53 protein-coding genes, 2 pseudogenes and 3 riboswitches (1 of these 58 cut by a window edge) are annotated in these 56713 nt (G+C 71.9%); of the genes and pseudogenes, 34 read left to right on the plus strand and 21 right to left on the minus strand.

Going from position 1 to position 56713, the window contains the following annotated elements:
• Window positions 1–270 precede the first annotated feature (270 nt).
• The 4 genes from KUM39_RS28605 (at window position 271) to KUM39_RS20320 (ending at window position 2454) form a co-directional block, all read left to right on the plus strand.
• Window positions 271–831 carry a hypothetical protein gene (locus tag KUM39_RS28605; RefSeq protein WP_217787149.1) on the plus strand — a complete coding sequence of 187 codons (561 nt, stop codon included), beginning with the start codon at window positions 271–273 and terminating at the stop codon, window positions 829–831.
• A gap of 66 nt (window positions 832–897) precedes the next feature.
• A complete protein-coding gene (locus KUM39_RS20310; RefSeq protein ID WP_217787150.1) occupies window positions 898–1554 on the plus strand; it encodes an RNA polymerase sigma factor in 657 nt (218 codons plus the stop codon).
• A complete protein-coding gene (locus tag KUM39_RS20315; protein WP_217787151.1) occupies window positions 1551–1913 on the plus strand; it encodes a hypothetical protein in 363 nt (120 codons plus the stop codon). The genes KUM39_RS20310 and KUM39_RS20315 overlap by 4 nt, the downstream gene beginning before the upstream one ends.
• Before the next feature lie 25 nt (window positions 1914–1938).
• Entirely contained in the window at window positions 1939–2454 is a 516-nt protein-coding gene (locus KUM39_RS20320; RefSeq protein WP_217787152.1) for a carbohydrate kinase family protein, read from the plus strand.
• Window positions 2455–3003: 549 nt separating this feature from the next.
• Here the strand turns inward: KUM39_RS20320 and KUM39_RS20325 are convergent.
• From KUM39_RS20325 to tsaD, 5 genes are all read right to left on the minus strand, one after another.
• The gene (locus KUM39_RS20325) at window positions 3004–3336 is read right to left on the minus strand and encodes an antibiotic biosynthesis monooxygenase family protein (protein ID WP_217787153.1); all 333 of its coding nucleotides are present in this window, start codon (window positions 3334–3336) and stop codon (window positions 3004–3006) included.
• A 121-nt stretch (window positions 3337–3457) separates the two neighbouring features.
• A complete protein-coding gene (locus tag KUM39_RS20330; protein ID WP_217787154.1) occupies window positions 3458–3799 on the minus strand; it encodes a GNAT family N-acetyltransferase in 342 nt (113 codons plus the stop codon).
• Between the two features lie 84 nt (window positions 3800–3883).
• Window positions 3884–4399, minus strand: coding sequence for an MreC domain-containing protein (locus tag KUM39_RS20335; protein ID WP_217787155.1), 516 nt, complete (start codon window positions 4397–4399; stop codon window positions 3884–3886).
• Between the two features lie 18 nt (window positions 4400–4417).
• On the minus strand, window positions 4418–4993 hold the full coding sequence (locus KUM39_RS20340; protein ID WP_217787156.1) for a GNAT family N-acetyltransferase: 576 nt from the start codon (window positions 4991–4993) through the stop codon (window positions 4418–4420).
• Window positions 4990–6042: a tRNA (adenosine(37)-N6)-threonylcarbamoyltransferase complex transferase subunit TsaD gene (gene tsaD, locus KUM39_RS20345; protein ID WP_217787157.1), complete on the minus strand. Its 1053-nt coding sequence runs from the start codon at window positions 6040–6042 to the stop codon at window positions 4990–4992. Before tsaD ends, KUM39_RS20340 begins: the two co-directional genes overlap by 4 nt.
• A 228-nt stretch (window positions 6043–6270) precedes the next feature.
• Between tsaD and nicT the strand changes: the two genes are divergently transcribed.
• The 4 genes from nicT (at window position 6271) to KUM39_RS20365 (ending at window position 10504) form a co-directional block, all read left to right on the plus strand.
• Window positions 6271–7347: a Nickel transporter NicT gene (gene nicT / locus KUM39_RS20350; RefSeq protein WP_217787203.1), complete on the plus strand. Its 1077-nt coding sequence runs from the start codon at window positions 6271–6273 to the stop codon at window positions 7345–7347.
• 123 nt (window positions 7348–7470) lie between these two features.
• Window positions 7471–8118 (plus strand): superoxide dismutase, encoded by a 648-nt coding sequence (locus tag KUM39_RS20355; protein WP_217787158.1) that lies wholly within the window; start codon window positions 7471–7473, stop codon window positions 8116–8118.
• 242 nt (window positions 8119–8360) lie between these two features.
• A complete protein-coding gene (locus tag KUM39_RS20360; protein WP_217787159.1) occupies window positions 8361–9851 on the plus strand; it encodes a PepSY-associated TM helix domain-containing protein in 1491 nt (496 codons plus the stop codon).
• A complete protein-coding gene (locus tag KUM39_RS20365) occupies window positions 9848–10504 on the plus strand; it encodes a DUF5134 domain-containing protein (protein ID WP_217787160.1) in 657 nt (218 codons plus the stop codon). Before KUM39_RS20360 ends, KUM39_RS20365 begins: the two co-directional genes overlap by 4 nt.
• A 122-nt stretch (window positions 10505–10626) precedes the next feature.
• On the opposite strand, the gene KUM39_RS20370 is transcribed toward KUM39_RS20365, so the two are convergent.
• Window positions 10627–11781: a ferritin-like domain-containing protein gene (locus KUM39_RS20370; protein WP_217787161.1), complete on the minus strand. Its 1155-nt coding sequence runs from the start codon at window positions 11779–11781 to the stop codon at window positions 10627–10629.
• 473 nt (window positions 11782–12254) lie between these two features.
• On the opposite strand from KUM39_RS20370, the gene KUM39_RS20375 reads away from it, so the two are divergent.
• From KUM39_RS20375 to KUM39_RS20455, 17 genes are all read left to right on the plus strand, one after another.
• Window positions 12255–12494: a hypothetical protein gene (locus KUM39_RS20375; protein WP_217787162.1), complete on the plus strand. Its 240-nt coding sequence runs from the start codon at window positions 12255–12257 to the stop codon at window positions 12492–12494.
• The gene (locus KUM39_RS20380) at window positions 12494–14782 is read left to right on the plus strand and encodes a heavy metal translocating P-type ATPase (protein WP_217787163.1); all 2289 of its coding nucleotides are present in this window, start codon (window positions 12494–12496) and stop codon (window positions 14780–14782) included. The genes KUM39_RS20375 and KUM39_RS20380 overlap by 1 nt, the downstream gene beginning before the upstream one ends.
• The gene (locus tag KUM39_RS20385) at window positions 14779–15321 is read left to right on the plus strand and encodes a copper chaperone PCu(A)C (RefSeq protein WP_217787164.1); all 543 of its coding nucleotides are present in this window, start codon (window positions 14779–14781) and stop codon (window positions 15319–15321) included. The genes KUM39_RS20380 and KUM39_RS20385 overlap by 4 nt, the downstream gene beginning before the upstream one ends.
• 134 nt (window positions 15322–15455) lie before the next feature.
• Window positions 15456–16193 (plus strand): hypothetical protein, encoded by a 738-nt coding sequence (locus KUM39_RS20390; protein ID WP_217787165.1) that lies wholly within the window; start codon window positions 15456–15458, stop codon window positions 16191–16193.
• A 237-nt stretch (window positions 16194–16430) separates the two neighbouring features.
• On the plus strand, window positions 16431–17021 hold the full coding sequence (locus KUM39_RS20395) for a sigma-70 family RNA polymerase sigma factor (RefSeq protein ID WP_246620457.1): 591 nt from the start codon (window positions 16431–16433) through the stop codon (window positions 17019–17021).
• Between the two features lie 260 nt (window positions 17022–17281).
• A complete protein-coding gene (locus KUM39_RS20400) occupies window positions 17282–18037 on the plus strand; it encodes an aspartyl/asparaginyl beta-hydroxylase domain-containing protein (protein ID WP_217787167.1) in 756 nt (251 codons plus the stop codon).
• A 67-nt stretch (window positions 18038–18104) separates the two neighbouring features.
• On the plus strand, window positions 18105–19478 hold the full coding sequence (locus KUM39_RS20405; RefSeq protein WP_217787168.1) for an MFS transporter: 1374 nt from the start codon (window positions 18105–18107) through the stop codon (window positions 19476–19478).
• A 62-nt stretch (window positions 19479–19540) separates the two neighbouring features.
• The gene (locus KUM39_RS20410; protein ID WP_217787169.1) at window positions 19541–20590 is read left to right on the plus strand and encodes a beta-ketoacyl-ACP synthase III; all 1050 of its coding nucleotides are present in this window, start codon (window positions 19541–19543) and stop codon (window positions 20588–20590) included.
• Window positions 20587–20826: an acyl carrier protein gene (locus KUM39_RS20415; protein ID WP_217787170.1), complete on the plus strand. Its 240-nt coding sequence runs from the start codon at window positions 20587–20589 to the stop codon at window positions 20824–20826. The genes KUM39_RS20410 and KUM39_RS20415 overlap by 4 nt, the downstream gene beginning before the upstream one ends.
• A gap of 25 nt (window positions 20827–20851) precedes the next feature.
• Window positions 20852–21742: a (3R)-3-[(carboxymethyl)amino]fatty acid oxygenase/decarboxylase gene (scoE, locus tag KUM39_RS20420; RefSeq protein WP_217787171.1), complete on the plus strand. Its 891-nt coding sequence runs from the start codon at window positions 20852–20854 to the stop codon at window positions 21740–21742.
• Window positions 21739–22287, plus strand: coding sequence for a (2E)-enoyl-ACP glycyltransferase (gene scoD / locus KUM39_RS20425; RefSeq protein ID WP_217787172.1), 549 nt, complete (start codon window positions 21739–21741; stop codon window positions 22285–22287). The genes scoE and scoD overlap by 4 nt, the downstream gene beginning before the upstream one ends.
• A gap of 21 nt (window positions 22288–22308) precedes the next feature.
• Complete coding sequence (gene scoC / locus KUM39_RS20430) at window positions 22309–23892, plus strand: fatty acid-ACP ligase ScoC (RefSeq protein WP_217787173.1); 1584 nt, start codon at window positions 22309–22311, stop codon at window positions 23890–23892.
• Between the two features lie 50 nt (window positions 23893–23942).
• The gene (locus KUM39_RS20435) at window positions 23943–24188 is read left to right on the plus strand and encodes a phosphopantetheine-binding protein (protein ID WP_217787174.1); all 246 of its coding nucleotides are present in this window, start codon (window positions 23943–23945) and stop codon (window positions 24186–24188) included.
• A complete protein-coding gene (locus KUM39_RS20440) occupies window positions 24185–28480 on the plus strand; it encodes a non-ribosomal peptide synthetase (protein WP_217787175.1) in 4296 nt (1431 codons plus the stop codon). The genes KUM39_RS20435 and KUM39_RS20440 overlap by 4 nt, the downstream gene beginning before the upstream one ends.
• Window positions 28481–28592: 112 nt before the next feature.
• The gene (locus KUM39_RS20445) at window positions 28593–29630 is read left to right on the plus strand and encodes an ABC transporter substrate-binding protein (RefSeq protein WP_217787176.1); all 1038 of its coding nucleotides are present in this window, start codon (window positions 28593–28595) and stop codon (window positions 29628–29630) included.
• A 65-nt stretch (window positions 29631–29695) separates the two neighbouring features.
• A complete protein-coding gene (locus KUM39_RS20450) occupies window positions 29696–30661 on the plus strand; it encodes a FecCD family ABC transporter permease (protein ID WP_217787177.1) in 966 nt (321 codons plus the stop codon).
• Between the two features lie 5 nt (window positions 30662–30666).
• Entirely contained in the window at window positions 30667–31509 is an 843-nt protein-coding gene (locus KUM39_RS20455) for an ABC transporter ATP-binding protein (RefSeq protein ID WP_217787178.1), read from the plus strand.
• Window positions 31510–31557: 48 nt separating this feature from the next.
• Here KUM39_RS20455 and KUM39_RS28825 read toward each other — a convergent pair whose 3' ends face one another.
• The 3 genes from KUM39_RS28825 to KUM39_RS20470 all read right to left on the minus strand — a co-directional run bounded on the left by KUM39_RS28825 (window position 31558) and on the right by KUM39_RS20470 (window position 35551).
• Window positions 31558–33048: a prenyltransferase/squalene oxidase repeat-containing protein gene (locus KUM39_RS28825; RefSeq protein WP_217787179.1), complete on the minus strand. Its 1491-nt coding sequence runs from the start codon at window positions 33046–33048 to the stop codon at window positions 31558–31560.
• 69 nt (window positions 33049–33117) lie between these two features.
• A complete protein-coding gene (locus KUM39_RS28830; protein WP_217787180.1) occupies window positions 33118–33678 on the minus strand; it encodes a hypothetical protein in 561 nt (186 codons plus the stop codon).
• A 101-nt stretch (window positions 33679–33779) separates the two neighbouring features.
• A riboswitch (cobalamin riboswitch) is annotated at window positions 33780–33901 on the minus strand.
• Between the two features lie 237 nt (window positions 33902–34138).
• Window positions 34139–35551 (minus strand): prenyltransferase/squalene oxidase repeat-containing protein, encoded by a 1413-nt coding sequence (locus tag KUM39_RS20470; protein ID WP_217787181.1) that lies wholly within the window; start codon window positions 35549–35551, stop codon window positions 34139–34141.
• A gap of 100 nt (window positions 35552–35651) precedes the next feature.
• A riboswitch (cobalamin riboswitch) is annotated at window positions 35652–35781 on the minus strand.
• A 96-nt stretch (window positions 35782–35877) separates the two neighbouring features.
• A riboswitch (cobalamin riboswitch) is annotated at window positions 35878–35950 on the plus strand.
• A gap of 145 nt (window positions 35951–36095) precedes the next feature.
• Here KUM39_RS20470 and KUM39_RS20475 point away from each other — a divergent pair.
• Genes KUM39_RS20475 through KUM39_RS20495 form a run of 5 tightly spaced genes read left to right on the plus strand, consistent with a single transcriptional unit; the run spans window position 36096 to window position 43516 of the window.
• Complete coding sequence (locus KUM39_RS20475; protein ID WP_217787204.1) at window positions 36096–38873, plus strand: prenyltransferase/squalene oxidase repeat-containing protein; 2778 nt, start codon at window positions 36096–36098, stop codon at window positions 38871–38873.
• Window positions 38870–39829, plus strand: coding sequence for a hypothetical protein (locus tag KUM39_RS20480; protein ID WP_217787182.1), 960 nt, complete (start codon window positions 38870–38872; stop codon window positions 39827–39829). The genes KUM39_RS20475 and KUM39_RS20480 overlap by 4 nt, the downstream gene beginning before the upstream one ends.
• Window positions 39826–41022, plus strand: coding sequence for an energy-coupling factor transporter transmembrane component T (locus KUM39_RS20485; protein WP_217787183.1), 1197 nt, complete (start codon window positions 39826–39828; stop codon window positions 41020–41022). Before KUM39_RS20480 ends, KUM39_RS20485 begins: the two co-directional genes overlap by 4 nt.
• Window positions 41019–42695 (plus strand): ABC transporter ATP-binding protein, encoded by a 1677-nt coding sequence (locus tag KUM39_RS20490; RefSeq protein WP_217787184.1) that lies wholly within the window; start codon window positions 41019–41021, stop codon window positions 42693–42695. Before KUM39_RS20485 ends, KUM39_RS20490 begins: the two co-directional genes overlap by 4 nt.
• The gene (locus KUM39_RS20495; protein ID WP_217787185.1) at window positions 42692–43516 is read left to right on the plus strand and encodes an ECF transporter S component family protein; all 825 of its coding nucleotides are present in this window, start codon (window positions 42692–42694) and stop codon (window positions 43514–43516) included. The genes KUM39_RS20490 and KUM39_RS20495 overlap by 4 nt, the downstream gene beginning before the upstream one ends.
• A 142-nt stretch (window positions 43517–43658) precedes the next feature.
• On the opposite strand, the pseudogene KUM39_RS20500 reads toward KUM39_RS20495, so the two are convergent.
• Window positions 43659–44015, minus strand: a pseudogene (locus tag KUM39_RS20500) (5-methyltetrahydropteroyltriglutamate--homocysteine S-methyltransferase); the annotation flags it as partial.
• Between the two features lie 110 nt (window positions 44016–44125).
• Here KUM39_RS20500 and KUM39_RS28295 point away from each other — a divergent pair.
• Together KUM39_RS28295 and KUM39_RS20505 are read left to right on the plus strand one after the other, a co-directional pair.
• Window positions 44126–44287: pseudogene (locus tag KUM39_RS28295) on the plus strand (IS5/IS1182 family transposase); the annotation flags it as partial.
• A gap of 37 nt (window positions 44288–44324) precedes the next feature.
• A complete protein-coding gene (locus tag KUM39_RS20505) occupies window positions 44325–44873 on the plus strand; it encodes a DUF6585 family protein (protein ID WP_217787186.1) in 549 nt (182 codons plus the stop codon).
• 266 nt (window positions 44874–45139) lie between these two features.
• Here KUM39_RS20505 and KUM39_RS20510 read toward each other — a convergent pair whose 3' ends face one another.
• Together KUM39_RS20510 and KUM39_RS20515 are read right to left on the minus strand one after the other, a co-directional pair.
• A complete protein-coding gene (locus KUM39_RS20510) occupies window positions 45140–45790 on the minus strand; it encodes a pyridoxine/pyridoxamine 5'-phosphate oxidase (protein WP_217787205.1) in 651 nt (216 codons plus the stop codon).
• On the minus strand, window positions 45780–46175 hold the full coding sequence (locus KUM39_RS20515; RefSeq protein ID WP_217787187.1) for an ATP-binding protein: 396 nt from the start codon (window positions 46173–46175) through the stop codon (window positions 45780–45782). Before KUM39_RS20515 ends, KUM39_RS20510 begins: the two co-directional genes overlap by 11 nt.
• A 203-nt stretch (window positions 46176–46378) precedes the next feature.
• On the opposite strand from KUM39_RS20515, the gene KUM39_RS20520 reads away from it, so the two are divergent.
• A complete protein-coding gene (locus KUM39_RS20520) occupies window positions 46379–46759 on the plus strand; it encodes an STAS domain-containing protein (RefSeq protein ID WP_217787188.1) in 381 nt (126 codons plus the stop codon).
• A gap of 180 nt (window positions 46760–46939) precedes the next feature.
• On the opposite strand, the gene KUM39_RS20525 is transcribed toward KUM39_RS20520, so the two are convergent.
• Window positions 46940–48799: a GAF domain-containing SpoIIE family protein phosphatase gene (locus KUM39_RS20525; RefSeq protein WP_246620458.1), complete on the minus strand. Its 1860-nt coding sequence runs from the start codon at window positions 48797–48799 to the stop codon at window positions 46940–46942.
• A 456-nt stretch (window positions 48800–49255) separates the two neighbouring features.
• Window positions 49256–49618, minus strand: coding sequence for an ANTAR domain-containing protein (locus KUM39_RS20530; protein WP_217787189.1), 363 nt, complete (start codon window positions 49616–49618; stop codon window positions 49256–49258).
• 223 nt (window positions 49619–49841) lie between these two features.
• Between KUM39_RS20530 and KUM39_RS20535 the strand changes: the two genes are divergently transcribed.
• A complete protein-coding gene (locus KUM39_RS20535) occupies window positions 49842–50369 on the plus strand; it encodes a peptidylprolyl isomerase (RefSeq protein WP_217787190.1) in 528 nt (175 codons plus the stop codon).
• Between the two features lie 60 nt (window positions 50370–50429).
• Here the strand turns inward: KUM39_RS20535 and ssuE are convergent, their stop codons facing one another.
• The 7 genes in view from ssuE to KUM39_RS20570 are tightly spaced (at most 53 nt apart) and all read right to left on the minus strand, a layout consistent with a single transcriptional unit that may run on beyond the window.
• A complete protein-coding gene (ssuE, locus tag KUM39_RS20540; RefSeq protein ID WP_217787191.1) occupies window positions 50430–50987 on the minus strand; it encodes an NADPH-dependent FMN reductase in 558 nt (185 codons plus the stop codon).
• Window positions 50988–51040: 53 nt separating this feature from the next.
• Window positions 51041–51808: an alpha/beta hydrolase gene (locus KUM39_RS20545; protein WP_217787192.1), complete on the minus strand. Its 768-nt coding sequence runs from the start codon at window positions 51806–51808 to the stop codon at window positions 51041–51043.
• A gap of 1 nt (window position 51809) precedes the next feature.
• Window positions 51810–53150 carry an LLM class flavin-dependent oxidoreductase gene (locus tag KUM39_RS20550; RefSeq protein WP_217787193.1) on the minus strand — a complete coding sequence of 447 codons (1341 nt, stop codon included), beginning with the start codon at window positions 53148–53150 and terminating at the stop codon, window positions 51810–51812.
• Between the two features lie 49 nt (window positions 53151–53199).
• Complete coding sequence (locus tag KUM39_RS20555; protein WP_217787194.1) at window positions 53200–54108, minus strand: ABC transporter ATP-binding protein; 909 nt, start codon at window positions 54106–54108, stop codon at window positions 53200–53202.
• Complete coding sequence (locus KUM39_RS20560; protein ID WP_217787195.1) at window positions 54105–55082, minus strand: ABC transporter ATP-binding protein; 978 nt, start codon at window positions 55080–55082, stop codon at window positions 54105–54107. Before KUM39_RS20560 ends, KUM39_RS20555 begins: the two co-directional genes overlap by 4 nt.
• A complete protein-coding gene (locus KUM39_RS20565) occupies window positions 55079–55981 on the minus strand; it encodes an ABC transporter permease (RefSeq protein WP_217787196.1) in 903 nt (300 codons plus the stop codon). The genes KUM39_RS20560 and KUM39_RS20565 overlap by 4 nt, the downstream gene beginning before the upstream one ends.
• A gap of 3 nt (window positions 55982–55984) precedes the next feature.
• Window positions 55985–56713, minus strand: partial view of an ABC transporter permease gene (locus KUM39_RS20570; protein ID WP_217787197.1) — the 3' portion only. It continues 300 nt past the right edge of the window; 729 of the gene's 1029 nt are visible here — the last part of the coding sequence; its start codon lies off the right edge, out of view; the stop codon is at window positions 55985–55987.

Below are 56713 nucleotides of genomic sequence, written 5' to 3' on the forward strand. Positions count from 1 at the left end.
ACCCGGAGAGCGGGGGGGAAGGGGAGGGGGGGGGGGGGCTGCGGGGGGCGGGGGTGGCGAGGAAGGAGGGGGGGAGGGGGGCGGCGGGGGGTATGCGGACGGTCGCGCGCGGGTCGTAGGAAAAAAAAGTCGCGGCGGGGGTGCAACCCCGGTGGGGCCGGCACGTCTGTCGGGGTGGAGGGCCTCCACCCCGCACGACAGATCGGTGATCAGCGATCGCCGATCACCGTCCGACGGCGACACGCCGTCCTCAAACACCCAGAGGAACCGATGCCCAAGCACCGTCTGATTCCCCGCGACTCCCGCATGCGCGCCCTGACCGTCGCCCTCGGAGCCTCCGCCGTGGGCGCCGCGCTGACCGTCGGCGGTGCGCTGAGCGCCCAGGCCGCGACCCCGGCGCCCGCCCCGGCCGGGTCCCACGGAGGCAAGGTGTCGGCCCCGGCGGGCGACAGCGGCCACGCGGCCCCGGCGCCCGGACGGGGCAACGGCCACGCCGCACCCGCACCCGCGCAGGGCCACAACCACGCCGCCCCTGCGCCCGCGCCCGCACAGGGCCACGGCCACGCGGCCCCGGCTCCCACGAAGGGCCACGGCCACACCGCCCCCGCACCCGCGCCCGCACAGGGCCACGGTCACGCGGCCCCGGCTCCCACGAAGGGCCACGGCCACACCGCCCCCGCACCCGCGCCCGCACAGGGCCACGGTCACGCCGCCCCGGCTCCCGCGAAGGGCCACGGCCACACCGCCCCCGCACCCGCCTCGCCCGGACACCAGGGCGGCCACACCGCTGCCCCCGCCCCTGCCCCCGCGCCCGCGCCCCGTCAGGGCTGAGGCACCCTGTCTGCGGGGAGAGCCGTCGATGACGGCGGCTCTCCCCGTTCGACGGCCAGGAGAAACATGACGACAGCGACACCTCCGGCGGTCGCCCTCCCCTGGGAGCGGCCGACCCGCACCCGGTCGCTCGGTGCGCGCCTGCTCGCCCGCCTGCGGGCGGCGGCGGGTGCCGCGGCCGAGCCCGACCGACAGTCCCGTACGACACCGGGAAGCGATACGCGGCAGCCCGAACGCCCCCTCGGCATCGAGGAGTTGTACCACCACCGCAGGCTGCCCCTGGTGCGGCTCGCGGTGCTGCTGGTGGACGACGTACAGACCGCCGAGGATGTCGTGCAGGACGCGTTCACGGCTCTGTTCCGGCGCCACGGGCACCGGCTGGAGTCGCTGGACGAACCGGAGGCGTATCTGCGGACGAGCGTGGTGAACTCGGCGCGCTCGGTGCTGCGGCGCCGTCGTACGGCACGCGCGTACGTCCCCGAGCGAGAGCAGCACGCGCCCGCGCCCGAGGAGTACGCCGTGCTGCACGAGGACCACCGGGAGGTGCTCCAGGCGCTGCGCGGGCTGACCGGGCGGCAGCGCGAGGTGCTGGTGCTGCGCTACTGGTCCCACCTGACCGAGGCCGAGATCGCGGCGACGCTCGGGCTGTCGCGGGGCGCCGTGAAATCGACCGCGAGCCGGGCCCTGAGCGCCCTCGGCAGACGTCTGGAGGGTCTGCGGTGAACGAGACGACATACGGAGCGGCGGAGACCGCGCCCGTCGAGGAGCGGCTGCGCGCCGCGCTGGCCGCGCGGGCGGAGTCGGTCCGCCCGGCCGACCTGCGCCCGCTGCGCCCGCCGACCGGCGGCCCCGCGCTCCGGCCGGTCCTGGTCCGCCGGGTCGCCCTCGGCCTCCTCGCGCTGGCCGCCGCTGCGGCCCTGGTCTTCCTCGGCGTACGAGGCGCCCCGTCCCACCCCGCCGAACCGGCCCGCCCCGGCCACCCCACCCCGACCCCGACGCCCACAGGAGCGATGCCGTCCCGCGCCGCGCCGTCCTCGGAGGCGTCGGGGGGCGCGGCGGCGCCGAACTCGCCGAGTCGGTGAGGCGGAGGGGGCCTGTCGGGGGCCGGTGAGGCGGGGCGGGGCTCCGCTCACGGCACCGAACGGGCGAGGCACGTACGGACGGACCCACATCTGCTGCCGCCCCCTCGACGTCCGTGCCGTCCTCGAACGGCTCGCACACGACGGGGCCGCGTTCCGCATCGACTTCTTCCTGCCGAGCGCGCCCGACATGATGCGCGCCGCCGCCCCCTGGCTCTGCCGGGCGAGCACGGTGTTGGTGAACGCGGCCGGACACCGCGTCCTGCAGTCGGTCACCGGCGTGGCCGCGCTGCCCGAGATCGTGGTCACCGACGGCCCGCGCGCCGCCCAGCTCTGGATGTCCGGCGAACAGGCCGCCTCAGCGGTCCCGCCGACCAACCCGCCGAACGAGGCGACCGGGGTCGGCGACACCCTCACCGGCACGTTCCTCGCACTGCGCTCGAAGGGCGTCCCACCCGCACAGGCGCTCGACCGGGCGACGACAGCAGCCGCCCGCCGCGTCTGCGCACCCCCTCTTCCCGTCCCCGCGCAACGCCGCGCCTGACCACACCGGGGCTTCTGCCGACGTCCGTCTACGTTGCCCACCGCCGGTTCGCCGCGCACGACCGCGCCCTGGCCGCCACGCTCGCCGGACAGCTCGCGGCGAAAATCGGCGCCGACCGGGTCTTCCTCCCCTTCTGCGACACCGACGAGGAACAACGCCGCCGCCACCGGCATCCCCGTACTTCTGGACCGCTGCTTCATCAGGGAGCTGGTCTGAGGACCGCTCCTCCGGGGCGCGTCTCGCATCACCTGGCGCGAGGCCCTGGATCTGGCCGAGTGCGTAGTCGAGCGCAAGGGCGCCCCCTCGACATAGGAGAGGAACTGGCCGACGTTTTCCTCTACCTGACAGCCGTGGCGGAAATGAACGGAGTGGATCTGAACTCCTGGCGGATCATCTTCATGAGAAGCGGCACTGCCTCAAGCCAGGTCCGCCAGGACCGGACGGTGGGCGCGACCGGGCGCGCCCACCGGACATGTCCCGACAGTCCGGCACGGTGGGGAAGCCCGTACGCCGAAGGCCGGAATGTCGCCCAAGCCGCCCTCCCCAGAGCTACACGGAATGCGTGGACCTCACTCGGAAAAGGCGTGGTTGTACGTCTGTGGCGATCTTGGCCGCCTGGTCCATGTGGACGCGGGCCTCGGGGTTGCCGAGCATCGCTCGGTAGTGTTCTTCCGTCTCCCACTGGGCGTAGTTGATGACGCGTTCTCCGTCGAGGGAGGCGTGGAAGTTGGCGCAGATGAAGCCAGGTTGGTGCTTCATCGTCTCCTCGGTGGCGCGGGCGAGCAGCGCCACGAGTTCGTCCTGGCGATCGGCGGCGACTGTGAAGACGTTGATGAGCGTCGCCACGGGCCGTGTGGTGTCGATGAATGCGGTAACGGTCATGGGCTTATGGCTCCCCTTACTGAATGGGGGGATCGCTCGGCGGTGCCCGTATTCGCTCGTTCGGTCGGCACGTTGTCCCCCGCTGTGCCGTACCACGAGCGCGGCCGGGCGGGAGAACTTCTCAGCACGGTCGCTCGTATTCGATCTGCGGCAGCGGACGACCGTCGCCGAAATCGTGGGTGCGGACCGTACCGCTCTCGGTGAACCCCGCCTTCGTGTAGAAACGGTGCGACTGCGGGGTGTCGCGCAGGGTCCACAGGTGGACCCTGCTGTGCCGGTCGGCGCGGAGCCGGTGGAGTGTCCGGGTCATCAGGACCGTGGCGATGCCGGAGCCCCATCCGTCGGGGTGACCGTAGAAGCTGCGGATCTCCGCGAGGCCGTCGCGTGTGGACGACGGGGCGAAGACGGACAGCGCGAGTGGGCGGCCGTTCCTCAGCGCCAGCAGAATGGTCGAGGCCGTCACCGGGGCGGGCTTCGCGTACCTCGATCATGGGGGTCACTTTCTGTCGGCGGGTACGGCGAGTCGGCGGGCTGCACGGTCCGGAGTTCAGGAGCCGGTGAGCAGGGAGGGGAGAGCGGCGAGCGCGGCGGCTCGTCCCGCCTCGTTGACCGCGGTCACCGGTGACCGCGACGTCACCGGACCGGATGGCGGGCTGGCGTCGCGAACCTCGGTGGCCGGCACTCTCGTGGCATCGGTGGCGACGGCCAGCACGGACACCTGCGCCGAGTTGACCGGCAGGAGGAGGCGCTGGTTCTCGCGTTCGGCCGCCTTCAGCCGGTTCAGCATCTCGGACAGACGATCTTCCAACTCCTCGCGCAGCGAATTCGATTGCTCGGCGAGACGGGTGGCCGATGCGCATTCCCACAGCCGGACATGCCGGGTCCTCACCGCGTCCGTACTGCATGAGGACCAGGTTCCAGAACTCCGCGTACCGGTCTTCGTGCACAGCCGAGCCGCCCGCGTGGCCGAGGGTGGAGCAGCGGACGTAATACGGCTCCGGGCACGCGCCGCACGGGCGCCGAAGAGGTCGAGGAAGCGGCGGCGGATCTCGGCGGTGCGCATGCAGGACTCCGGAAGCGGTCACAGGGACTGGACTGCCAGTGCGTGGGCGGGGTGGCGGGGGCCGAGGAACACAACGACTCCGCGTCCCTCGGGAGCGGGGTGGGTGGCCTGTGCCCAGCCCTGTCGGTGATAGAAGGCGATGGACCGCGCGGACCGCAGCGAGGTGAGCAGCCAGCAGCGTCCGTCATCGGCGCTCTCGGTCACCGCTCGCAGCAGGCAGGCGCCCACCCCCGAGCCCTGTGCGTCCGGGCGGACGGCGATCTCGTCCACCTCGCGCGCCCCACTGAGCCATTCCGCGGTGCGTGCGGAGCCCAGTGCCGCAGCCGCCTGGGGATGGCACCGGTCGACGGGGAAGGGAGAGGGCGTGGTCCAGGCGGTGGCGAAGCCCACGGCCCGCGGACCGTCGAGAGCGAGAGCGGCGACGAATCCGGGCCGGTGGACGTCCGCGTCCAACCGGGCGGCGAACCGGTCCACTCCAGCCTCGTCCTCGTACCACGGTGGAGCCCGGAAGGCGTCCGCGTACACGCGCCGCAACTCGGCTCGGTGCACGACGAGTTCGGCGCCGCTCAGCAGCCGTACGGTCGTCGTGGTCATCGCGGCGCGCCCGCCGTCACGGCCGCCGGGTGGAGCACCGCGTACTCCAGGGGCGCGGACGGATCGACGGAGATGCCGAGGGGGGCGGGCTCGGCGCCCGCGCGCACGAGGAGGTCACCGACGGCGGCGATCATCGCGCCGTTGTCGGTGCAGAGTTTCAGGGGCGGGACCCGCAGTTCGATCCCGGCCGCCCGGCAACGTTCCTCGGCGAGCGCCCTCACCCGTGAGTTCGCGGCGACGCCTCCGACCACGACCAGCGTTCCGACGCCGAACTCGTCGCAGGCCGCGACCGCTTTGCGGGTCAGCACGTCGGCGACTGCCTCTTGGAGGGAGGCCGCGCCGTCCGCGACGGGGAGGCACCGTCCCGCGTGGCTTTCGGCCCAGCGCGCGGCGGCGGTCTTCAGTCCGGAGAACGAGAAGTCGTACGAGCCCGGCAGCGGGCGCGGGAAGGCGACCGCGCGGGGATCGCCCTCGCGTGCGGCGCGGTCGATGGCGGGACCGCCGGGGTAGGGCAGACCAAAGACACGCGCGACCTTGTCGAAGCACTCACCCGCCGCGTCGTCGAGCGTGTCGCCCAGGTGCGTGATCCGGTCACGGGCGAGGTCTCGCACCAGAAGCAATGAGGTGTGGCCGCCGGAGACGATCAGCACCATGCAGGGATCGGGGAGCGGTCCGTGTTCCAGGGTGTCGGCGGCGACGTGCCCGGCGAGATGGTGCACGCCGTACAACGGCACACCCAGTGCGTACGCGACGCCCTTGGCACCGGCCAGACCCACCTGGAGCGCGCCCGACAGGCCGGGGCCCGTGGTGACGGCGACCGCTCCGATGTCCGCCAGGCCGAGGCCCGCCTCGTCGAGGGCCGCGGCGATCACGGGGCGGAGGGAGTGCAGATGGGCCCGCGAGGCGATCTCCGGGACCACCCCGCCGTACCGCGCGTGTTCGTCCATGCTCGACGCCACGGCGTGGCCGAGCAGTCGCCCGTCCTGGACGACTCCCGCACCCGTCTCGTCGCACGACGATTCGATGCCCAGCACGATCGGTGAGGCCACACTCACACCTTTCTGCACTCTCTATGCTATTGCATAGAGTATGCAATAAGGACGCCCCCCGGGGCCCAGGGCCCCGCTCACATCGAAAGAGAGGCCAGAAGCCTGGGGGGGCGCGGCCGCAACGGCTGTCCGTGCAGAGAAGAGGCGCACCTCCCCATGACCACCACTCCCCCGCCACCGTCCGGCGGATCGGCCACCGGCACTCCCCGGCGTGGTGCACGCATGTCCATGAACCGGAGGGAATGGGCGCGGGTGTTCGGTATGGCCGCCTTCATCCTGGCCCTGCATGTGATCGGCTGGTTCACCCTGGTCGCGATCGTCGCTCCCGAGCACTACAGCCTGGGCACCAAGACGTTCGGCATCGGGATCGGTGTGACCGCGTACACCCTCGGCATGCGGCACGCATTCGACGCCGACCACATCGCCGCGATCGACAACACGACCCGCAAGCTGATGAACGAGGGGCAGCGGCCCATGTCGGTCGGCTTCTGGTTCTCCCTCGGCCACTCCACGATCGTCTTCGCGCTGGCGTTCCTGCTCTCGCTCGGCGTCAAGTCGCTGGCCGGCCCGGTGGAGAACGACGACTCCGAGCTGCACGGCATCACCGGCTGGATCGGCACGACCGTCTCGGGCACCTTCCTCTACGTCATCGCGATCATCAATCTGGTGATCATGGCCGGAATCTGGAAGGTGTTCCGCGAAATGCGGTCCGGCCGGTTCGACGAGGCCGCGCTGGAGGAACAGCTCAACCACCGCGGCTTCATGAACCGCCTGCTCGGCCGGGTGATGAAGTCGATCACCAAGCCCTGGCAGATGTACCCGCTCGGTGTCCTGTTCGGCCTCGGCTTCGACACCGCCACCGAGATCGCCCTGCTCGTCCTCGCCGGTTCCGGCGCCGCCTCCGGGCTGCCCTGGTACGCCATCCTGTGCCTGCCCGTGCTGTTCGCGGCGGGCATGTCCCTGCTGGACACCATCGACGGCTCGTTCATGAACTTCGCCTACGGCTGGGCGTTCTCCAAGCCGGTTCGCAAGGTCTACTACAACCTCACCATCACCGGCCTCTCCGTCGCCGTCGCCCTGATCATCGGCACGGTCGAACTGCTCGGCCTGGTCGCGGAGAAGGCAGGTCTGCACGGCGCCTTCTGGGACTGGGTCGGCGGCCTCGACCTCAACATCGTCGGCTACGTCATCGTCGGCCTGTTCTTCGCCACCTGGGCCATTGCGCTCCTGGTGTGGAAGGTGGGGCGGATCGAGGAGAAGTGGACCGCCGGGCTTGCCGTTCAGAGCGCCGAGCGACCGGAGTAGCCGAAAGGGCGGGAAGCACTCCCCGACACATCGACCTGGGACCAGCGTCTGATCGCAACATGTAGTTACTACTGTTAGCGTGCACTTGCATACCATTGGCAATAACGTCGGAGGACGTTGGACATGGCGCTTTACACGCTCCCCGAGCTCCCGTACGACTACTCTGCCCTCGCCCCGGTGATCAGCCCCGAGATCATCGAGCTGCACCACGACAAGCACCACGCGGCATACGTGAAGGGTGCGAACGACACCATCGAGCAGCTCGCCGAGGCGCGGGACAAGGACTCGTGGGGCTCCATCAACGGCCTGGAGAAGAACCTCGCCTTCCACCTGTCGGGCCACATCCTGCACAGCATCTACTGGCAGAACATGACCGGCCCGAAGGACGGCGGCGGCGAGCCCCTGGCCCAGGACGGTGTCGGTGACCTCGCCGACGCGATCACCGAGTCCTTCGGTTCCTTCGCCGGCTTCAAGGCCCAGCTCACCAAGGCCGCGGCCACCACCCAGGGCTCCGGCTGGGGCGTCCTCGCCTACGAGCCGCTCAGCGGACGCCTCGTCGTGGAGCAGATCTACGACCACCAGGGCAACGTCGGCCAGGGCTCCACCCCCGTCCTGGTCTTCGACGCCTGGGAGCACGCCTTCTACCTGCAGTACAAGAACCAGAAGGTGGACTTCATCGACGCCATGTGGGCCGTCGTCAACTGGCAGGACGTGGCCAAGCGTTACGCCGCCGCCAAGGAGCGCGGCGACAGCCTGCTGCTCCGCCCGTGACCTGACGGTCACTCATACCCCTGCCTGTGATCGTCTTCTCACCCTTCACCGGCGGGCGAATGGAGGCCGCTCCGGGGCTCTTTCCCCGGGGCGGCCTCCGCACCCCTGGGCCCCGGGGGCACGGCATCTCTCCGACGTGACCACGCTCACTCCGGTCACGGGAACTCGGCCCCACGGCCGCACGACCCCTACGACGGACCGCCTGGAGCGGTACACGAGACTCCGTTGCAGAAGGGCCGGTCATGGCGGAAAGCCGTACGACACAGACTCCCGCGCCCGCGGGCATACCGGAGGGGGCACCCCGTCCAGATCCGTCCGCGGGCGATGGCACGGACCTCCCCCCTCAGAGGACCTCGGGGACCGGCCGGACAGCGGTGGGCGGGAGCCCCCGTGCCTCCTGGAGCGGGCTGCGCCCCCTGCTGCTCCGCCTCCACTTCTACGCGGGCATCCTCGTCGGCCCGTTCATGCTCGTCGCCGCCGTCACGGGACTGCTCTACACGGCGACCCCGCAGATCGAGGCCGTCGTCTACCACCACGAGTTGACGGTGACCCCGCGGGGAGAACCGCGTCCGCTGTCCGCGCAGGTGGCCGCGGCTCGCGCGGCGGTACCCGAGGGCACTCTCTTCTCGGTGACACCGGCAACCGGCCGCACGGACAGCACACGCGTCGTGTTCGACAAGCCGGGTCTGCCCGAGAACTACACGCAGACCGCCTTCGTGAACCCCTACACCGGCGAAGTGCTCGGGCAGGAACGGACCTTCGCCGGGTGGTGGCTCCCCGTACGCGCCTGGGTGGACGGACTCCACCGGCACCTCAACCTCGGAGAGGTCGGGCGCAACTACAGCGAACTGGCCGCGAGCTGGCTGTGGGTGGAGGTCCTGGGCGGACTCGCCCTGTGGCTGACGGCGCCCCGTTCACGTGAGCGGATGCGCCAGGTGTTCGTTCCGCGGGGCGGTGCCAAGGGCCGTCGGCGCACGATGTCCTGGCACGCGACGGCCGGGGTGTGGGCCTCCGTCGGCCTGCTGGGCCTCTCGGCGACGGGCATGACCTGGTCGGTGCACGCGGGTGAGAGCATCGGCAAGATCCAGTCGGCGCTGTCCGGGCCCACCCCGACCCTGTCCACGACGCTTCCGGGACACACCACCGCGACCGGGGCCGGCGGCGCGACGGATGTCGGCATCGACACGGTCGTGGCCTCCGCGCACGCCGCCGGGCTGCGCGGCGTCCTCAACGTCGTACCGCCGGGCAAGGACCAGGCCACCTACGTGGTCAAGGAGAACACCCGCAGTTGGCCGGAGCGGCACGACTCCGTCGCCGTCGATCCCGCCACCGGCAAGATCACCGCCCGTACGAACTGGGCCGACTACCCCCTGCTGGCGAAGATGACCAACTGGGGCATCGACGCCCACATGGGCCTGCTGTTCGGACTCGCCAACCAGATCGTGCTCGCGCTGCTCGCCATAGCCCTCATCGCCATGACCCTCTGGGGATACCGGATGTGGTGGCTGCGCCGCCCCACCCGCACCGCGGGGCCGGCGCTCGGCCGCGCGCCCGCGCGCGGCGGCTGGCGTCGGCTGCCGGGCTGGTTCCTCGCCCCCGCCGCGCTGCTCGTCGCCGTGATCGGCTACTACGTACCGCTGTTCGGTCTGCCGCTGCTGGCCTTCATCCTCATCGACCTGGTCGTCGGCGCCCGCCGTCGGCACCGCGACGGACACACGGAGGTGACCGCGTGATCGACGCGACCGGACTCAGACTGATTCTCACGGCGTTGTTCGTCCTCCCCGCCCTCTACGCGCTCTGGCTGGTCGCGGCACCGGGCCGCCCCCTCAACAGCCGGGTGACGCACGGATTCCACGCCGTCATGGGCATGGCGATGGCCGCCATGTCGTGGCCCGGCGGCTCCGGTCTCCTCGTGGGTCCGCAGATCCTCGTGTTCTCCGCCGGGGCCGTGTGGTTCGTGATCGCGGCTCTGACACGCCCCGACGGCATGACCCGCCCGGCCGCCCTGCTGCGGGCGGTACCGCACATCGTGATGATGGCGGGCATGGTCTGGATGGTCGCCGTGATGGACGGCTCCGCGATGGCGTCCGGAGCGGGCGGTCCCGGTCACGACATGCCCGGCATGGACATGTCCGGAGCCGGCGCGCTCAGCGCCATGACCCTGTCCGGAACCGGCGACCGGTGGATCGCGGGCCTGCTCGCGTTCTTCCTCGTGGGGGTCGGCCTGCGCTGGCTGGCCCAGGCGTTCGACCAGGCGCGACTGGCCACCCCCGTGGCCGCGCAGGGTACCGCCGCGGTGGCGGGCATCCGGCCCGGGGCGCGCGAACCCGCCTGCCACGCGGCGATGGCTGTCGGCATGGGAGTGATGTTCCTGCTGCTCGTGTGACCGGAGGGGTCTGTCGTGGGCCGGGTCCGCACCGGGCAGGATCCGGCGTGGACCCGGCCCGGACCTGACGCGACACGGACCGGCCCAGGGGAGGCTCAGGTTCTCCGCGGCACGCCGGGTTGTCAGGGCAGACGGTCCGGACGGACGCGGAAGCAAGGGCCGTAGGTCTCCGCCGTACCGGCGATCGGAATCTCCATCAGGGCCACGGCCGGGGTCTCCAACCTGCGCATACGCTGCACGGCGGTTCGCAGCGCCTCCGGGTCGCCCTCGGCCCAGGCCGTGTCCAGGGCCTCCAGGACCGTGGTGTAGGTGCCGTCGAAGTCGTCCAGCAGTCGGCGTACCTCGGCGGGCGGACGGTCCCAGCCGCCCGCCGGAACCTTCGACATGGGCCGGGTGTCGGGGAACGGTACCGGCGGGCCCGTGAACTGCCAGGTGCCTCCGGACTGACGGATCCGGCGTCCGTGGTGGATCTCCGCGAAGGCGTAGTAGTGCGCCACGTGGCCGTCGCCGAGTCCGTCGTCCGGCGCGAGTGAGGTGCCCTCGCCCTGGTCCTTGATGATCTCGATGGACCTCTCCACGTCCTCCAGCGTTCGGACGGGCCGGAGGGTGTCCTCGCCGATACGCTCGCGCAACTGCCGCTCCACGGACAGGTCCGGGGCGACCGCGCGGAAGGCGGCGAGCACCTCGTCGTAGAAGTGACCGATGCTCAGCCGGTCGGGCGCGCTGTCGGTCAGGGGCACGGCGGGTGCCTCGATGGCCATCATCACGTCCCGTACGAGCCCCTTGGTGAGCCCCGACAAATACACCTCGACACCCGGATGGACTCCGCCAGGCAGCGGCCCCGGATAGACGGGGGCCGACTCCCTGACCCTCGGCCGGCCACCGAGCCCCACGAGCAGGTTGCAGACGACGCCCAGGTGATACATCTCGTCGGAGACGATGCGCCGGATCAGCCGGGCGGCATCGCTCTTGCGGTTCCTCACCGACCACCAGCCGCACAAATACGGAGGGATGGTCGCGAACTCGATCTCTACGGCCACCTGCAGGGCCGCTCTGAGCCAGTCGGTGTCGCGGTCTCTCTCCGGAACCGCCACCAGGCGCGCCACGGCCCCGAGCGGCGGGGCGGGTCGGGCGGGCGTCCCCCGTTGTCCCTCTCCGGGCGAGCATGCGGTGAGAGCGAGGGGCGCGCCCGCCGCCAGCGCGGCGGACGCCAGCAGACTGCGCCGCCGGACGGAGTCGCCCGACGCCTCCTCGGAAGAACCGTTCGACCACGCCACCCGTGCCTCCGTATCCGCCGGTGATCCCGGCGTCGTCCTCGCGACAGATCCGTGAAGCTAGCAGCGGTGTCCGGCCGCGGACGGGCGGCCACGGCCCGCGTCCCGCCCTGTCAGGCCACCGGCCCGCGGCCGGGAACCGGACGGCCTCCCGCCGCGACTACGTACGAACGGCCGGTCCCGCGTACGACGGGCACGTGCTGCGGGCGGGATGCCCGGGGCCCGTGCACTGCGCCGGGAGTGGACGGAACACGGTCGGCGGCGGGGCGCGTCGGCGCGCATGCCCCGACCTCGCGGGCCATCGGCGTCGATACCGTCGTGCCGGGCCGGGGACCGTTACGTGGCGCTCGGGCGAGGGTGACACACCTCACGATTGAGTTCCGGAACCAGGCTCTCCGCCGGTCCGACCACTGAAGCGGCAGGGTGCCGACCGCCCTCGCCCGCACGACGGATCAACGCGACCAGGAAGGCCGGACATGGCCGATGCTCCGCTGTCACCCCACTGCACCGGTGCGAACCGCCGCAGACTGCCGGTACCTGCCGCGCTCTGCGGATTTCTGATCCTGCTGGCGCTGCTGTTCTCGGTGTCCTACGCGGTGGGATCGGCCGCGGGGCCGGTGGCGCCCGGTATGCACGGCACCGGCAGACCGGCGGACGGCGGCTCGGGCGGGGGCATGGGAGACATGCCCGGCATGGGCCACGGGGGCGGTGAGTGATGCCGGTCGAGCCGAGGACCAGCCTCGTCGTCACGGACGTCACCGTCGGCGGGATGACCTGCGCGGCCTGTGTGCGCCGGGTGGAGAAGAAGCTCGGCAAGCTGGAAGGCGTCACGGCCACGGTCAACCTGGCCACGGGGATCGCACGCGTCAGCCACCCGGCCGACGTCACGCCCGAGACTCTTCTCACCGCGATCGAACAGGCCGGATATGAGGCGGCATTGCCCCAGCCTGCGGGCGGCGACGACTCCGGGCCCACGGGCCGGGACGAAGACGACTCCCGGCGTGAGCGGGAACGGATCGTGATCACCGCGCTCCTGGCGGTACCCGTGCTGGTGCTGTCGATGGCGCCCGCCCTCCAGTTCCGCAACTGGCAGTGGCTGTGCTTCATGCTGGCGGCGCCGGTGGCGGTGTGGAGCGCCTGGCCCTTCCACGTCCGGGCCCTGCGCGGTCTGCGGCACTCCACGGCCACGATGGACACCCTGGTCTCGCTGGGGGTCGTCGCCTCGTTCTCGTGGTCGGTGTACGCGCTGTTCCTCGGCGGGGCGGGCGAGCCGGGGATGCGGATGTCCTTCAGCCTGCTGCCGTCGCCGTCCGAGGGTATGGCGCACCTGTATCTGGAAGCGGCGGTGAGCGTCCCGCTGTTCGTGCTGACCGGACGCTTCCTGGAAGGGCGGGCACGGCTGGGCACGGGGGCGGCGCTGCGGTCCCTCGCCGAGCTGGCGGCGAAGCAGGTGACCGTACGCGACGGGGCCGGCGAACGGACGATCCCCGTCGAACGGCTGCGCGTGGGGCAGGTCTTCGTCGTCCGGCCGGGCGAGCGGGCCGCGACCGACGGGCGGGTGACACGGGGGACGTCCGCCGTGGACCTGTCCCTGGTCACCGGTGAGAGCGAGCCGGTCGAGGTAGGCCCCGGTTCCGCCCTGGTCGGCGGGGCGGTGAACGCGGGCGGCCTGCTGCTCGTGAAGGCGACGGCGGTGGGCGCGGACACCCAGTTGGCGCGGATCACCCGGCTCGTCACGGAGGCGCAGGCGGGCAAGGCACGGGCGCAGCGGCTGGCCGACGCGGTCGCCGGTGCGTTCGTGCCGGTGGTCCTCACGATCGCCGTGACCGTCCTCGGGTTCTGGCTGGGGGCCGGGGCCGACCCGCAGGCGGCCCTCACCGCCTGTGTGGCGGTGCTGGTGGTGGCCTGCCCCTGTGCTCTTGGGCTGGCCACACCGACCGCGCTGATGGCCGCCACCGGGCGGGGCGCCCAACTGGGCGTGCTGGTGCGGGGACCGCAGACGCTGGAGGCTCTCCGCCAGGTGGACACGGTGGTCCTGGACAAGACCGGCACACTGACCACCGGTCACATGACGGTGGCCGCGGTGACCGTGCTGCCCGGCCGGGTGGGGCGGGAGGAACTGGTGCGGCTGGCCGGGGCGGTGGAGCACGGTTCGGAGCATCCGGTCGGCCGGGCGATCACCGCGTACGCGCGTCGCGCGGGTGGACCGGAACCGCTGCCGGAGGTGACGGACTTCGCCGCGGTCGCCGGTCACGGGGTCGGCGGCCGGGTGAACGGCCTGCTGGTCGAGGTGGGCGCGCCGGACGGCGACCTGCCGGGCGCGCTGGCGGAGGCCCTCGTCTCGGCGGAGCGGGACGCGCACACGTCGGTGGTGGTCCGGGTGGACGGCCGGGCCGAGGCGCTGGTGGCCGTCGGTGACGTGGTGCGCCCCGGCAGTTACCGGACCGTGGACCGGATGCGACGGCTGGGGATCCGCACGGTGCTGGCCACCGGGGACCGCGCCGCACCGGCCCGCGCCGTCGCGGCGGCGCTGGGCATCGACGAGGTGCACGCCCGCTGCACTCCCGAGGACAAGGCCGCTCTCGTGGCGGACCTCAAGCGGGAGGGCGCCCGGGTCGCGGTGGTCGGTGACGGTGTGAACGACGCCGCCGCGCTCGCCGCGGCCGATCTCGGCATCGCCCTGGGCAGCGGCACCGACGTGGCCATCGGCGCGGCGGACCTGACCCTGGCCCGTGGCGACATCGAGGCACTGGTGGACGCGATCCGGCTGGCCCGGCGCACACTGGGCACGATCCGGGCCAATCTGGCCTGGGCGTTCGGCTACAACATCGTCACGGTGCCGCTGGCCATGATCGGCCTGCTCGATCCCATGATCGCCGCGGCGGCGATGTCGGTGAGTTCCGTGCTCGTGGTGACGAACAGTCTGCGGCTGCGCGGTTGGCAGCCGTCCGCTTCCCGCGGCCGGGCTCGGCGGGCGGCCGGTGTGAAGGCGGGTGTGCGATGACCCGGATCACGGACCGGCTCCTCTCGTCGGGGGTGCTCGACCGGCGCCGCCTGCGGGACAGAACGCTCGCCGTCCTGGTGCCGGTGGCGGCGTGCAGCGTCGCGCTGGCCGGACTGACCACCTGGGTGGGCACGGGAAGGGCCGGCGCGCCGGCACGTGTCCGTGTGACCGAGGGCCGCGTACTGCTGCCGTCCGCGGGCGCCACGGAGACGGCCGCGTTCTTCCGCATCACCAACGAGGGAGGTTCCGCCGACACGCTGGTGCGGATCACCGCGCGGGGTGTCCGGGGTGACGTCACCCTCTCCCGGCACCACATGGAGGAGGGGAACGTGGCCTACCGGTCCCCGTTCGACTCCCTCTCCGTCGCCGCGGGCGAGAACCTGGCCATGTCCCCGCGAGGGGTGGATCTGACGGTGCCCGTGCCGTCGGGCGCGTGGCGGTCGGGTGATCTCGTGCCGTTCACCTTGGAGTTCCGGCGAGAGGGCTCCGTCAGAGTGCTCGCCGTCGTGGTGCGGCCGGGTACGGTCCACCTTCCGTAGTCGTCTTCCGCCGCTCGTGAGTTCCCGCGTGTCCGTGGTGATCTGCATCACGCATCTGTCGTTGAGTAGGGGGGTGGGGGACTTCGCGTACCCCCTGACGACAATCGGACCACGAGTGCGAGGATGAGCGGGCTATGACTGTCCCGAGGTGGTGCCGCACCGCGCGGGCCGGCATGTTCGCCGCTGCCTGCGTGCTGCTGGCCGCCCTGGGCCACACGCTCATGTCGGGAACCTCCGTCCCCTGGTGGGCCCTGGCCGCCGGAATGAGCGGGACGGGGGTTACGGGCTGGCTGCTGGCAGGGCGGGAGCGCGGCCGTGCGTCGATCGTCGCTTCGGTGACGGCCGTGCAGGCGGTGCTTCACGAGACCTTCGCGCTGGCGCAGTCGTCGGCGCCCGGTTCCCCTGCCATGTCGGCCCCTTCCGCCCCGACGGGCATGGGCTCCATGCACATGGGCTCGATGGACATGGGCTCGATGGACATGGGCTCGATGGACATGGGCTCGATGGACATGGGCTCGATGAGCGGCATGGACATGGGCGAAACCGCCCACGGCATGGCGGGCCTCGACCACCTGCACGGCATGGCGGGCATGAGCGGCACGGCATCGGTCGGCATGTTCGCCGCGCACCTTCTGGCGGCGGTGCTGTGCGGGCTGTGGCTGGCCCACGGCGAGCGGGCCGTTTTCCGTGTCCTGCGGGCGACGGCCGCCCGGCTGGCGGCCCCGCTGCGCCTGCTCGGCTCCCTGCCTCCCGCCGTGCGACGTCCGGTCCTGCGTGGACGCCGTGAGGCCTGCGTTCCGGCACCGGTACGACTTCTTCTGTGCTGTTCACTCACCTTCCGGGGGCCGCCCACGGGGACCGCTGTCCACTGAGACAGCCGGATCCACCGGAGCCCTCGTCCCGCTCACCCTTCTGCTTCCGCGCCCAGGTGCGCCCTGCTTTCCCGCACGGCACACCCCTCGGCGCACCGCGAGCGGACTCCTCCAGACCGGGCTCCGGGCACCGCCCTGCCTTCGCGTACGGGCGCACCCCCATGACCCGGTGAGCCATGCCCCTGTGCGGGCGGGCCCCGGAATACCCGAGAAGGACATCACGAGATGATTCCTGTCATGCACGGTCCACAGATGGACCGTGCCACCAAGGACGCGTCGGCGACCGCCTGGGCGCTGGCCGCCCGCGGCGGAGACCCGGAAGCCGCCGAACGTTTCGTCCGCGCTCTCCACGGTGACGTGCTGCGCTACGTGACGTACCTGAGCGGTGATCCCCAGACCGCGCACGACCTGACCCAGGACACGTTCGCGCGGGCCTTCGGCAGCCTGCACCGCTACGAGGGCCGGGCCTCCGCCCGGACCTGGCTGCTGTCCATCGCCCGCCGAGCGGTCGTGGACAGCCTGCGCCGGGCGGCTGTCCGGCCCCGGATCGCTGACACCACCGACTGGCAGACGGTGGTGGAGGGCACCCAGCCGCGCGGGCTGCCGGGCTTCGAGGACGGCGTGGCCCTGCTGGACCTGCTGGAGACGCTGCCGGACGAGCGCCGCGAGGCGTTCCTGCTGACCCAGGTCGTCGGGCTGTCGTACGAAGAGGCGGCCGGCTTCGCCGGTTGTCCCGTGGGAACTGTCCGTTCCCGGGTCTCGCGGGCCCGTGCGGCCCTGGGACGGCTGCTGGACGAGGCCGAGGCGGCGAGCACCCTGGTGGCCTGACACCGTCCCGGCGGCGTGGTCGGCGGACCGGACCACGCCGCCGGGCACGGCGGCCGCCGCCTTGTGCGGAGCCTCGCCTGACCACGACCGGGCGGGGCGCCGCACGAGAGCACGAGGGGCCAATCCCTGGGACGCCGACACCAAGTCCACTTCCACACAGGGTATTTGACGGGTCCTCCCGGGAACTTTCCGGCCACCCGCCCCGACTACTACCCCGACGCCGCACCGACCGTCGGCGGTAGGCGGCCGGAAGGGGCCCCATGACACCCGAGATAGAGAATGCCTTCGCGGCGATCAGAAGCGAGCACGGCGCGGATTCCCTGAGGCGGGTGGAGCTCATGCTCGAACCCGGCGGGGGCGGTCCGCGGCACCCCCTCCAGCAGGGCGCGAAGTGGGTTCTCCCGGGGTTGTCGTCCACCCCCTGGCACGACCCGCGTGAACATCCCGAACTGCTCCCCGTGGTGGAAGGGCTCGAAGCCGCCCATCCGAGGATCCGGGAGGAGCTGACCGCGGCGTGGGCCGCGCGCCGGGAGGTGTTCTCGGACTACGAGCATTATCTGACCCGGCAGCGGGACTGGCAGGCCCTTCATCTGTACCGGGACGGCGGCCTGGTCCCGGAAGCGGCGCGCACCGTCCCCACGGCCTACGGGGTGATAGCCGGGTCGGCCGTGGCGGCGGAGACGATATGCCCTCTTCTGGAATGCCATTTCTCCACGCTGTTGCCGGGTGCCGTCATCGCTCCGCACTGCGACCTGTGGAACTTCAGCATCAACCTGCATCTGGCCGTGGACATCCCGGACGGCTGCAGCATCACGGTGGCGGGCGAAACCCGGTCATGGACCGAAGGGGAATGCCTGCTCTTCGACTACTCCTTCGAGCACGAGGCCCGCAACGACGGCGACCGGCCCCGCACCTGCCTGCTCGTGGATCTCTGGCACCCCGGCACCACGGGCCCGGAGCGGCGGGCCCTCACCGTGCTCATCACCGAGATCAGGCGCCTCATGGGGGACGGCTGACCGGCCGGTGACGCGGTTCGACGGCCCCTTTTCCCGATCCCATCGACGGCCGAGGAGACACCGACCGGTGCGGGCACGACTTTCCCTTCTGGTACTGGCGCTGGCGCAGCTGGTCATCGCCCTCGACTACAACATCGTCTACGTCGCGCTTCCCGGTATAGGCAGCGGTCTCGGCTTCTCCCCGCACGACCTCCAGTGGGTGGTGAGCGCCTACGTCGTGGCGACGGGCGGCTTCCTGCTGCTGGGCGGCCGGACGGCGGACCTGCTGGGACGGCGCCGGACCTTCGTGGCGGCCGCACTCGTGTACGCGGGTTCCTCCCTGGTGGGCGGCCTGTCCCAGTCGGCCGGTGTCCTGATCGCCGTCCGCGCCCTTCAGGGAGTCGGAGGCTCCCTGCTCTTCCCGGCCACACTGTCCCTGATCAGCACGATCTACGAGGAGGGGCCCGCCCGGAACCGGGCCCTCGCGGTGTGGGGCGCCGCGGGTGCGGGCGGTCTGTGCTTCGGTTCGCTGCTCGGCGGGGTGCTCGTCGAGGCGTTCGGCTGGCCGTCGGTGTTCTTCGTCAACGTGCCCGTGGCGGCGGCGGTGGCGTGGGCGGGCTGGCGGCTGTTCCCGGCAGACGGCCCCCGCACCGGCACCCGCCGGTTCGACGTCCTGGGCGCGCTGGCCGGCACCGGAGGGATCACGCTGCTGGTGTTTGTGCTGGTGCACGCCCCCGCGACGGGCTGGGAGAGTGCCTCCGTACTGCTCAGTGCCGCCCTCGCGGCCGGGCTGCTGACCGTCTTCGTGGTGATCGAGCTGCGAGCGGGCGATCCGCTGGTACCGGCCCACCTGTTCACCAGGCCGGGGCTGCTCGCGGCCATGACGGTCACCGCTCTCTACAGCGCCACGTTCAGCTCACTGCCCTATTTCCTCACGCTCTACTTCCAGACCGTGCGCGGATACAGCGCGTTCGCGACCGGCCTCGCCTTCCTCGTGCCCGCTGTGGTGACCGCCGTGGGCACCCAGGCCGGTGAACGGGCCGTCGCCCGTGTCGGGGTACGGCGCATGCTGGCCGGCGGACTCGTGCTGGGGGCCGCGGGCGCCGTCGTTCTCGGGCTCGCGCTCCGAGGCGAGGGGTCGTACCTCCCGCTGGTGCCCGGCATCGTGCTGATCGGGCTCGGCCAGGGCGCGGTGTGGACCGGCATGTGGATCGCGGCCGCCGCCGGAGTCCCGGCCGAGGAGCAGGGGGTCGCCTCCGGTATGGCGTCCACCACGCTCCAGGTGGGCGGCGCGGTGGGCCTCGCCCTGCTGGTCGCCCTGTCCTCGGGCGCCGGGCACGGTCCATCCGGCGACGCGGTGCTCACCGGCATACGTGCCGCCGTGTTCGCGATAGCCGCCGGTCTCGGACTCGGCGTGGCGCTCGTCCTGGCGCTGCGCGGGCCCAGGCCCGTACCCGTCTGATCGTCGCGTCCGTGTCCGTGTCCGTTCCGGCTGAAGAGTCGTCAACCACGAGGAGTCCATCCGTGTCCGGCAACAACCCCAGACCGTCCGGTCCGGCGGCCGTCGTGTGCGGCCTGGCCGGCTGGCTACCACCGCGCGTCGTCACCAACGACGAGCTCTCCGAACGGCTCGACACCGACGACCAGTGGATACGTACCCGCACCGGTATAGGCCGGCGGCATCTCGCCGGGCCGGGCCAGGCAACCTCCGACCTCGCCGTCGAAGCCGGACGGCGCGCACTGGAGTCGGCCGGGACGGGTTCCGTGGACACCGTGATCGTCACGACGACCACACCGGACCGGCCCTGCCCGGCGACCGCGCCCGTGGTGGCCGCCCGCCTCGGGCTGGCCGGAGCCGCCGCCTTCGACGTCGGGGCGGTGTGCACGGGGTTCGTGTACGGCCTCGCCACGGCCGCCGGTCTGATCGCCTCGGGCGCCGCCCGCCGGGTGCTGCTGATCGGCGCGGACACCTACTCCACCATCGTCGATCCGCTGGACCGGACCAACGCGATCATCTTCGGGGACGGTGCCGGAGCGCTCGTGCTGCGCGCGGGCGGCCCGGACGAGCCGGGAGCGGTCGGGCACTTCGACCTCGGCAGTGACGGCGCCCACGAGGACCTGATCACGGTCGCCGCCGGCGGCTCCCGCCAGCGGTCCGCCGGAGTCACACCCACCCACGCCGAGCGCCATTTCGCGATGCGCGGCCGGGAGGTGTACCGGCACGCGGTGACCCGGATGGCCGCCTCGGCACGGACCGTCCTGGACCGGGCCGGGTGGAAGACCGACGACGTGGACCACTTCGTCCCCCACCAGGCCAACCTGCGCATCCTGCACTCCGTCGCCGACGACCTGGGGCTGCCCAGGGAGCGCTGCGTGACGAACCTCGACACCGTGGGCAACACCGGAGCCGCGTCCATCCCGCTCGCCCTGGCCCACGCCGCGGCCGGGCATCGTCTGCGGCCGGGCGACCGGCTGCTGCTGACCGCCTTCGGCGGCGGCCTCACCTGGGGCTCCTGCCTCCTGACCTGGCCCGGCATCACCACAGCCCCCTCACCGGAACGGATCACGCCATGACCGCCTACGAACAGCTCGTCGCCATCGTCATGCGGCTGCACGACGTACCCGCCGACCTGGTCGGCCCCGAGGCCACCCTCGGTGCCCTGGACATCGACTCCCTGACCACGGTCGAGATCAGCATCCGAATCGAACGCGACCTCGGTGTCACCGTCGGCGACGACGAACTCCAGCCCGATCTCACCCTCGGTCGGATCGCCGACCTCATCGAAGCCCGCCGCTCCACCACCGTCTGAACCCACTCCGAGAGGCACGTCCACCATGCGGATCAAGGACCAGCCCGGCGCCTCGCTCGGCGCCGTCGTCGAGGACTTCGACCACACCACCGCCTCGGAAGCCCATGTGCGGGCCCTCAAGAAGGCCGTTTACACCAAGAAGATCGCCGTGCTGAAGGGCCAGGACCTCACACCCGAGCAGTTCCTCGCGCTCGGCCGGCGTCTGGGGCGCCCCGAGATCTACTACGAGCCGATGTACCAGCACCCCGAGGTGCCCGAGATATTCGTCTCCTCCAACGTCCCGGAGAACGGCAGGCAGATAGGGGTGCCGAAGACGGGCAAGTTCTGGCACGCCGACTACCAGTTCATGCCCGACCCCTTCGGCATCACCCTCATCCATCCACAGGTCGTGCCCGAGAAGAACCGCGGCACCTACTTCATCGACATGGGGAAGGCGTACGAGCGGCTGCCCGAGGAGCTGCGGAAGCAGATCGCCGGAACCCGCTGCCGGCACTCGGTCCGCAAGTACTTCAAGATCCGGCCGCACGACGTGTACCGGCCGATCTCCGAGATCATCGAGGAGGTCGAGACGAAGACGCCACCGGCCGTCCAGCCGACCACCTTTACCCACCCCATGACCGGCGAAACGGTTCTCTACATCAGCGAGGGCTTCACCGTCGGCATCGAGGACGCGGACGGCAACCCGCTCGACGAGGAGCTGCTCAAGCGGCTCTTCGAGGCCACCGGCCAGCTCGACGACACGTTCGAGCACGCGGGCATCCACCTGCAGAGCTTCGAGAAGGGCGACCTGCTGGTCTGGGACAATCGCAGCCTCGTGCACCGCGCCCGGCACACCACCACCCCCGAGCCCACCGTCTCCCACCGCGTGACCGTTCACGACGAGCGCGGGCTGTACGACGGGATGCCCGCCGCATGACCGCTCCGGCCCCCGGCCGCACCGACGCACCGCCCCAGCGCGTGTACCCCACCGACGGGGAGCTGCTGGCACGGGTCCTGCTGCCCTACAAGCCGCACTGCACGTACCTGAAGTCCGCCGAGGTCACGACCGGTGCCGGACTGACCTCCGTACGCTGCGCTTTCGAGATCCCGGAGTCCTGTTACATCGACGACACCGGCCATCTGAACTCGGTCGAGGTGAACATCGCCTACAACCAGATGATGTATTACCTCGTGGCCAAGTCCGTCCAGGAGCGGCTGCTGACCGGGTTCGAGGACTGGACGCTGGACGACTTCTGGCGCCGCCAGCTCCCGGACATCCTCATCGCTCGTTTCACCGCGAACTTCCGGCGGCCCGTCGGCCCCCGCGCCTTCACGGGGGAGATGGAGTTCCGCTCCGTCACCCGGCGCGCCCCCGCCGGCGTGGCCCCCTTCCTGCACGCACAGACCGCGTTCCGCTACCGGGACGACCACGGCGGCCGGTGCGACGGCGAGGCGACGCTCGCGTTCGTCAACATCCCCTGACCGACCGGAGGCAGAGCTTTCATGGAAAGATCCACGGCGCCGGCGCCGAAGGACACCGGGCTCCCCCGTCCCGGACCGGGCACCCTCGTGCACACCACCCGTCTCCACGCCGACGGCAGGCCCGAGGCCCCCGCGGTGATCTGCGAGGGCCGCACCCTGACCTACGCGGACCTGCACCGCAACAGCAACCGCATGGCGCACGCCCTGCGCGCCGCGGGACTCGTCACCGGTGACCGGGTGGCATATCTGGGCAAGGAGTCCGAGCACTACTACGAGGCCCTGTTCGCCTGCGCCAAGACCGGCACCGTGCTGGTCCCGGTCAACTGGCGGCTCACCGCGCCCGAGGTGAGCCACATCCTCCAGGACTCCGGCACCCGACTGCTGTTCCTGGAGGACGAGTTCGCCCCGGTCGTCGCGGGCATGCCCACCGAACCGCCCGAGACCGTCGTACCGGTCGGTTCGATCGGCGCCTGGCGCGCCGGTCACCCCGACGGCGAAACGGAGTTCGACGCCACCCCGGACACCCCGGTCGCCCAGCTCTACACCAGCGGCACCACCGGTCTGCCCAAGGGCGTCGTCCTCCCCCACCGCAGCTTCTTCGCGATCCGCGACGCCCTCGCGAGCGAGGACCTGGACTGGATCGACTGGCGGCCGGGGGACATCGCCCTGATCGGCATCCCCGGCTTCCACGTCGGCGGACTGTGGTGGGCCACCCAGAACCTCAACGCCGGCACGACGGTGGTGGCGATGCGCGCGTTCACCGCCCGCCAAGCCGTGGACCTCATCCGCGACCTCGGTGTCACCACCGTCTGCGTGGTCCCGGCCATGCTGCGCATGATGCTCACCGAACCGGGCGTGAGCGCCGAGGACTTCACCACGGTACGCAAGACGGTGTACGGCGGTTCCCCGATCTCGGAGGCGCTGCTGGAGGAGAGTCTCGCGGTCCTGGACTGCGAGTTCGCACAGATCTACGGCCTCACCGAGACCGGCAACACCGCCGTCTGCCTGCCTCCGGCCGCCCACGTCCCCGGCGGGCCGCTCATGCAGGCCGCCGGGCGTCCCTACCCCGGAGTACGGGCCAAGGTGATCGACGACCGGGGCCGCGAACTGCCACCGGGCGCCGTCGGCGAGGTCTGCCTGCACACCCCCGCGCGGATGGCCGAGTACTGGGGACTGCCGGACAGGACCGCGGAGACGCTGGTCAACGGCTGGATCCACACGGGTGACGCCGGCTTCCTCGACGAGGACGGCTACGTCTTCATCCGCGACCGGATCAAGGACGCCGTCCTCGTCGCCGGGGAGAACGTCTACCCGGCCGAGATCGAGAACGTCCTGGAGCGCCACCCGAGCGTGGGGGAAGCGGTCGTGATCGGTGTCCCTGACGAACGGTGGGGCGAGAAGGTGCACGCCTTCGTCGTCCCCGCTGCAGGCGAGCGCCCCGACCCGCGAGACCTGCACACCTTCCTCGTGCCGCGGCTGGCCGCGTTCAAGCTGCCCGCGAGCTACGAGTTCACCGACCACGTCCCGCGCAACCCGAGCGGCAAGATCCTCCGCCGCGAGCTGCGTGACCGTTTCTGGGACGACTCCGCGCGCAAGGTCAACTGAGCGCCCGACCGACGGCACCCCCCGGGACAAGCCCCCGAAAGAGAGTTCTCATGCCCGAACACCTCACCCTGGACGGTTTCCGCGCCGATCTCGCCGAGTGCCTGTTCCTGGAACCCGACGAAGTGGATCTGGAGGACGGCCCCTTCGACACGGGCATGGACTCGCTGCGCATCGCCACCCTGCTGGAGCGCTGGCGCGCGGCGGGCGCCGACGTGACCTTCGTCGAGCTCGCGGAGCGCACGACCTTCGCCCAGTGGTGGCAGCTCCTCTCGGACCGCCGGGAGCAGCGGATATGACAGAGGGTCAGCCGCTGCTGGCCGCCCAGGAAGGCATCTGGGCGGGCCAGCAGCTCGACATGGACAGTCCGGCGTACAACACGGCCGAGTACCTGCGCATCAGCGGGCCCGTGGATCCGGCCGTCTTCGACCGGGCACTGCACCACGTCGTCGCCGAGACGGAGGCGCTCAACGTCACCTTCGGCACCGACGACACCGGCCGGCCGCGGCAGACGCTTGCACCGGCGCGGACCTGGCACACCCACATGGCGGACCTCACCGCCGAGCGCGACCCGCACGCCGCCGCCCTGGCGTGGATGGACCGGGACATGGGCCACCCGGCCGACCTCACCCGGGGCCCGGTCTTCGGTCACGCCCTGCTGCGCACCGGCCCGGAGGAGTACCTCTGGTACCACCGCGTCCACCACATCGCCCTGGACGGTTTCGGACTCTCCCTGGTCGCCCGGCGGGTCGCCCAGGTATACACCGCGCTCATGGCGGGAGAGCCGGTCCCGGACAGCGGATTCGGCACCCTGGAGTCCGTTCTCACCGAGGAATCCGCCTACCGCGAGTCCACCCGGTACGCCGAGGACCGGGTCCACTGGACCGGCCGCTACGGCGACCGCCCGCCCGTCGCCACCCCGGCCGGCCGCTCCGCGCTCCCCGCCCGCACCTTCCACCGGCACGTCACCGACCTCGACCGTGCCACCTCGGACCGGCTGCGCACGGTGGCCCGTGGACTGAAGGTCACCTGGTCCGAAGTGCTCCTCGCGGTCACGGTCGCTCACCTCCACCGGCTCACCGGGGCCAGGGAGATCGTGCTCAGCCTGCCCGTGATGGGCCGCCTCGGTTCGGCCTCGCTGCGGGTTCCGGCGATGGTCCGCAACGTCCTCCCCCTGCGGGTGCCCGTGACATCCGCCGACAGCCTGCGCGCCCTTGCCCCACAGGTCTCGCGGGAACTGCGGGCGGGGCTGCCGCACCAGCGCTACCGCTACGAGCAGTTGCGCCGTGATCTCAGGCTGGTGGGTGGCGAGCGCCGGCTGTCCGGTCCCGGCGTGAACATCATGCCGTTCGAGTACGGACTGAAGTTCGCCGGGCATCCCAGCACCGTGCACAACGTGTCCGCCGGCCCTGTGGACGACCTGGCCGTCAACGTCTACGACCGCGGCGACGGCACTGGTCTGCGTGTCGCCGTGGACACGAACCCGGACCTCTACACGCGGGCGGAGACAGCAGCTTTCCAGGAGGGACTGCTCGCGCTGCTGACGCAGGCACTGACCGACCCGGACCGGCCGCTCGGGCGCGCGCGGGCGCATCGCGACATCCTCGTCCTGGACGGCGGACCACTGCCCGCACCCGCCCGTCCGGTCCTCAGCGTCATCGCCGGCCACGCCGCCCGCCGCGGCGGCGCCCCCGCCGTCGAGCACGACGGGCGCGTGCTGACGTACGCACAGCTCTTCGGCGCCGCGAAGGACGTCGCCCGGGCCCTGGCCGTCCGCGGAGTCGGCCGCGGTGACGTGGTGGCGGTGGCCCTGCCCCGGGGCGCCGACGCCGTCACCGCCGTCCTCGGCGTGCTGATGTCCGGCGCCGCCTACTGTCCCCTCGACCTCGGGGCGCCGGCCGAGCGCGGCGCCCGCCTGCTGGACGGCGCAGCCGCGTCCCTCGTCCTGACGACCGGTGACCTCGCGGCCCGCTTCACGGAACACCCCGTACTCGCGCTGCCCTCACCGGGCACCGGGGACGCCCGGCCCGGCGCCGCACCGGTCTCCCCCGGACCGGCCGACCTCGCGTACGTCCTGCACACCTCGGGCTCGACCGGGCACCCCAAGGGGGTCGCGGTCGGACACAGCGCCCTCGCCCACTTCGTCACCGCGGCCGCACACCGCTACGGACTGCGCCGCGAGGACCGTGTGCTGCAGTTCGCCCCGCCGCACTTCGACGCCAGCGTGGAGGAGATCTTCCTGACCCTCTGCTCCGGCGCCACCCTCGTCGTGCGCACCGACGACATGACCGACTCCGTGCCGAGCTTCCTCGACACCTGCGCGCGCCTGCGGGTGAGCGTCCTGGACCTGCCCACCGCGTACTGGCACGAAGTCGCCTACGCGGTCTCCACCGGCGCCGCCGCCCTGCCGGAGTGCGTACGGACGGTCGTCATCGGCGGCGAGGCGGCGCTCCCCGAACGGGTCGAGCGCTGGCGCAAGGCGGTCGGCACCTCGGTCGCCCTGCTGAACACCTACGGTCCGACGGAGGCGACCGTGGTCGCCACCGTCGCCGACCTGCACGATCCGGGGCTGGCCACCGGCGACGTCCCCATCGGCCTCCCCCTGCCCGGCACAAGGGCCGCGGTCCTGGACGGCGAGCTGTACCTGCTGGGCCCCGCCCTCGCCGACGGTTATCGTCCCGATGTTCCCGACGGCGCGCGCTTCGCCCCGCTCACCGCTCTCCCCGACGCCCCGCGCGCCTACCGCACCGGGGATCTCGTCCGCGTCGGCGAGGACGGGCGACTGCGCCATCTCGGCCGGGCCGACAGTGAGTTCAAGATCAGCGGGCTTCGGGTCCAGCCGGCCGAGATCGAGAACGCGCTGCTCGACCACCCGCGCGTCAAGGAGGCGGCCGTCGTCGGGGAGATCCTCCCGGACGGCACCCGGCGGCTGGTCGCCCATCTCGTGGCCTCGGCACCTGCACCACCGGCCACCGAGGTGAGGGACCACCTGCGGGCCAGGCTGCCCGCCGCGATGATCCCCTCCGCCGTCGAGTTCACGGACCGGCTGCCCCGCACCCGCTCCGGAAAGATCGACCGAGCCGCGCTCGCCGGTCCGCCCGAGCGCCGCGCGCCCAGCGCGGGGAGCCCTCTGGAGCGGACCATCACCGGCGTCTGGGGGCAGCTCCTCGGCACCGACGACGTCGCCCCGGACGACGACGTGTTCGACCTGGGCGCCCAGTCCCTCCAGGCCATCCAGGCCGCCAACCGGCTCGGCATCGCGCTCGGCCGGGACCTGAAGGTGGCCTGGGTCTTCCAGCACCCCACGGCCGCCGCCCTGGCCCGCTTCCTCACCGGGACGGACGCCGGTACCGGCGAGGAGGCCCCACCGTCCGCCGTACTCCCGCCGACGGCCCTGTTGGCCGACACCACCCTGGACTCGGGCATCCGGCCCGGCACCGGCCGTGTCCGCCGGGCTCCCCGGCGCGTCCTGCTCACCGGCGCCACCGGCTTCGTGGGGACGCATCTGCTGGCCCGGCTGCTGACCGCGACGGACGCCGAGATCGTCTGCACGGTGCGCGCGGCGGACGCGGCCGAGGCAGCCGACCGCGTCCACGAAGCGCTCACGGCGCACGGGATCGCGCTCGACGAGGGCGCGGCAGCCCGCCTGACCGTGCTGCCGGCGGACCTGGCCCGCCCCGGACTGGGCCTGTCGCACGAGACCCTGTCCGAACTCGCCGCCACCACGGACGCGGTCTTCCACAACGCGGCGACGGTCAGCATCATGCGGGACTACGCCACTCTGCGCGCCGCCAACACCGATTCCACCCGGCAGCTACTGCGCCTGGCCGCCGTCAACACGACACCCCTGCACTACGTGTCCACCCTCTCCGTGGCCCCGCCGACGAGCCTCGCCCCCGAGGTCCCGGAGGAGTTCCTGCCGCTCCACGGCGGACTGCTCCACGGTTACCAGCAGTCCAAGTGGGCCTCCGAGCGGCTTCTGGAACAGGCGGCGGAACGGGGGCTGCCCGTCAGCGTCCACCGGCTGGGCCGGGTCGTCGGTCCCGCCGCCACCGGCCGCGTCAACGAGCGGGACTTCCTCTGGGGCGTGCTGCGGGCGGGCATCCCGGCGGGGATCGTCCCGGACCTGTTCGAGGACGAGGTGTGGACTCCGGTGGACTTCGTGGCGGCCTCTCTTGTCCACCTGTGCCTGGGGCAGGGGGACCCGATGGCCACGGGCCCGGTCTTCAACCACGCCACGCTGCCCCGGGTACGGCTCGCGGACGTCTACGACTGGGTCCGCGCGTACGGCTATCCGGTGCGGACCGTGCCGCTCGCCCGCTGGCGGGAGAGCCTCCCGCGCTCGGCGGACGCCGCCGCAACCACACTCGCCTTCTTCGACTCCACCGCGCGGGATTCCTCCACGGCGGGCGCGACGGCGGACCTGGGTCTCGGCCGCGTCCGCTCCGACCGGGTCCGTGCGGGGCTGGACGGCAGCGGCATCACCTGCCCGCCCATCGACCGGAGTCTGTTCTTCCGTCACCTTGACCACAGCGTGCGGGCAGGTCTGCTACCCGTGCCGACGCCACGCCCGGAAGTGTCCGCGAAGTAGGCCACAACTACCGGGAACCCAGAACCACTTCGGCCCGACTACTGCAACGCGACCGTCAGTCGGCGCGTCGTCCGCACATCCCCCGAGCATCTTCCCGACCCAAGGAGCCCGCATGCCGATGCACCGGCCGGCCGCCGCAGCCCTGGCCGCAGCCCTCTGTCTGCTCACGGCGGCGTGCGGTGCGTCGTCCGACGACAAGGCGAAGGGGACGGCGGCCGAGGCCGCCGCCTCGAAGACCGGCTATCCGGTGACCCTCGACAACTGTGGCCGCAAGGAGACCTTCGCCAAGGCTCCCGGCCGGGTCGTCGTCATGAACGGCGCCTCCGTCGCCGAGGTCTCCACCCTGCTCGCCCTCGGCCTCGGTGACAGGATCGTCGCCAACGAACAGACCTACGGCATGTCCGAGGTACCGGGCCGGGCCGCTGCCATCAGGAAACTGCCCACCGGCGACGTCAAGCTCAACGATGCCTACGACGTCCCCCGCGAGGCGATGCTGGGCCTGCGCCCCGACCTGGTGCTGTCCACGACGTCGTACGGCTTCGACCAGAAGAACGGCTTCGCCACCCGCGACCAGCTCAGGCAGGTCGGAGCCAACAGCTACGTGTCACCGCGGGGCTGCGACCAGAACACCGCCGGGATGACCATCGCCGACAGCTACCGGCTGCTGCGCGACATGGGCCGGGTGTTCAACGTCAGCGACAGGGCCGAGAAGCTGATCGCCGCCTCCGAGAAGAACATCGCTGCCGTCGCCGGCAAGGTGAAGGCGAAGGACAGGCCCAGGGTCATGGTCCTCTTCTCCAACATGTCGATGGGCGGCAACGACTTCAGCTCCGTCGTCGCCAAGGGCATCTACAACGACATCCTCGCCAGGGCGGGCGGCGTCAACGCCTTCGAGAACGCCTCCAAGGGGTCCTTCGCCGACCTGAGCAAGGAGAAGGTGGCCGCCACCGACGTGGACGCCCTCGTCGTCATCGCCTACAACGACCCGAACCCGGCGGCCTACGCCAAGAAGCTGCTCAAGGAGTTCCCCCAGTGGCCGGCCGCCAAGAAGAACGCGTACGTGACGCTGTCCGACTCGATGTACCTCGGCCCCAGCAACGACGTGGCCGTGTCGAAGGTCGCCAAGATGCTGCATCCGGACGCGTTCTGAGCCGTACGAAGACTCTCAGGGGTCCGCTGGCGTACACGCTGCTGCCCGTCGGACTGGTCGCCACCATGATCGTGGCGATCAGCATCGGCGCGGTGAACGTCCCGCTCGGCGAGGTGTGGGGGATCGTGCTGCACCACGTCACCGGCGCGGGAGCGGCTCCCTCCGACCCTGCGCTCGACCAGATCGTCTGGAATTTCCGCACACCGCGGGTGGTCCTGGCCGCCTTGGTCGGCGCGGGCCTCGCGGTGTCCGGCGCGGTCCTGCAGACCGTGGTGTCCAATCCGCTCGCCGACCCCATCGTGCTGGGCTTCTCCTACGGCGCCACGCTCGGCGCCGTTCTCGTGATCACGCTCGGCGGGGGCGTCGCACTCGCCGGGCTCGGGGTATCGGCGGCGGCCTTCGTCGGCGCGGTGGCGGCCGGTGCGCTGGTCTTCGCACTGGGGCGGCGTCGCGGGCGGATGGCGCCAACTCGGCTGGTCCTGGCGGGCGTCGCGGTCGGCTACGTCTTCCTCTCCGCGACCAGTTTCGTGCAACTCCAGGCAACCCCGACCGAACTGCGGACGGTGATGTTCTGGATGCTCGGCAGCGTCGCGGGGGCGCAGTGGGACCAACTGCCCGCGGTGTCCGCCGTCGTGCTCGCCACGACCACACTGCTGTCCTTGTTCGGCCGCCGCCTCAATGTGCTCCTGGCCGGGGACGAGTCGGCCACGGCGCTCGGTATCGACGTCAACCGGCTGCGCGCCGCTCTCCTGGTCCTGAGCGCGCTGCTCACGGGCACCGTCATCGCCGTCGCCGGCAGCATCGGCTTCGTCGGACTGATGATCCCGCATCTGGTCCGCCTCACCATCGGCGCCGACCACCGCCGCCTGCTGCCGCTGACCGCACTCCTGGGGGCGGTCTATCTGGTCCTGGTCGATCTGCTCTCCCGCGTCGTCAACCGCCCCAACGAGCTGCCCCTCGGCATCCTCACCGCCCTTCTCGGCGCCCCCTTCTTCCTGTGGCTCCTGCGCCGCAACAAGGGCTTGGACTGAACCGGATGAAACTCACCGTCGAAGGACTCCATGTCACCCTGGACCAGAACCCGGTTCTGCGGAACGTCACCCTGGAGGCCCGCGAGGGCGACATCGTCGGCCTCGTCGGCCCCAACGGCAGCGGCAAGTCCACCCTGCTGCGTACCGTCTACCGCTCCCTGCGCCCGGCGGGCGGCACGGTGCGCGTGGGCGGGGACGACGTGCGGAAACTGTCCCCGCGCGACGCGGCACGACGCACCGCCGCCGTCCTGCAGGACGCGGAGGGCAACACCACCGGGCTGACCGTCGCCGAGATCGTCGCCCTCGGCCGTGCCCCGCACCACGGCCTGCTCGGCCGCGACGGCCCCGAAGACCGGAGCACCGTCGCCGACGCCATCGACCGCTGCGGTGTACGGTCCCTCGCGGACCGCGACTACACCTCACTGTCCGGCGGGGAGCGTCAACGTGTCCTGCTGGCAAGAGCCTTGGCCCAGGAGCCACGGCTTCTGGTCCTCGACGAACTGACCAACCATCTCGACATCCGGGCCCGTTTCGAGCTGCTGAACCTGATCCGCGCCACCGGAGTCACCACGCTGGCCGTGCTGCACGACCTGGATCTGGCCGCGCGGCTCTGCGACCGCCTGGTGGTGCTGTGCGAGGGGACGGTGGTGGCCGCCGGGCCGGTTCTGGACGTGCTCACACCGCGCACTCTCGGCGAGGTCTTCGGCGTGCGGGCGAGCGCCGAGCGGCACGCCGACGGCGTCGTCCGCATCACCTATGGGGCGCAGCCGCTCGCCGGTGACCGTGCACCGGAGTCCGCGTCCCACGACCTGCCCGGTCGGCGGAATGTCCCGGAGACCACCGCCTGACGCCGCTCGCGGCGAAGTGACGGGCACTTCGCCGCGGCCTCACGCCGGTCAGCGGTGCTCCGGATGCCTCTCCCGGCCACGGCGGGCCACGGCCACCGAGGCGGCACCGAGCATCAGCAGAGCTCCTGCCACGAGGGTCTCCTCGGACATGTCGCTTCCGGTGCTGGCAAGTTGACCGTCGTTGGGCGGGGTGGTGCCTCCCGTGCCGGGCGGCGGGGCGGATGCCGTGGAGGCGTCCGACACCTCCGGTCCCCCGGAACCGGTGGGCTCGTCGGGCACGGTGCTGATGCTCGGCAGGGCCGTGGTGCCGGCCGTCGCCGTGGACGAGGGCGAGGCCCCGGAGGTGGCCGGGGAGGAGGGTGACGGGGAGGAACCGGACCCGGACGACGGCGTGGGCGACGGGGAACCGGCGTTTCCGGTGGTGAGCGTGCCGAAGGAGATCCCGGTGGCTCCGCCGAGTGCCTGGGTGGAGGCGCGGACGTCCGAGCCGGGCTGGCCGTCGGCGGCCACGTCGAATCCGCCGTCGCCGTTCTGCTGTCCGGCGAGGAACTTCAACGCCTTGGCTATCTGGGCCGTGTAGGAGCCGGCGTCGAGGCTGAGTCCCTGTACGGCGAGTGCCGCCGAGTTGGTGGAGTCTCCGGCCGCGCCGGGGAAGCCGCCGTCCTTCTCCTGCTGCCCGGCGATCCAGGCGATGCCCTTGGTCACGGCGGGCGAGTGGGTTCCGTCGGGCGTGAGCGCGAGGGCCATCACCGCCATCGCCGTGGAGTCCACGTCGGAGTCGTTCGTCGAGGGGATGAGACTCGGCCAGGAGCCGTTGTCGTTCTGGAGCCCCTCCAGGTAAGCGACGGGCCCCGCCGCGTTGGCGGTGTCCCCCACCCGGAGCTGCGCCATGATGCCCAGCGACTGGGAGAAGACGGACGGCGCGTACGTGTAGGAACCGGGAGCCGCGCACGCGGTGTCCGCACCGGTGCCGGCCCGGACGCAGACCGCCTTGTCCAAAGCTGCGATCAGGTCGTGGCCGCCGAACGAGCGAGGGTCCTTGCCGACGATCTCGGCGAGCAGGGCCTCCTTCGCGATCGAACCGCCACTCGCGTAGGGCGTGCCGATCCCCGTCCAGTCGTCGATCGAACGTCCGGTCCCGTCGGTCTTCCGCTGGTCCAGGAAGTCGATGATCTTGGCGAGCGCGGCGTCGTCGGTGCGCGCCGCGGCGAGCGCGTACGCGCCGTCGATGGTCAGCCCGAAGTCGGCGAATCCGCCGCCGAAGGGCGCGTAGTAGTGCCCGTCGGTCAGTTGGGCCGGAGCGACGAGATAGTCGGACCCTTTCTTGAAGTCCGGCCGGTCGGCGGCTCCGGCCGCGAGCGATGCGGCCGCCGGGCCGGAGGAGCCCGGCTGCGTGCGGGGCACGGCCCGGCCCGTCTCCGCGTGCGCGGGCTGCGCCGAGGCGCACAGCGCGGCCCCGAGGACCGAGAACAGCAGGGCGCCCGCGGCCGGAGCCCATCTGCTCCGGTACCGGTTCTCATGAGGGGGGACAGCGTTCACGACGACTCCTTCGGCCGGTCGCGGAGGGACGGGTGATTGCGAGCCGTGGTCCGGCCGGGTGCCGCGTCGTCAGCGCGCGCGGACCGATGCGGGCGTGAACTTCGGCTTGCCGGTGGTGCCGTCGATGCTGGTCTGGCCGTACACCCATGCCTCGACCTCGCCGGCCTTCGGCTTGTCGCTCATGGCCCCGAGGGGGCTGTAGGTCCACGTGGTCTGTCCGGCGGGGGCGATCCAGTAGGACCAGTATGCGGAGGCGGGCGGTGTGAGAACACAGGCGTCCTGAGCCGGCGTCGGGTACTGGGTCCCGCTGTTGAACGTGGAGTTGCCGATCCGGCAGATGAACGCCGGGCCGTCGTGCTGGGTGCCCGCTGTGGTGAATCCGCCGTTGTGGAGCAGGTTGTACCCGGTGGTGGGACTGGCGTCGCATCCACGCACCACCGAGCCGCCCCAGGGGCCGAAGTCAACCGCGACGATCGCGCCCTTGGTCGGGGTGCAGCTCGTGAGCGGGTCGGCGGAGGCGGGGGCGGCCGCGGTGACGGTGACGCCCGTCGCGGCGAGCGCGAGGACGGAGGCCGCGATCGACCGGGACGCGGTGCGGTGCCAGGCTTTACGTGCGGTGGACTTCGTCATGGGAACCTTCCGGGTCGTCGGCCGTTCGGCGACGGGGCGTGGGAAGGCGGCACGGCACACTGCGGCGCGGCTGCCGGTCCACGCCGCAGTCCACGACGGCGTTTGAATCGAGCCTCAGCGCAGGTGCTCCGGCTTGCCCGGCGTACCGGGCCCACGGTTGCGGGTCAGCGCCGGAGTTCGACCGGCTTCCCCTGTGATGCTGAAGTAAAAGCCCGTCATATGACCACGGATGACCGGTCTCCGTCAATGTCGTGTGTGCGACCCACCAGGCTCTCTCCAGGCCGAGCCCGGTGACGACGTCGGTCGCCGTGGGCGGCAGGGAGACGACGCGCATGCGGTGGCCACGGGCGGTGCGCGGGTGGGCGGTGCCGTGGAGGCGGGTCCGGGCACGCACCCACGGTGCGGCGGGTCCCGCCCAGAGCGCCGTACGAACGCCGAGGGCGGAACCGCGGGCGATCGGTCAGGCGCCCCAGCGCACGGCGATCGTGTCCCCGACGTTGATCACCTTCTGCCGGGTGGCCGCGGCGAAGGAGGAACCGTCGATGCTGACCTTCCAGGAGTTGGAGCCGCTGTTGGCCTTGCCGTTGACCGTGGTGATCGTGCCGGTGCCCGAGGCGGGCGTCACTCCGGTCACGCATCCCGAGGGCGTGGCCGTGCCGGTCGCCGCGTCGAGAACGGCGCCGAGCGTCGTCGTGCCGGCGGTCGGGGTCAGGGAGACCGAGCACACCTTGAGGCCGCCCGCACCGTCATCGACGGTCAGCGCGAGCTTGGTGGCCGTGCCTGCGGTGAAGGTGCTCTGGGCGACCCACTGGGGCGCGCCCGACGTCACCGGTGCGGGCGGCGTGGCGGTGAACCCGCCACCGGCCACAGCCCGCAGCGCGTCCGTCGAGGCGTATGCCGAGGGGCTGGTGTTACTCGGGAGGTACTTGAAGCCGCCGCCCGGATTGAACTGCTGGGCGATCAGGAAGTCCACCGGCGTCCTGCCCATCGACGTGAGGAAGTCGCCGGTCTGTGCGTTGATGCCACAGGCGTTGAGGCCGGAGACGGCCCAGCCGTTGGAGTCGGTGTTGACCCCGAACATGGAGTTGAAGGCGCCGCTGCTCGCGACCAGCTTGCCCTTGAGGAACGCCTTGGCCTGCACGATGTCCGTGTCCGTGGCGGGGACACCCGAGACGCACAGTGCCGCCATCGCCGCGCCGGTCATGTCGATGTCGCTCGCCGCCGCGAGGTCGCTCGCGCTGCCCTCGGCCTTGGTGAAGGTCCAGCCGCCGTCGTTGTGCTGGTTTGCGCGGATGCGGGCCACGACCGCGTCCCGCAGCGCCTGGGGAATGCGCTGCCCGCCTCCTTGCGTCTTGGCGCCGTTGAGGGCCAGGGCGGCGAAGACGGTCCCGTTGAAGTTCCCGGACGGACCGAAGTAGCCGGCCTCCGAGGTCTGCCAGTAGCCGTACATGTCGGCGACGAGATTCCGGGAGGCGGAGACCCGTGCCGGGTCGATGCCCGCCGCGTAGCCGTTCAGAGTGGCGCGCTCGTAGTCGGTCACCACGGGGGTCGAGGACGGCCAGGTCGATGTCGCCAGGAGGTTGCGGTAGACGGTTCTCGCGTTCTTGCTCGTGTCACCGCCCGGCGTCACGTCCACGGCCGCGGTTCCGGCTGCCGCGAGGGCGCTGAACGCCCATTCGTTGGACAGACCGGCTCCGGCGTACGAACCGTCGGCCTCCTGAAGGGACTTGAGATAGGCCACACCGTTCGTCTTCGACGTGGCGATCTGAGCGGGGGTCGATGTCGCGGCTGCCGGCAGTGTGGTGAGGGCGAAGGCGCCGACAGCGGAGGCCGCCATGACTGCGGAACGACGGAGTTTCACGGTACGGGACATGGCCTGCTCCTGAGATGAGGGACGCCGGCCGAACCGCGACCGAGCCCTGGGGCGGCGGCGGGTCGAGGCCGCCGTCCAAACGCGTGGAAGGCTTCCAGGGGTTGCTCACCGCACGGGTCCTCGGGCTCGGGACAGCCTTTCGCCGTCCCACACCGTTGCGCGTCAGCCCCGGATTCACACCGGGTTCCCCCATGTGGCAGCGCAGGACGCTACCGGACCGGTCCGTCACCCGCCAGACAGCCACAGCCAGCGGTACAGCCGCCCCTCCCGCCTTGACGCCTCCTTCAACTGCGTGTTCAATCCCGGCTGATAAGCACACAACTCCAGGGGAAGCCGGTCGAACTCCGGCGCTGACCCGCAACCGTAGGCCCGGCGCGAGCCGGGCGAGCCGGAACACCTGGAGCCTGATGTTCAGCGACAGACGCCGTCGAGGACTACGGCGTGGTTCGATCGGCTCGCACCGGGCGGTGATTCCGCATGCGGTGTGAGCCCACGACCACGCCCTGGCCTCCCTCGGCACACGACAGAGGGGCCGGGGGCCGTGGTGGGGACCGACAAGCGCAGAAGGCGACGCTCGGGCAGCAGACGCGTACCCGTGTGGTCCGCGGCTGCGGCACTGCTCGCGGCCTCGGTCCCGACCTTCCTCGCCGTGTCCCCCGCCGCCGCGGACCCTGTCGGAGACTGCACGGCCACGAAGGGCGCCCTGGTCGCCGTCGATTTCGGCCCGTTCGGCGGACCGGTGGAGCGCGGCTGCGACACCAGCCCGACGACCGGCTACGAGCTCCTGCACGAGGGCGGTTTCGCAACGACGGGGACCGAGCACGACGGCCCGGCCTTCATCTGCCGTATCGGCAGTGCCGCGTTCGACTCCGGCAGGCAGTACCCGACGCCCGACAAGGAGTCCTGCGTCCTGACACCGCAGGCAACCGCTTACTGGTCCTACTGGACAGCGGCTCCCGGCCAGGACGACTGGACGTACAGCCAGTACGGCGCGATGGACCGCAAGCTCAAGGACGGTGACGTCGATGCCTGGGTGTACGGCGGAACCGACATCGGCGGCAGTACCGGTCAGCCCACGTTCAGCCCGGACGACGTACGTGGCGGCGGTACGCCCCCTGATCCGGGCGGCACGCCCACCGGAGCCCCCGGCGCCATCGATCTGCGGGCGGCAGCCGCCTGGCTGAAGGGCAGCCTCACCGACGGCGACCACATCGTGGACGACGGCACGGACACCCCGAACCACCTCCTCACCACGGAGACGGCGTACGCGCTGGCCGCGGCCGATGGAAAGGGCCCGGCCGTCGGCCGGATCACGGAATTCCTGGCCGACCACACCGACGACTACGCCTACCCGGCGGGCAAGGACGAAGCCCCCGACGCCACCGCGGCCGCCCGACTCGCCCTCCTCGCCGAGATCACCGGACGGGACCCGGCCGCCTTCGGGGGCCACGACCTGATCGCCGATCTCCGGAAGAACGTGTGCGCCGCCGGCCCCGAATCCGGTGAGGCGACCCCCGGCTGCACCGCCGCGGGCGACTTCCGCAACGCGACGTACGCCGACGGCCAGGCCATGTCCGTACTGGCCCTGCTGCGCGCCGGTGTGACGCCGCCCGCCTCCACCGTCACGCGCCTCACCCAGCTCCAGTGCAAGGACGGTGGCATCACCGGCATCCTCATCCGCTCCGGCGAGTACTGCGACGGTGACGCGGCCACCACCGGGCTGGTGGCGCTGGTCCTGCGGAAGGCCGGCGGCCACGACGACGAAGTGGCCGCAGCACGGGCGTATCTGAAGAAGTCCCAGCGCGAGGACGGTTCGTTCCCCGGCTACACCGGCGCCACCACCGGCGGTGTCGCCTCGACCGCGTACGCCGCCCAGGCCCTGCGTGCTCTCGGGGACACCGCCCTGGCCGACGCGGCCACCGGCTGGCTGGCGCGTCAGCAACTCGACGGCGGCGGCTTCGGGTTCGAGGAAGGCGCCACCGACCCGTCCCTCTACCCCACCCCTCCGGCCGTGCTCGCCGGAGCGGGCACCAGCCTGGTCTCGCTCACCGCGAAGACCGACGACCCCGGCGAACCTCCGGTCACCGAGCCCCCGACGACCGGGCCGCCCACCGGGCCCGGCGTCCCGCCGGGCGACGGGCCGGACCTCAAGAAGGGCGTCGCCTACCTCACCGGTGCCGACCGGCTCCGCCAGGGCCACTACTACACCGACGGAACGGGCTCCTCCCGCGCCGACTTCGGGCTGACCATCGACGGTGCCTACGCGCTCGCCGCCACCGGCCTGGACAACGCCAGGTTGCGGGGCGTCATCGACTTCCTCGACCGCGGAGGCAAGGACGGCGAGGGCCGCACCGTCCAGGACTGGACCGGCAGCGGCACCGCCTACGCGGCGGGCGGCTCCATCGGGAAGACCGCGCTGCTCGCCGAGGCGGTCGGACGCGACCCACACGACTTCGCCGGCCAGGACCTCATCGACGCGCTGAAGAAGGCCGTCTGCGCGAAGCCCAGCACCGCACCCGACCGTTCCTGCCCCGCCAAGGGCGCCTACACCTACGCCCCTTCGGTCTTCTCCCAGTCCCTGGCCGTGATGGCACAGCTCCGCGCGGGCGAGACGGCGGCGGCGAGGGAGCCGGTCGCGTACCTGGAGAGCCTCCAGCAGGACAGCGGCGCATGGCCGAGCCTCGTCCCCGCCACGGGTGACTCCGACGTGGACTCCACCGCCATCGCCGCGATGGCACTCGACCTGGTGGGCACGGACACGGCGGACAAGGCCGTGGACAAGGCACTCGGCTGGATCGCCTCCCGGCAACTGGCGGACGGCGGTTTCCCCGGCGCCGCCGGTGACTCGGTGAACTCGGCCGCACTCGCGGTGCAGGGCCTGTCCCTGCACGCCGGGTCCTACCGGGCCGAGATCGCGAAGGCGCTGAAGTTCCTCGCCGGGCAGCAGAACGGCGACGGCGGCTTCAACGTGGCGAAGGGCGGACAGCGCGGCTCCGACCTGCGGGCCTCCACGCAGGCGGTGGGTGGCGCGACCGGAATCTCCTTCGGTGTGCTGGAGCGCGATCTCAGCGGCACGTCCGCCCAGCCGAGTCCTGGTCCGAGTCCGAGTCCGAGCAGCAGCCTTCCGGAGATCATCACGGCCGGGGGGACGGGAGGGTCCGGCGGCGTCACGGACGGTACCGGGGGAACCGGGGACGGCGTGCTCGCCTCGACCGGTGCCCAGGCGGGCGCTCTCGCCGGGGTCGCCCTGCTCCTCGTCCTCGCCGGTTGGCGCACGGTCGTCGCCCCGCGCCGTCGCGCCGGTTCCGGAGGCCGTTCATGATCCCCTCGTCCGTCACCCGCGCGACCGTCCGCGTGACGGCCGCTCTCGGCATGGCCGTCGCCGCCCTCGGCGCGACCGGCGCACCGGCCGTGGCGGCTCCGCAGCCGATGGGGCGTTGCACCACCTCCTCCGGTGCCGTGCTGGCCGTTGACTTCAGCCACTGGGGCGGGCCGGTCCTGCGGTCCTGCGGCACGACGCCGGCCACCGGGTACGAACTGCTCAATCAGGGCGGCTGGCGCACCACCGGCACCGGCCACGACGGCCCTGCCTTCATCTGCCGTATCGGATACGGCGGTTACCAGGGCGGCAGGCAGTACCCGACGGCCGGCGAGGACGACTGCGTCCTGACACCGCCCGCGTCGGCGTACTGGTCGTACTGGCACGCCGACCCCGGAGCCCATGACTGGGAGTACAGCCAGCTCGGCGCCATGCTGTACAAGCCCAAGCCGGGCAGTGTCGATCTGTGGATCTTCGGCGGCACCGACATCAAGGGCACCGAAGGGCGCCCGAGGATCACCCCGGACCAGCTGCGTGCCCACAACACCCGGCCGCAGGGAGACGCGGGGAGACCCGCCTCCACCGCGAAGGCACCCTCTCTGCCGCCGGACATCGACACCGGCCCCGCGCCCGGGGGACAGCCGAAATCCGATCCCGAGAAGACCGGCAGGAAGCCCACGCGCGAGCCGGAGAAGCGGACGGCGCGGCCCGGCAAGAGCGCCTCGCCCCAGCAGAGCACCTCGCCGAGTCACAGCACGAGCCCGTCTCCGAGCGCGTCGGACACGGCCGCACCCGCCACGACACCGGGCACGAGCCCTCGCGTGGTGGACGCCGCGCCCGCGTCCGACACGGCACACGACTCCGGTTCGCTGCGCCCGGTGGCTGCGGGTGCCTCCCTCATCGCGGTCGTGGGCGGAGCAGCGGTGTACGTCGCGCGCCGACGACGCCGCTCCGAGTGACCGCCGTGAGGCGGGCCGCCGTCGAAGCCACCCCGTCTCCGTCCCGGCAAGCGCCGGACGGAGACGGCCGCCGCCTGCCCCGGGCCCTGCACCCGCTCGCCTGGTGGATCTGGGCGCTCGCCCTGGCCACCGCCGTCAGCCGCACCGCCAACCCGTTGCTGCTGTTCCTCGTGCTGGCGGTGCTCGGCTACGTCGTCACGGCCCGCCGCACCGAGGCACCTTGGGCACGCGGTTTCCAGTACTACCTCTACATGGCGCTCACGGTGGTCACGATCCGCGTGGTGTTCCGGGCCGTGTTCGCGACCGGCATCACCCCCCGCGACCACTTCCTCTTCTCCCTGCCGCACATCCCCACCCCGGACTGGTACGCGGGTATCCGGATCGGCGGGCCCGTGTCGCTGGAGGCGATTCTGTCCGCCGCGACCGACGGACTGCGACTCGCCTGCATGCTGTGCTGCATCGGCGCCGCGAACACCCTGGCCAATCCCAAGCGGGCCCTGCGAGTACTGCCGGGCGCCCTGTACGAACTCGGGGTCGCCGTGACGGTCGCCATCAGCGTGGCACCCCAACTCGTGCAGAGCGTGCAGCGCGTGTCCCGTGCCCGCAGGCTGCGGGCCGGCCGGAACAGGGGGTTCGCGGCACTGCGCGGCATCGTCGTGCCGGTTCTGGAGGACGCGCTCGAACGTTCCCTGCGGCTGGCCGCCGCGATGGACTCGCGTGGCTACGGCCGGGCGGGTACCGCCACGCGCCGTTCACGCCGGCTCACCGGAGCACTGATGCTGCTCGGCATGTGCGGCCTGTGTGCCGGTGCCTACGGGCTACTCGACGCGACCGCTCCCCGGGTCCTCGGTCTGCCCGCCATGACGGCGGGGGCCGTGCTCTGCGTCACGGGTCTGCGCGTCGGTGGCCGCAGGGTCACCCGCACCACGTACCGCCCGGACCCGTGGAAGCTGCCCGAATGGGCGGTCGCGGGCAGCGGCGTGCTCTCCGCCGTGCTGCTGTTCACCGGCCTCGGCTACGACGCGGCCGAACTCAACCCCTCCATCTACCCGTTGACCTGGCCGAGCCTGCCGCTGGTGCCGACCGCCGCGATCCTGCTCGCGGGAGCGGCGGGATTCCTCTCCCCACCGCCCACGGCGCCCACCGCCCCACGCCCCGCACAGCGGCGCACCCAGAAAGCCGACGTCACGTGATCACCTTCGACCAGGTCACCGTCCACTACGACGACGCCTCCCGGCCCGCTCTGCGAGAGGTGGACCTCACGGTGGAGGAGGGCGAACTCTGTCTCGTCGTCGGTCACACGGGCGTCGGCAAGTCCACTCTGCTGGGGGCCGTGAACGGCCTCGTCCCGCACTTCACCGGCGGCACGCTCTACGGGCGCGTCATCGTGGACGGACGCGACACGGCACACCACCCACCGCGTGAACTCGCCGACGTGGTGGGCGTGGTGGGCCAGGACCCGATCGACGGGTTCGTCACGGACACCGTCGAGGAGGAACTCGCCTACACCCTGGAACAACTCGCGGTACCGGCGCCCACCATGCGCAAGCGCGTCGAGGAGACCCTCGACCTGCTCGGCCTCGCCGATCTGAGACACCGTGCCCTGCACGAACTCTCCGGCGGGCAGCAGCAGCGGGTCGCCATCGGATCGGTCCTCACCGCGCACCCCAGGGTTCTCGTCCTCGACGAACCCACCTCCGCCCTGGACCCCACGGCGGCGGAGGAGGTCCTGGCCGCCGTCACCCGCCTGGTCCACGACCTCGGTGTCACCGTGCTGATGGCCGAACACCGCCTCGAACGCGTCGTCCAGTACGCCGACCGTGTCATCCACCTGCCGGGCGGCGGCCAAGTGGTGAGCGGACTCCCCGCCGACATCCTGCGGACCTCGTCCATCGCACCGCCGATCGTCGAACTGGGCCGCGCGGCCGACTGGTCCCCTCTGCCCCTGTCCATCCGAGACGCCCGGCGCGCCGCGACCGGGCTGCGCACCCGGCTCACCGGACGGACACCGCTTCCCGCGCGCAGCGGGCCCGCGCCCGAAGGCCCGGCCCTGCTCACCGCGCGCGGCGTGACCGTGAGCTATCAGGGCGTCCCCGCCGTCCGGGGAGTGGACCTCGCACTCCGCGGTGGCGAGGTCACGGCGCTCATGGGCCGCAACGGCTCCGGCAAGTCCTCCCTTCTGTGGGCGTTGCAGGGCTCGGGCCCCCGCCGGGCGGGAAGCGTCACGGTGGACACCGGGGCCGGAAGCACGAGCGATCCGCACGCCGTGTCCGCGTCCGATGCCCGTCGCATGGTCGGCCTGGTCCCCCAGACCCCGGCAGACCTGCTGTATCTGGAGAGCGTCCGGCAGGAACTGGACCAGGCGGACTCGGAGTCGGGCAGGGGCGGGACCGCTGTCCCCACGGTCGGCCTCGGTGACAGCGCACGGGCGATCCTGGACCGGCTGGCTCCGGGCATCGACGACAGCACGCACCCCCGTGACCTGTCCGAGGGACAGAAACTGGCCCTGGTCCTCGCCGTCCAGCTCTCCGCCGCTCCCCGCGTCCTCCTGCTGGACGAGCCGACCCGCGGACTCGACTACCGTGCGAAGAACCAGCTCATCGGCATGGTTGACGCGTTGGCCGCGGAGGGTCGCGCGGTCGTGATCTCCACCCACGACGTCGAGTTCGTGGCCCGCGCCGCGGACCGGGTGGTGGTGATGGCGGAAGGAGACATCGTGGCCGACGGACCGACCACCGAAGTCATCGTCGCCTCTCCCGCGTTCGCCCCGCAGACCGCCAAGATCCTCGCGCCGCTGCCGTATCTGACGGTCGAGCAAGTGGTGTCGGGCCTCGACCACCCGTCCGGCACCGGGGCCGGCGCATGACCGCCTCGCTCGGTTCGGCCATCCGACTGGGGCCGCGGGCCGCGGTCGTCATCGCCCTGTCCGCCTTCCTCGGAATCATCGCGTTCTTCTGGCCGTTCGTCGTCGCGCCGGGAAAGTTCGGGTCCAACTACGCACCGCCGCTGATCTTCGGCGTCCTGCTGGTGCTCGTGCTGTGCGTCGTGCTCTCCGAGATCGCCGAGGGCGGCATCAGCTCCAAGGCGCTCGCCATGCTGGGCGTGCTCTCCGCCGTCAACGCGGCACTGCGCCCGCTCGGCGCGGGAACGGCCGGGGTGGAGACGGTGTTCTTCGTGCTGGTCCTCGCCGGGCGTGTCTACGGTCCGGGGTTCGGTTTCACCCTGGGCTGCACTTCGCTGTTCGCGTCGGCGCTGATCACCGGCGGGGTCGGGCCGTGGATGCCATATCAGATGTTCGGGTGCGCGTTCGTCGGGATGCTCGCCGGGTTCCTGCCGCGCGCGACCGGGCGCCGCGAGGTGCTGCTGCTCGCCGGGTACGGCTCGCTCTCCGGCTACCTCTTCGGGTTCCTGCTCAACCTCTCGTTCTGGCCGTTCTCCCTGGACCCCAACAGCTCCATCGCCTACCTCCCCGGCCTGCCGTTCACCGAACAGTGGCACCGCTACGTCGCCTTCGACCTCGCCACCTCCCTCGGCTGGGACACCGGGCGCGCGGTGACCAACTTCGTCTGCGTCCTCCTCGCCGGACCCGCCGTACTCACCACCTTCCGACGCGCCGCACGGCGAGCCCGCTTCCAGGCCCCGATACGCTTCGCCGCCCCGGAGAACTCCGGAGTCGAACCGCGCTGAGCTCTTTTGCCCGCAGGCCGTCAACGCCGCCGGAACAGCGGAGTTCGAGCCGGTACAGCTCGTCGAGCAGGTCGCATGTGAATTCTCGCATCGTCCCCTGACCTGCCGGGGTGAGCTGCTCCGGACCACTGTGTTCCTCGGGTCAGGAGACGGGCAGCTCACCCCGGACGGTACGGGCGGCGGCCACCAGATTCTCCAGGGAGGCACGGGTCTCGGTACAGCTGCGGGTCTTCAGACCGCAGTCGGGGTTGACCCACAGCCGTTCAGCGGGGATGCCCTTGAGAGCGCTCCGCAGAAGCTCCGCAGCCTCGTCGGCGCTCGGGACGCGCGGGGAGTGGATGTCGTACACGCCGGGTCCGGCCTGGCGCGGGTAGCCGTGGGCGACGAGTTCGCGGGCGACCTGCATATGGGAGCGAGCCGCTTCCAGGCTGATGACGTCGGCGTCGAGGTCGTCGATGGCCTGGACGATGTCGCCGAACTCGGCGTAGCACATGTGAGTGTCCATTGCCATGCCCATTCTCGGCGGCGGCAGCCGGTGAGACTGGCCGGGGAGAGCCCGGCCACGCTGCCCAGGAACTGCTCCAGGGCGGGCACGAAGTCGCTGGATGACAGGCCGTGCAGGTCCGCTCGCAGGCCAAGATCTGGGCCCTGATCGGACCCTCCATCGCCACCCTCAAAAACTGGCGCCTCCTGCGCAAACTCCGTTACAGCACCACCCGCACCACCAGCCTCCAGGCCGTCCTCACTCTTCACCTCACCTGCTCAAACCGACGTTGGAAAAGGCTTATTGACTCGCTACCATCTCACAATGGCCGGAACAAGCAAACGAAGCAACGGGCCCGAACCCCGTGCGCTGGCCCGCGCCACCCGCGATGAACTCGGAAGATTCGAGCGACTGCTACCCCGTCGGCCCGGCATTGGCGGGGCGGTGGCGTGTCTGGTGATCCTCGTCGTTGTCATGAATCTGATCCACAGCGAGGTGGACAACTTCTGGGGCCGCAGCGCTGAGGTGGTGGGCCCTTTGATCATTGTCATATGGATTTACGTCTGGTTTAAGCGTGTACGCGGGGGGCTCTACCTTTTCTCGGAGGGCTTCGTAGACGTGGCCGGTGGACGGGTGGTCAGCGTGGCGTGGTCGGAAATCACGTCAATAGAGGCCGAGGTATGGTATTTCTCCATTAGCTTGATTCCGATCGGCGTGTCTTCTGCCTACAAGGTGGCGTTCACGGAGCGAAAGACCGGACATCACAACGAGTGGACGCTCAACACCACGTATTACAACGTACATGAGCTCGCCAAACTAATGTCCAAGCGTTCCCGCATCCCGGTGACCGGCAACACCAACCCATACTACTGATCTTTTCGTAATTTCGGTGACTGCGGTGGCTGTGTGGGCGGGAGGCTGGCGGGGTCGCGTATTAATCTTCCTTTTCGGTTACTGGTTCCCCTTCCTCTTTTGCCGCGGCCTCAGTTGGCGGAACCGTGTCGCCCCGCCGCCTGCTGCGCACAATCGGCTCAGGTTGTCCGGCCGGTGGCGCTCAGCGTCTCGGCGATCAGGAATGCTTTGCGCGAGGCCGTTTTCATGACGTGCTGGAGAAGGGGGGCCTCGCGGGAATCCGGGAATCAGGGCCACAGCAATTGCTTGGTCCATCCCTCGGGCGTCGCCAGGTAGGCGAGCCGGGTGTGGCGGCGTTCCTTGTCGCCCTGCCGGAACTCCACCGAATCCGGACGCAACGAGTAGAGCGTCCAGCCCGGCGCCACGAGGTCCGGATCGTTCTTGATGCGGACGAGTGAGGTCTCCACCTGCGCGTCCCACTCGGCCGGATCGGCGAGCGGCATCGACTGCCGCCCGAGCAGGGCCTCCGCCCGTGCCCCCGCGCCACGTGAGAGGAAGTCCGCGGCGCACCGCTCGGGCGTCGCACGTACGACCGGGCCGCGCACCCGGACCTGGCGGGCGAGCGGCGACCAGTAGAAGGTCAGCGCCGCGTAGGGACGGGCGGCGAGGTCGCGGCCCTTGACGCTGCCCTCGTCCGAGGCGAACTCCCAGCCCTCAGGGCTCACATCCTTGAGGATGAGCACCCGCGCGGTCGGATCGCCACCCGCGTCCGCCGTCGCCAACGTCATGGCATGCGGCTCCCGCACCCCGGCACGCAAGGCGTTGAGCAGCCACTCGGTGAACAACTCGTACGGCGTGTCCGGCGCCTTCGACGGATAGAACTCCGGAGTCGGAGTACCGCTCAGCGCGGATCCGTCGGAGTACCGCTCAACACGAATCGGTGAGCGGCATGCGGGCCGTGATGCGTTTGCCGACCGGTTCGGTGCGGATGCTCAGGTTCTCCGCGACGGCCTGGACGATCTCCAGGCCGTGCTGGCCGATGCGGTTGGGGTCGGCGTCGCGGGCCTCGGGGACGGTGGGGTCGCTGTCCCAGACCACGATGTCCACGGCGTGCGCCAGAAGGTGCAGTTCCAGGAGGACCGGTCCGGCGGCGTACTTGGCCGCGTTGGTGACCAGTTCGCTGACGACCAGCTGCGTCAGATCGCGCGCCCTGTCGGACACCGCGACCCGGAATCCGTCGCGGACCCGGTCGAGGAAGTCCACGGCGAAATGGCGGGCCTCGGAAATCGATCCGTAGCCGCCGTACAGAGCGATGCTCGCCATCCGCTGCTCCTCCGGCACTTCATGGCCGTCGTCGGCCGCTGTTCTCAACTCATCGCCCCGTTCCCCGTCGAAGCGCCCGTACCCCTGTTCTGTCCGGCCACACCCGGAAAATCGAGTTCTCCTCGTCACATCCGCGCCGGGGCCGGGTTCCACGCGGGCCTGGCAGAATCGGCGTCCGGACGTCAGTACAGGAGACACTTGCGGTGGGCGACATCCCCGAGCCGAATAGACCAGGACAGCTGTCCAGCACGGATCGCGCGGTCGGCGACGCGCGTGTCGTGGCCCTCAGCGGCGAGATCGACCACAGCGTGCGCGAGGTGTTCCTCGCGGCGCTGCTCCCGGCCCCCACCGCCACCGCCACAGGGGCGGACGTCCAGCGGATCGTGGTGGACTTCGGCGGTGTGTCCTTCATGGACTCCACCGGCATCAACGACCTGCTCACCGCGCACATGCGGGCGGCCGACACCGGCGGCTGGCTCCGGGTCGCGGGCGCCAGCGCTCCCGTCCGACGCGTCCTGGAACTCGTCGGCATCGATACGGTCATCAGCTGCTACGCCACCGTCGAAGAGGCCCTGGCCGCCTGAACACGGCCTCCGCACAGGTGCCCAGGGCCCTGAGGCCCCCGCCACGGTGAGGCCGCCCCCGCCACCACCGATGGCCCCACTGCCGCCGAGGTCCCAGACATCACCAAGGTCCTCGACAGCCCCGCCGTCCCCGAGGTCCGCCGCCTCCGCAGTTCCCACCACCGCCCTCCGCGCCCCGCCTCACCGGGCGGGAATGCGCAGCGCGAGCAGCGCGATGTCGTCCGCCGGGCTGCTCCCCGCGACCTGATCCGCGAGTTCGTCCAGCAGCCGGGGCAGCGGTCTGCTCCGGTGGGCGGCGAGCACGCGCCCGGCCAGGTCGGTGGCCGCGTCCATGTCGGTGCCCGGCCGTTCCACCAGGCCGTCGGTGTAGAGCAGCAGCAGACTGCCGGGCGGCAGACGGCGGCGGTGTTCGGTCCGGCGCTGTTCGCCCATGCCGGGGAAGACCAGGATGTCGTGCCGGTCGAGCCGGTGGACCGTGCCGTCGGGTGCCACCAGGAGCGGCGGCGGATGCCCCGCGTTGGTCCAGGTCAGCTCCCAGATCCCGGCCTCGGACGGCGGGCAGGGCCGCAGATGGGCGTGGACCAGGGTGCCGCTGACGCCGATGCGCAGGTGGGTGTTGACGCGCTCGAACGCGGTGACCGCCCGGCCGGGACCGGTGCCCGCGTGGTCGAGGTCGGCCTGCCGGAGCATGCTGCGGACCTGTCCCATCAGGGAGGCCGCCTTCATGTCGTGGCCGGTGATGTCACCGATGGACACCGCGAGCGCCCTGCGGTCGGCGGGCGTCGCCGCGCCCTCCGGAGCAGGGAGCGGGTAGGCGTCGTACCAGTCGCCGCCCACGAGGTCGTCGGCGGCGGCGGGGCGGTACAGCGCGGCCATCTCCAGACCGGGCACGTCGGGCAGGTCGGTGAGCATCGCCTCCTGCATCTGCCGGGCCGCGTCCACCCGGTTCTCGACGAACTGGGCGCGTTCGACCGCGCGGGCGGTGTATCCGGCGAGGGACGTCAGAACCGCCCGTTCCACGACGTCGATCGTGTGCGGGCGGTCCCAGCCCAGGACCAGGGCGCCCAGCGGGGCGACCGTGCCGGGCAGCGGTACGGCGACCGCGCACCGCAGTCCGAGCACGGCGAACGCCTCGACGGCGGCGGGACCGTAGTGGCTCTCCAGGTCGGCGATGCCGTCCACGTGAACCGTGCGGTTCTCCCGTACGGCGTGTGCGGTGGGCCAGGCGTCGGTGATGCGGTAGGCGCCGTTGAGGTGACCGATGGGCCCGTCGGCGTTCTCCTCGATCAGGCGGCGCAGATACTCCCCGTCCTCGACGACGACCAGACCGACGTAGGCGGGGTCGAGATCGCTGTGGACGAGGTTCTGGACCTGTCGGCGGACCTCGGCCAGGACGGTCGTGTTGGCCAGCGCGTCGGCGGCCCGCAGCAGAAGCTGGGAGTGGTCCAGCGCGGTGCGGTAGCGGCGGGCGGACTCGTCCGCCTCGGCACGCGCGGCGGCCTCGGAGGCGCGGGCCTGCTCGCGCTGGCGGGAGACGGACCGCAGCCGCAGTTCCGCCCCGCACGCCGCCGCAAGGTCCTGGAGCACGCCCAGTTCCCCGTCGGTCCACTGGCGGGGCTTGGTGTCTATGGCGCACAGCGAGCCCAGCACATGGCCTTCCTCGCCGACGAGGGGCATACCCGCGTATGCGATCACGTCGAGGTCCGGGACGGCCGGGCTGTCGCGGGTGCACGGGTCCTCGCGGGCGTCCGTCACCACCAGCGGTTCGCGCCCGGTGACGACGTGTCGGCACAGCGAGTGGGTGAGCGGTGTCTGACGGCTGGTCGCCCACGGCTCGGCCAGTCCGACCATGCCCGGGAACACCTGCCGTGCCGACTCGACCAGCGACACCAGCGCGACCGGCACACCCAGCACCTCGGCCACCAGCCGGGCGAACCGGTCCATACCGGCGTCCGCCCCGGCGGACAGTCCGGTCTCCGCGAGCGCGGCCAGTCGCCCGGCGTCCGTCATCGCGGTCACGGAACCCCTCTCTGCGTTCATCAGGGTCTACTTCCCAGGATTCACCACGGGACAGCATCGACCGCCCGGAGCCGCCGCGACGGTCTCACCCGGCGCGGCCGGTGACCCGTGCCCCGGCTGGGCGCGGGATGCTCATGGCACGGGCGGTCACCAGCTGCGGGCCGAGCGGCGCCGAGACGCTCCGCACGCTCGTCATGAGTCTGGCACGGGTGGACGGCGGCACGGTGCCGGTGGGGCCGAGGGCGATGAAGTTGGTGACGGTAGCCCCGGGTTGTTCGCCACGAGCGGGACGAGGAGGCGAACTCCGGCGCGGGCAGCGGGATGAGGGGCCTCGGCTCGCGCACGCGTGACGGTGCCCCCGAACCACCGCCCGACGTCACCGCCAACGGCGCTTCGGCTCGCGCGCGTCACATACCCTCGTCCGCCGATCTCCCGCCCCCGACCCACCGATTCGCGCGGCCGTACGGCGTTCCCGCGTCACCCGGTGGTGGAGGGAACGCTCTTCCCCAGAGCGCTGTAGCGGGCGATCGCCCGGTACAGCGCCTCGCGTTCGGGGTCCGGCAGTTCACCGCCCTGCGCGAAGTCGAGTACGTGTTCGGCGACGGCACGGAGTTTCGTATTGGTGGTCTGCGAGGTGTCCCGCAGTGCCCGCCACGCCTCCTCCGGTGCGATCCGCCCCAGGACGACGACCGCGCCGACCGCCTGGTCGATGACCGCGTGCGAGGTGACGGCGCGCCGGAGTTGGGCGGTCTCCGCGCGCAACGCCTCGCCCTGCGCGACCAGATCCGTACTGGACAGCAGGACCAGCGGGTGCGACGGCGAGAGCGCGAAGAAGGCCACGGAACACCTCCGGCGAGTATGGGAGCGGCGGATTCCTCGTACGGGTTCCCCGTGGCACGTGCGATCACACGGGGCGGCCCGGCGGGTACGGCCGCCGCACGGCCCGGACGTGTTGTCGGCGGGCGGGCCACTCGTGCGGGTGAGAGGTCGCGGCGGGTCTGCGAGGTGGGCGGGTGGGCCGGGAGACTGGGTGGGTCAGCCGAGAGCGCACCGAAGGATCGTCATGCCGGAAGACCTGTACGCGACGTTGAAGACCGATCAGGGCGACATCGTGGTCCGGCTGCTGCCGGACCAGGCCCCCAAGACCGTGGCCAACTTCGTGGAGTTGGCCACGGGGCAGCGGGAGTGGCTGGACCCGAACACCGGGCAGCCGAGCAGCCGTCCGCTGTACGACGGCACGGTGTTCCACCGGGTCATCGAGGACTTCATGATCCAGGGCGGCGACCCGCTGGGCACCGGAACGGGCGGGCCGGGGTACAAGTTCGCGGACGAGTTCCACCCGGACCTGGCGTTCACCAGGCCGTATCTGCTGGCGATGGCCAACGCCGGGCCCGCCACCAACGGGTCCCAGTTCTTCATCACCCTCGCCCCGACCACCTGGCTCACCGGCAAGCACACCATCTTCGGCGAGGTCGCCGACGAGGCCGGGCAGCGGGTCGTGGACATCATCGGCGGGGCGGAGACCAACCCGCGCAACGACCGCCCGGTGAAGGACGTGGTCCTCGAATCGGTCGTCGTCGAGACCCGCTGACGCCCGCCCGCACACGCACCGACGCCCGCGTCGGCCCGCGCGCCCGGTGTTCCGCCCGCGTCAGGCGGCGACCGCGGGGGCTCCCGCGACCGCCGCCAGCGCGGCCGAGAACTGGTCGGTGACACGGGCCAGGGACCGCGCGGTGTCGGGTGCCAGCCGTACGGCGCCCGACGCGTCGGCGGTGATCTCGCGGTCCAGGGTGAACCAGCCCTGCACGATGTGCGCGGCGCCCATCGAGCTGAGGACGGGCCGCAGGGCGTAGTCGATGGCCAGGACGTGCGCCGTGGTGCCGCCGGTGGCGAGCGGGAGGACGGTCTTGCCGGTCAGCGCGTACTGCGGGAGCAGGTCGAGCAGCGACTTCAGCAGGCCCGAGTAGGCGGCCTTGTAGACGGGGGTGCCGATGACGACGCCGTCGGCCTTCTCGAAGAGGGCGGCGGCCTCGACGATCGCGGGGTGCCCGAAGTCGGCGCCCAGCAGCGCCCCTGCGGGCAGGTCGCGTACGGCGAGCGAGGTCACCGTGTGCCCGTGGCCGCGCAGGCGGTCGTCGAGATGGTGCAGGAGCCGTGCGGTGCGCGAGCCCGCTGAGGGGCTGCCGGAGACGGACAGGATGGCGGCCATGACGGACCTTTCCGGTTCGGGCGGAGACGGGGACTCGGGTGTGCGGGCGGCGCTCACCAGGCGCTCGACTCGACCCCGATCACCGGTACGAGGTGAGCGCGGACCGTCTCCAGGAAGGTGACGATCTCGGCGGCGACGGAGCGGTGCTGCTGGTCGTTGAGGACGTCGTGCCGGGCGCCGCGCACGGTGGAGAGACGGGCCAGCGGCAGCGCCTTCACCGTGCGGGCGAGCGCGGAGGGATCGGCCAGCGGGTCGGCGTCGCCGGTGAGGAACAGCGCGGGTACGGCGGGACGGCTGGCGTGGGCGGCCGTCAGCAGGGCGTCCGGCGCGGGTCCGGTCAGCGCGCCGCGCCGTACCGCGGGGTCGTCGGTGAGCGTGCCCCGGTGCACCGGGCAGGCGGTGCGCGCGTCGAGTTCCTCCTCCCAGGTGCCGCCCGCCGCGGTGCCGGGTGCGGGGAGCCCGGCGAGGATCACGGCGTCGGGTCCGCCGGTGTCGTGACCCCGGCCGGGGTCGAGGAGCGCGGCGACTGCGGCAGCTCCGGTGTCGGCGCCCAGCAGGACGAGGGGCCGCGCGACGCCGTCGGCGGTGGCGGTGTCCCGTACGGTGCCGGAGATCCGGGCCGCCAGGGCGGTGAGCGACTCGGGTGCCGTGCCGTCCGCGATCCCGGAGGTGTCGAGGACGCGGACGCGGTAGGCGTCGGCGGCCAGGCGCCTGCCGAGGCGCCCGTAGACGGCGGGGGTCTCGCCCCGGCCGGGTACGACGATCACGGTGCCGCGCACGCGGACTCCGTCGGGCGTGTGGTGGTCGGTGTACGGCGTCATCTCATGCCCCCGTGGTCCGGCGGGCCAGGGTGTGCCGGTTGCCGGGGACCGGCAGGCCGAGGTTGCCGCGCAGGGTGTCGGACTCGTACGCGGTGCGGAACAGGCCGCGTTTCTGGAGCAGCGGGACCACGCCGTCCACGAACAGGGTGAGTTCGTCGTGGGTGCGGAAGGCGAGGTTGATGCCGTCGAGGGTCCCGGCGTCGAACCACCGCTCGATGGTGTCGGCGACCGTGGTGGGCGAGCCGACGAACGGGGAGCGGCGGAACTCGTTGGCGGACAGGGCGACTTGGCGGAGGGTGAGGTGCTCGGCGCGGGCCCGTTCGATGAGCTTCGCGGCGGCGGTCCGGCCGCCCTTCTCGGCGAGGTGGGCGATGTCGGGGAAGGGGGCGTCGAGGTCGTGGCGGCTGAAGTCGTAGGCGCCGAAGGAGCGGCCGAGCAGGGCGAGGCTGCCGTCGAGGCTGTTGTCCTCCTCGAAGATCTCCCGCTCGCGCCGTCGGGCCAGTTCGTCGGTGGCGGCCACGACGGGACCGCCGTGGATGAAGATCTTGATGTGGTCGGGGTCGCGGCCGTGGGCGGCGGTGCGCTTCTTGATGTCGGCGTAGTAGTCGCGGGCGGCCTCCAGGGTGCCGCCGGGGGCGTAGATGCCCTCGGCGACGCGGGCGGCGAGGTCGCGGCCCTCCTCGGAGACCCCGGCCTGGAAGATGACCGGCTGGCCCTGCGGGGAGCGGGAGAGGTTGAGCGGTCCGGCGACCTGGAAGTGCTCGCCCCGGTGGTCGAGGGCGTGCAGCCGGTCGGGGTCGAGGAAGACACCGCGCTCGGTGTCGGCGGGGAAGGCGTCGTCCTCGTAGGAGTCCCACAGGCCGCGTGCCACCTGGACGGATTCCAGGGCGCGGCCGTAGCGGGTGGCGTAGTCGAGGTGTTCGTCCAGGCCGTAGTTGCGGGCGGTGCCGGTGTCGAAGCTGGTGACGACGTTCCATCCGGCCCGGCCGCCGCTGATGTGGTCGAGCGAGGCGAACCGGCGGGCGAGGTTGAACGGTGAGTTGTACGTGGAACTCGCGGTGCCGACCAGGCCGATGTGCCGGGTGTGGGTGGCGACGGCGGAGAGCAGGGTCAGCGGTTCGAGCCGGTTGAGGTAGTGGGCGGGGTAGGTGGCGTTGATGAACTGGCTGTCCACGATGAACAGGGCGTCGAACAGGGCCTCTTCGGCCGCCTGCGCCTGCTGGATGTAGTAACGGATGTCGATGCTGGCGTTCTTGGCGACCCGTGGGTCCTTCCACAGTCCGTGCTGGCCGGGGCCGCCGACGCCGTAGGGGTGGAGGGCGAGGTGGAGCCTGCGGGGCATGGGGATTCCTCTCGGATCGAGGCGGGGTGGGGCGGGGCGGAGCGGGGTCTCAGTGGGTCAACTGGGCGCGCAGGGAGTCCCGTTCGGCACGGTCCGCGGGGGTGCCGTGCAGGGTGGGCGCGGAGCGGACGAGGAGCCGGGTGTACGGGTGCCGGGGGCGGTTGATCACGTCGGCGGCGGTGCCGGTCTCGGCGAGGGTGCCGCCGTGCAGCACCGTGATCCGGTCCGCGACTCCGGCGACCGAGCCGAGGTCGTGGGAGATGAACAGCAGGGCGACGCCGTCGCCGCGCAGTTCCTTGAGAATCCGGAGGATGCGCACGCGGTTGGCGGAGTCCAGGGCGCTGACCGGTTCGTCGAGGACGACGAGCCGGGGCTCGGTGACCAACGCCCTTGCCACAGCGACCCGTTGACGCTGACCGCCGGAGAGTTCGGCGGGCTGCCGGGTGAGCAGGCCGGGGTCGAGCCGCACCCGGTCCAGGAGGGTCCGGGCACGCTGTTCCGCCTCGGTCCAGGGGGTGCCGCGTACGAGCAGCGGTTCGGTGAGGGATTCCGCGACGGTGAGATCGGGGTCGAGGCTGCGCAGCGGGTCCTGGAAGACGTACTGGACGACGCCCCGGCGGCGCAGCGCGCGCCACTGGCGGTGGCCGTGGCGGGTGACGTCCTCGCCGTCGAGGACGAGGGACCCGGCGGAGGGGCGGACGAGTCCGAGCACGCAGCGCGCGAGGGTGGACTTCCCCGACCCGGTCTCCCCGATCAGCCCCACCGTCTCCCCGGCCGCGACCTCCAGCGAGACCCCGGCGAGCACGGTACGGCGGCGGGCGCGGGTGCCGTAGTGGGCGTGCAGGTCGCTGATCCGGAGGACCGGACCGCCGTGTGCGGAAAGGCTGTTGGGCGGTACGGCCGGGGACGCGGGGGCGTCCGGTGCGGCGTCCGCGCCGAGCCGCGGGGTGCCGGTCACGCGTCCTCCTCGGGGGTGCGGAACCTGTCGAGCCCGTACTGCTCGTGCTCGTCCACGAGGAGCCGGGTGTACGGGTGCCGGGGGTGGTGCAGGACGGTGCGGGTGGGGCCCTGTTCGACGACCTCGCCGTCCCGCATGACCAGGACCTCGTCGCAGAGCCGGGCGACGACGGCGAGGTCGTGGGAGACCACGACGAGGGCGAGGCCGGTGGTCCGGCGCAGTTCGGCGAGGAGGTCGAGCACCTCGGCCTGCACGGTGACGTCGAGGGCGGTGGTGGCCTCGTCCGCGATCAGGACGCGCGGCCCGGCCGCGACGGCGGTGGCGATCAGGATGCGCTGGAGCATGCCCCCGGACAGTTCGTGCGGGTACTGCCCCTGGACGCGTTCGGGGTCGCGCAGGTGGACGGCGCGCAGCAGTCCGAGGACGCGTTCGTGTGCGGCGCGGCGGCCGAGGCCCTGTTTGACGCGGACCACTTCCGCGATCTGGCGGCCCACCCGGATCGAGGGGTTGAGGTAGGACGCCGGGTCCTGGAAGACGGCGCTGACGGTGGAGCCGCGCAGCGCGGTCCACGCGCGGGGCGTGAGGGTGCCGATGTCGGTGCCGTCGATCTCGATCGAGCCGCCGCTGATCCCGAAGTGGGCGGGCAGGATGCCGAGGGCGGCCCGGCAGGTCAGCGTCTTGCCGCTGCCGGACTCCCCGACGATGCCGACGGTCCGGCCGGGGGTGAGGTCGAAGGTGACCCCGTGCACGAGTTTGCGGCCGGTGGCGTGGTCGGTGATCCGCACGTCCCGCAGCGACAGCGGCGACGGTGCGGCCGGTACGGCGTGCGGTACGCCGGGTGGGCGTCCGGCGTCCGGTACGGCGGGCTCCGGGCCGGTGTGCGGTGCGGCGGGCCGTCGGCCGGTGGAGCGCGGTACGGCGGTACGCGCCTCCCCCGGGCCTCGGGTGACGGTGCGGCCGGTGGACGGGGTCATCGGGCGCCTCCAGCGTGGGCGTCGGGGGTCGGGGTCACGGAGGGCACGGCGGCGGTGCGGGCGCGGGCGGCACGACCCCGGAGCAGGGTCCGCCCCGCTTCGCCGGACACGTCCCGGAGCGCGTCGGCGAGCAGGTTGGCGGCCCAGACGGTGAGCATGACGAGGAGCGCGGGGGCGACGGGCGCCCACGGCTGGTGGCCCAGGTAGCCCAGGTCGGAGGCGAGGAGTCCGCCCCAGGTCGGTGCGGGCGGCTGCACGCCGATGCCGAGGAAGGTGAGGCTGGAGACGATGACGAAGCCGGTGCCGACGGTCTGGGCGAGGGCAACCGCGAGCGGCGGCAGCACCTTGGCCCACAGGTGCCGTCGGACGATCCAGCCGGTGCCGGCCCCGGCGATCAGCGCGGCCTCCACGTACGGCGCGCGGGCCACGGCGAGGGTCGCGGCGCGGGCCACCCGGTAGAAGAGGGGCGAGACGAGGACACCGGTGACCAGCATGGCCTGGGTGAGTCCGTTGCCGAGCAGGGCGACCACGGCGACGGCGAACAGCAGGAACGGGAGCGCCACCAGTGTGTCCGCGAGCCGCAGGGTGGCCCATTCGAAGACCCGCCCCAGCTGCACGGAGAGGATGCCGGGCACGGTACCGGCGACGAGCGCGGTGAGGGCGACTTCGAGCGAGCCGAGGACGCTGATCCGGGAGCCCGCGAGGAGTCGGCTGAACACGTCCCGGCCGAGGTAGTCGGTGCCGAGCCAGTGTCCGGCGGAGGCGGGCGCGAGGGTGTGCGTGCTGGTGGCCAGCGGGTCGTGCGGTGCCAGGAGCGGGCCGAGGACGGCCAGCAGGGCGACCACGGCGAGGACGGCCACGGCGATCCGGCCGGAGGTGAGCGACAGGACACGGCGCACGGTTCACACCCCCCTCTGCGACGCGGGCGTGACGCGGGCGAGTACGAGGTTGACGATCAGGTTGAAGGACACGACCAGCACGATCGACACGACCAGCACCCCTTGCACGGCGGGTACGTCACCGCTCTGCGCCGAGTCGTTGGCGAACCGCCCGAACCCCTGGAGCCCGAAGATCCACTCGGTGACGACGGACGCGCCGACCAGCGCGGGGAACTTCAGCCCGAGCGTGGCGAGCGCGGGCCCGAGGCCGTTGCGCAGGACGTGTCCGAAGAAGATCCGGCGCGGTCCGAGCCCCCGGACGACGGCGCCGGTGACGTAGTTCTCGCCGTAGGCGGCGACCAGGCCGCCGCGCAGTTGCCGGGCCACGTCGGCGACCACGTCGAAGCTGAGCGCGAGCGCGGGCAGGGTGATGTGGGCGAGCCAGGGTCCGACCCCCTGGTCGGCGGGGACGTACCCGGCGGACGGGAACAGGTGCAGTCCCACCGCGAGGACGGTGACGAGGACGATACCGACGACGAATGCGGGCATCACCGAGATCAGGGTGACGAAGCCGGTGACGGCCCGGTCGATCCAGGTGGTCCGGCGCAGCGCGGCGACGGTGCCCAGAGCGAATCCGGCGGTGACGCCGATGACCAGGGCGAACACCGCCACCGACAGGCTCACCCCGAGGCCGAGTCCGATGAGCGTGGAGATGTCCGCGCCGTTGGTCCAGCTGGTGCCGAGCCTGCCGTG

The sequence above is a fragment of the Streptomyces corallincola genome (genome assembly GCF_019104725.1).
Taxonomy (GTDB): domain Bacteria; phylum Actinomycetota; class Actinomycetes; order Streptomycetales; family Streptomycetaceae; genus Streptomyces; species Streptomyces corallincola.

Coding starts and splice junctions, on each gene's coding strand:
- KUM39_RS28605 (WP_217787149.1), top strand. CDS start 271: ATGCCCAAGCACCGTCTGATTCCCCGCGACTCCCGCATGCGCGCCCTG.
- KUM39_RS20310 (WP_217787150.1), top strand. CDS start 898: ATGACGACAGCGACACCTCCGGCGGTCGCCCTCCCCTGGGAGCGGCCG.
- KUM39_RS20325 (WP_217787153.1), bottom strand. CDS start 3,336: ATGACCGTTACCGCATTCATCGACACCACACGGCCCGTGGCGACGCTC.
- KUM39_RS20335 (WP_217787155.1), bottom strand. CDS start 4,399: ATGCGCACCGCCGAGATCCGCCGCCGCTTCCTCGACCTCTTCGGCGCC.
- KUM39_RS20340 (WP_217787156.1), bottom strand. CDS start 4,993: ATGACCACGACGACCGTACGGCTGCTGAGCGGCGCCGAACTCGTCGTG.
- nicT (WP_217787203.1), top strand. CDS start 6,271: ATGAACCGGAGGGAATGGGCGCGGGTGTTCGGTATGGCCGCCTTCATC.
- KUM39_RS20355 (WP_217787158.1), top strand. CDS start 7,471: ATGGCGCTTTACACGCTCCCCGAGCTCCCGTACGACTACTCTGCCCTC.
- KUM39_RS20360 (WP_217787159.1), top strand. CDS start 8,361: ATGGCGGAAAGCCGTACGACACAGACTCCCGCGCCCGCGGGCATACCG.
- KUM39_RS20375 (WP_217787162.1), top strand. CDS start 12,255: ATGGCCGATGCTCCGCTGTCACCCCACTGCACCGGTGCGAACCGCCGC.
- KUM39_RS20380 (WP_217787163.1), top strand. CDS start 12,494: ATGCCGGTCGAGCCGAGGACCAGCCTCGTCGTCACGGACGTCACCGTC.
- KUM39_RS20385 (WP_217787164.1), top strand. CDS start 14,779: ATGACCCGGATCACGGACCGGCTCCTCTCGTCGGGGGTGCTCGACCGG.
- KUM39_RS20390 (WP_217787165.1), top strand. CDS start 15,456: ATGACTGTCCCGAGGTGGTGCCGCACCGCGCGGGCCGGCATGTTCGCC.
- KUM39_RS20395 (WP_246620457.1), top strand. CDS start 16,431: ATGCACGGTCCACAGATGGACCGTGCCACCAAGGACGCGTCGGCGACC.
- KUM39_RS20400 (WP_217787167.1), top strand. CDS start 17,282: ATGACACCCGAGATAGAGAATGCCTTCGCGGCGATCAGAAGCGAGCAC.
- KUM39_RS20415 (WP_217787170.1), top strand. CDS start 20,587: ATGACCGCCTACGAACAGCTCGTCGCCATCGTCATGCGGCTGCACGAC.
- scoE (WP_217787171.1), top strand. CDS start 20,852: ATGCGGATCAAGGACCAGCCCGGCGCCTCGCTCGGCGCCGTCGTCGAG.
- scoD (WP_217787172.1), top strand. CDS start 21,739: ATGACCGCTCCGGCCCCCGGCCGCACCGACGCACCGCCCCAGCGCGTG.
- scoC (WP_217787173.1), top strand. CDS start 22,309: ATGGAAAGATCCACGGCGCCGGCGCCGAAGGACACCGGGCTCCCCCGT.
- KUM39_RS20435 (WP_217787174.1), top strand. CDS start 23,943: ATGCCCGAACACCTCACCCTGGACGGTTTCCGCGCCGATCTCGCCGAG.
- KUM39_RS20440 (WP_217787175.1), top strand. CDS start 24,185: ATGACAGAGGGTCAGCCGCTGCTGGCCGCCCAGGAAGGCATCTGGGCG.
- KUM39_RS20445 (WP_217787176.1), top strand. CDS start 28,593: ATGCCGATGCACCGGCCGGCCGCCGCAGCCCTGGCCGCAGCCCTCTGT.
- KUM39_RS20450 (WP_217787177.1), top strand. CDS start 29,696: ATGATCGTGGCGATCAGCATCGGCGCGGTGAACGTCCCGCTCGGCGAG.
- KUM39_RS20455 (WP_217787178.1), top strand. CDS start 30,667: ATGAAACTCACCGTCGAAGGACTCCATGTCACCCTGGACCAGAACCCG.
- KUM39_RS28830 (WP_217787180.1), bottom strand. CDS start 33,678: ATGACGAAGTCCACCGCACGTAAAGCCTGGCACCGCACCGCGTCCCGG.
- KUM39_RS20470 (WP_217787181.1), bottom strand. CDS start 35,551: ATGTCCCGTACCGTGAAACTCCGTCGTTCCGCAGTCATGGCGGCCTCC.
- KUM39_RS20480 (WP_217787182.1), top strand. CDS start 38,870: ATGATCCCCTCGTCCGTCACCCGCGCGACCGTCCGCGTGACGGCCGCT.
- KUM39_RS20495 (WP_217787185.1), top strand. CDS start 42,692: ATGACCGCCTCGCTCGGTTCGGCCATCCGACTGGGGCCGCGGGCCGCG.
- KUM39_RS20505 (WP_217787186.1), top strand. CDS start 44,325: ATGGCCGGAACAAGCAAACGAAGCAACGGGCCCGAACCCCGTGCGCTG.
- KUM39_RS20515 (WP_217787187.1), bottom strand. CDS start 46,175: ATGGCGAGCATCGCTCTGTACGGCGGCTACGGATCGATTTCCGAGGCC.
- KUM39_RS20525 (WP_246620458.1), bottom strand. CDS start 48,799: ATGAACGCAGAGAGGGGTTCCGTGACCGCGATGACGGACGCCGGGCGA.
- KUM39_RS20535 (WP_217787190.1), top strand. CDS start 49,842: ATGCCGGAAGACCTGTACGCGACGTTGAAGACCGATCAGGGCGACATC.
- ssuE (WP_217787191.1), bottom strand. CDS start 50,987: ATGGCCGCCATCCTGTCCGTCTCCGGCAGCCCCTCAGCGGGCTCGCGC.
- KUM39_RS20545 (WP_217787192.1), bottom strand. CDS start 51,808: ATGACGCCGTACACCGACCACCACACGCCCGACGGAGTCCGCGTGCGC.
- KUM39_RS20550 (WP_217787193.1), bottom strand. CDS start 53,150: ATGCCCCGCAGGCTCCACCTCGCCCTCCACCCCTACGGCGTCGGCGGC.
- KUM39_RS20560 (WP_217787195.1), bottom strand. CDS start 55,082: ATGACCCCGTCCACCGGCCGCACCGTCACCCGAGGCCCGGGGGAGGCG.